The organism is Microcoleus sp. BR0-C5 (genome assembly GCF_036705045.1).
GTDB lineage: Bacteria > Cyanobacteriota > Cyanobacteriia > Cyanobacteriales > Microcoleaceae > Microcoleus.
The window spans coordinates 1-57,671 of sequence record NZ_JAUBTR010000033.1; the positions used below are offsets into that span (position 1 = coordinate 1).

General features: G+C 45.8%; 27 protein-coding genes (1 of these 27 running past the window's edge). 4 read left to right on the forward strand and 23 right to left on the reverse strand.

Annotated elements, in window-relative coordinates:
- Positions 1-179: 179 nt before the first annotated feature.
- The 9 genes from QUB08_RS17135 to QUB08_RS17175 all read right to left on the reverse strand — a co-directional run bounded on the left by QUB08_RS17135 (position 180) and on the right by QUB08_RS17175 (position 17,112).
- Positions 180-1,073, reverse strand: a complete 894-nt coding sequence (locus tag QUB08_RS17135) for a DUF2382 domain-containing protein (protein ID WP_333225833.1) — start codon at positions 1,071-1,073, stop codon at positions 180-182.
- Between the two features lie 217 nt (positions 1,074-1,290).
- Positions 1,291-2,151, reverse strand: a complete 861-nt coding sequence (locus QUB08_RS17140) for a DUF2382 domain-containing protein (RefSeq protein ID WP_333225834.1) — start codon at positions 2,149-2,151, stop codon at positions 1,291-1,293.
- A gap of 670 nt (positions 2,152-2,821) precedes the next feature.
- Positions 2,822-3,337, reverse strand: coding sequence for a DUF1499 domain-containing protein (locus tag QUB08_RS17145; RefSeq protein WP_333225835.1), 516 nt, complete (start codon positions 3,335-3,337; stop codon positions 2,822-2,824).
- Positions 3,338-3,550: 213 nt separating this feature from the next.
- Positions 3,551-5,209 (reverse strand): adenylate/guanylate cyclase domain-containing protein, encoded by a 1,659-nt coding sequence (locus QUB08_RS17150; protein ID WP_333225836.1) that lies wholly within the window; start codon positions 5,207-5,209, stop codon positions 3,551-3,553.
- On the reverse strand, positions 5,184-7,754 hold the full coding sequence (locus QUB08_RS17155) for a response regulator (protein WP_333225837.1): 2,571 nt from the start codon (positions 7,752-7,754) through the stop codon (positions 5,184-5,186). Before QUB08_RS17155 ends, QUB08_RS17150 begins: the two co-directional genes overlap by 26 nt.
- On the reverse strand, positions 7,751-8,143 hold the full coding sequence (locus tag QUB08_RS17160; protein WP_333225838.1) for a response regulator: 393 nt from the start codon (positions 8,141-8,143) through the stop codon (positions 7,751-7,753). Before QUB08_RS17160 ends, QUB08_RS17155 begins: the two co-directional genes overlap by 4 nt.
- Positions 8,144-8,495: 352 nt before the next feature.
- The gene (locus tag QUB08_RS17165) at positions 8,496-9,920 is read right to left on the reverse strand and encodes a response regulator (protein ID WP_333225839.1); all 1,425 of its coding nucleotides are present in this window, start codon (positions 9,918-9,920) and stop codon (positions 8,496-8,498) included.
- A 7-nt stretch (positions 9,921-9,927) separates the two neighbouring features.
- The gene (locus QUB08_RS17170; protein WP_333225840.1) at positions 9,928-13,872 is read right to left on the reverse strand and encodes a PAS domain S-box protein; all 3,945 of its coding nucleotides are present in this window, start codon (positions 13,870-13,872) and stop codon (positions 9,928-9,930) included.
- A gap of 498 nt (positions 13,873-14,370) precedes the next feature.
- Positions 14,371-17,112, reverse strand: coding sequence for a family 10 glycosylhydrolase (locus tag QUB08_RS17175; protein WP_445300930.1), 2,742 nt, complete (start codon positions 17,110-17,112; stop codon positions 14,371-14,373).
- A gap of 302 nt (positions 17,113-17,414) precedes the next feature.
- Here QUB08_RS17175 and QUB08_RS17180 point away from each other — a divergent pair, with 302 nt between their 5' ends.
- The gene (locus tag QUB08_RS17180) at positions 17,415-17,576 is read left to right on the forward strand and encodes a hypothetical protein (RefSeq protein ID WP_333225842.1); all 162 of its coding nucleotides are present in this window, start codon (positions 17,415-17,417) and stop codon (positions 17,574-17,576) included.
- Here QUB08_RS17180 and QUB08_RS17185 read toward each other — a convergent pair.
- Complete coding sequence (locus QUB08_RS17185) at positions 17,573-20,311, reverse strand: DEAD/DEAH box helicase (RefSeq protein ID WP_333225843.1); 2,739 nt, start codon at positions 20,309-20,311, stop codon at positions 17,573-17,575. The genes QUB08_RS17180 and QUB08_RS17185 overlap by 4 nt on opposite strands.
- 222 nt (positions 20,312-20,533) lie before the next feature.
- On the opposite strand from QUB08_RS17185, the gene QUB08_RS17190 reads away from it, so the two are divergent.
- A complete protein-coding gene (locus QUB08_RS17190) occupies positions 20,534-21,667 on the forward strand; it encodes a succinylglutamate desuccinylase/aspartoacylase family protein (protein WP_333225844.1) in 1,134 nt (377 codons plus the stop codon).
- Positions 21,668-21,902: 235 nt separating this feature from the next.
- Here the strand turns inward: QUB08_RS17190 and QUB08_RS17195 are convergent, their stop codons facing one another.
- The 5 genes from QUB08_RS17195 to QUB08_RS17215 form a co-directional block, all read right to left on the reverse strand.
- Positions 21,903-23,264 carry a protein kinase domain-containing protein gene (locus tag QUB08_RS17195; protein WP_333225845.1) on the reverse strand — a complete coding sequence of 454 codons (1,362 nt, stop codon included), beginning with the start codon at positions 23,262-23,264 and terminating at the stop codon, positions 21,903-21,905.
- A 545-nt stretch (positions 23,265-23,809) separates the two neighbouring features.
- Positions 23,810-24,211, reverse strand: coding sequence for an endonuclease domain-containing protein (locus QUB08_RS17200; RefSeq protein ID WP_333225846.1), 402 nt, complete (start codon positions 24,209-24,211; stop codon positions 23,810-23,812).
- Positions 24,212-24,946: 735 nt separating this feature from the next.
- A complete protein-coding gene (locus QUB08_RS17205; RefSeq protein ID WP_333225847.1) occupies positions 24,947-26,215 on the reverse strand; it encodes a serine/threonine-protein kinase in 1,269 nt (422 codons plus the stop codon).
- Between the two features lie 210 nt (positions 26,216-26,425).
- Entirely contained in the window at positions 26,426-28,555 is a 2,130-nt protein-coding gene (locus tag QUB08_RS17210; protein WP_333225848.1) for a phosphodiester glycosidase family protein, read from the reverse strand.
- A 115-nt stretch (positions 28,556-28,670) separates the two neighbouring features.
- On the reverse strand, positions 28,671-34,163 hold the full coding sequence (locus QUB08_RS17215) for an AAA family ATPase (protein ID WP_333225849.1): 5,493 nt from the start codon (positions 34,161-34,163) through the stop codon (positions 28,671-28,673).
- A 270-nt stretch (positions 34,164-34,433) separates the two neighbouring features.
- Between QUB08_RS17215 and QUB08_RS17220 the strand changes: the two genes are divergently transcribed.
- Positions 34,434-34,661 carry a hypothetical protein gene (locus QUB08_RS17220; RefSeq protein ID WP_333225850.1) on the forward strand — a complete coding sequence of 76 codons (228 nt, stop codon included), beginning with the start codon at positions 34,434-34,436 and terminating at the stop codon, positions 34,659-34,661.
- 154 nt (positions 34,662-34,815) lie between these two features.
- Positions 34,816-35,046, forward strand: a complete 231-nt coding sequence (locus QUB08_RS17225; protein WP_333225851.1) for a hypothetical protein — start codon at positions 34,816-34,818, stop codon at positions 35,044-35,046.
- A gap of 60 nt (positions 35,047-35,106) precedes the next feature.
- On the opposite strand, the gene QUB08_RS17230 is transcribed toward QUB08_RS17225, so the two are convergent.
- The 8 genes from QUB08_RS17230 to QUB08_RS17265 all read right to left on the reverse strand — a co-directional run.
- Entirely contained in the window at positions 35,107-36,498 is a 1,392-nt protein-coding gene (locus QUB08_RS17230; protein ID WP_333225852.1) for an aspartate aminotransferase family protein, read from the reverse strand.
- Between the two features lie 59 nt (positions 36,499-36,557).
- On the reverse strand, positions 36,558-40,919 hold the full coding sequence (locus QUB08_RS17235) for an amino acid adenylation domain-containing protein (protein WP_333225853.1): 4,362 nt from the start codon (positions 40,917-40,919) through the stop codon (positions 36,558-36,560).
- A gap of 193 nt (positions 40,920-41,112) precedes the next feature.
- The gene (locus tag QUB08_RS17240; RefSeq protein ID WP_333225854.1) at positions 41,113-46,983 is read right to left on the reverse strand and encodes an amino acid adenylation domain-containing protein; all 5,871 of its coding nucleotides are present in this window, start codon (positions 46,981-46,983) and stop codon (positions 41,113-41,115) included.
- The gene (locus QUB08_RS17245; protein WP_333225855.1) at positions 46,980-50,240 is read right to left on the reverse strand and encodes an amino acid adenylation domain-containing protein; all 3,261 of its coding nucleotides are present in this window, start codon (positions 50,238-50,240) and stop codon (positions 46,980-46,982) included. The genes QUB08_RS17240 and QUB08_RS17245 overlap by 4 nt, the downstream gene beginning before the upstream one ends.
- A 22-nt stretch (positions 50,241-50,262) precedes the next feature.
- Entirely contained in the window at positions 50,263-51,312 is a 1,050-nt protein-coding gene (locus QUB08_RS17250; RefSeq protein ID WP_333225856.1) for a TauD/TfdA family dioxygenase, read from the reverse strand.
- A gap of 61 nt (positions 51,313-51,373) precedes the next feature.
- On the reverse strand, positions 51,374-52,921 hold the full coding sequence (locus QUB08_RS17255) for a condensation domain-containing protein (RefSeq protein ID WP_333225857.1): 1,548 nt from the start codon (positions 52,919-52,921) through the stop codon (positions 51,374-51,376).
- A complete protein-coding gene (gene panP, locus QUB08_RS17260) occupies positions 52,911-54,599 on the reverse strand; it encodes a pyridoxal-dependent aspartate 1-decarboxylase PanP (protein ID WP_333225858.1) in 1,689 nt (562 codons plus the stop codon). Before panP ends, QUB08_RS17255 begins: the two co-directional genes overlap by 11 nt.
- A 99-nt stretch (positions 54,600-54,698) precedes the next feature.
- Positions 54,699-57,671 carry the 3' portion of an amino acid adenylation domain-containing protein gene (locus tag QUB08_RS17265; RefSeq protein WP_333225859.1) on the reverse strand. It continues 300 nt past the right edge of the window, so the window shows 2,973 of its 3,273 coding nt (coding positions 301-3,273); the start codon falls outside the window, past its right edge; the stop codon is at positions 54,699-54,701.

The following is a 57,671-nucleotide window of genomic DNA, read 5'->3' on the forward strand; positions in this document are numbered from 1 at the left end:
GTCCTTTTTGGACGGGCGGGACGCCCATCCCACAATAACAATTAAAATTGTAAGTTATTTAATTCGCGATCCTTAGTAGATGGCGGTGAACTTTCTCCCCAGCACGACTCGCCACAGTCAGCTATTAGATTTAAGTTTCTTGCTAATCGCTAGAATCTACACCGAAAAAAACGAATATTTTAACTCTCTGAGTTGTGTTCCGTCATCCATTTTTGGTAAGTATCCTCAAGTTGCTTGTCTTCGAGAACGAGTTCTAGGCGGACTTTGACGCAACCGTGACGGGGTTGAGAGGCGATCGAATTTAATATCTTGCTAGCTTTCTGCACAGAGGTAAATTCAGCCTTAACTGTCGGTTCTTGGCGATCGCTCTTAATCTCCGTCAAATCTATACCGGTGATGTTTCCCTCGCCTAAATCTATTTCGGCCAACACCTTCGGATCATCGCCGACTTGTTCGACAATCAGCTTTTCCCACTGGATAGGTACTTGTACCATCCGAGTTTCAATTTCTTTACGTACTATGACTTCGCCGATTTTGCGCTTGCTGCGATTGATCACCAATCGTTCTTCTAGCAGGCGAATTACTTCTTGATCGACAATATCGAAGTTTTCCTCATCCTGAGCAGTCTCCCAATTTGCATCAGTGCGATCGGCATCTGTTAGATTTGACATAGCTGTTGAGGGATTTGTTAACTCACTGTTGCTGAATTCACTATGCGCTTCTGAGGCATTTTCTAAATACTGACTCCCCGCATTTGCCGAAACTCCCGGCAGCAGTTCGACTTGAGCTGAATTAATACTTACAAACAGGGCTTTTTGGTGATAATCGACTTTTTTTAGCAGCTTAATACTTAATAAAAAAATGCGGGTATTTTCGCTGCCTAGCCCGGCAACCACAAAGTTTAACTGACCGTTATCATCAAAATAGACATCTTTAACTTTGCCGACCAAGTGACCTTGGTTGTCTTTGACGGTAAAACTTTTTAGCTTAGTTCTGACTTTTTCAGGCACCCGGTTGAGACGGGTTATTGATTTGGCAGTTGCTATTTTTTCTGCTGATGCTTGACCGTTCATTTTTTAAACTTTCCTGCTTAGGGATTTTTATTATGAATTGGTAAGGGGAAATTGGTAAAGGCGGGGAAAGTGCATAAACCTTGCCAAAACTAGACAAGTTTTGTACCCCACCCGCCCCTCACATAGGAATTGCGCGCTACCAATCCAATCAAACCTGCGCGGTGACAGAATTATGTCATTAAAACGCAATTCCTATGCAATAGCTGTTGCGGTTGGTTTAGATCTTTGGATTTTTATTATCTACAACCGCAGTTCCATCAGTCTTAACGTCTAATTCTTCACGACGCAAGGTTTCTTCGCCCTCAACCGTGGTGCGAACAACTTCTTTTCTGACGTTGACTTCTTCCCGGACGAAAGCTTCCTTGTGAATGTCGGCCGTTTCTTCGTAGACTTCCATGCGTGCAACTTCCCCTGATTGGAAGTCAGCCTCACCGACTGAAACGACTCTACCCGCTTCTACCGGGGTTACTCGATCGATTACAACTCGTTCTTTTTCAATGGGTACTGAAGCTCGCGCTGTTTCAGTTTCCACGCGCTTGCCAACTGCTACTTCGCCTGTTTTTGCGCGGTGTTTGTTGGCAATCAAGCGTTCTTCATAAAGCTTGAGATTTTGGTGCTGCTGTTCGTTGGTTTCGTAGAGGGGGCGGTCGATATCGTAGCTGTAGTTGCTGCGATCGTAGCTAGCAGGAGTTGCACTGCTTGCAGCGGCAGTTTCTTGATTGCGGTAAACGCCTCTTACCTGTTCTTCGCGATCATAATCTACTGCTTCTAATTCATTGTAAGCCGGCAATTGTTCTGCTTGAGCTTTGCTGCGAAGGCCTGTTGCGTAGACCCGATGGGATCCGTAGTCGAAGCGAGCCGAACCGATTGGCAACAATACTTTTTTGCCAAAAATCCAAATACCGGTATCAATTACCAGATAGCGGAAACGACCTGTGTCATCAACCAAAGCGTCATAAACCGTCCCTACTTTTTCATCAGAGTCGCCAGCATAAACATCAAATCCCTTGATGTCGTCTCCAGCAAAGATTTCTTCCTGATAATTAGGATAAAAGTCTGCTAATTTTTGAAGTGCCATGTGTTTTTTCCTCTTTAGCTCTACTTAAATTAATAGTAGAAATTAATTCGCTAACTTCCCTCTCCCTAAAGTCAGAAGTGTATAATTTAGGTTGTTTAATACTATAGGAATACTACGGCATCTCTTCTTCTGTGCTAGCGCGCTCAGCTATATTAAAGATTGTAAAACTTTACAATCGTCAACCTTATAAACAAGTATTAACTACCAGCCGGGAAGTCCCGGGCGTATATTTAGAGGGGATTAATCAGAGCGCTCGGCCCCGTACCCCGTTGGGAATTACGCCCGCGTGATGAAAGGCTCGTCGGGTTTCGGTACCGAAACCGACAATTATTCTTTTATACCCCAAGATGCTCGGGAAATACTCTGATACTATATTAGCAAGTGGGGGTGGAACTACCTCACTATAAAAAGCATGAGAAAAAAAAGGAAAAAGAAGCCTGCGGTCTAACTGTACTCAGTTGACCGTCAGGTTTGTTCACAACTCAAAGCCAACCGTAGGGACACGGCATTGCTGTGTCCTACTCCTCCTCCTGGAGACTCCTTTGTGCTGTGCATACTGTTAATAATTGTTAACTAGGTGGTTAAAAATCAACATTATAGAGTGATACAAAAAAATCCCAGCCCCTCATCTTGCAGGAGAGGGGCTTCGGGAAAGTTAGAAATTTTCAGTTCAGAGTTGATTGAATTGAGTTCTGATAGCTTCTATCCGACTGCGGTTAACTCCCAAATCCGACTGTCCCAGACGCGAAGCCGATCGCACGTGGATGACTTTTGCTGCATCATCTACCAAAAATTCAACGTCATCAACAAACCCCATCAAAGCACTGGTGAACTCGGCATAGAGGTAATTATCAGTTGCCGTGATTATTTTAGTTTTTCCATAGGACTCGATCGCCCCTTTGAGCTTTACCATCGCTTCACTTTGGGACGAAGTGTATGCCAAAGGCTCAATTTTGTGTTCGGCATCTTGACTGAAGCTGCTGACGCAGTTGGGGGAACTCGGGCACGCTGCGAGTTTTCCTGACTGAATCCCGATATTGGCAGGTCTGGTTCCAGCAAACATTGTTTTTTCTCCGGGTATAGCGATAAAAGTAGCGATCGACAGTATCGCTACTGCTAGCAGTGATATTAAAATAACTAGGACTCTTTTCAACGCTGTCGGCGATTTTGTTTCAACTGTTTGCAAAGGATTAGCCCTCCAGAAAGTGCAAGTTGGATATAATACCAAATCCGGCTTAAATACCCCCTTTATTTCTTAGTCTGCGTGGGCGAAGCCTGCGCGTCAGCGCTTAGGCAGACTTCGTTTGTATAGTAGCGGTTTCAACCGCCAAATCATAAAGGGGATGGCAAACCCAGATTTGGTTTCCTTTTCATATTAATTGAAATTTACCTCTAAAATTTAAAAATATTTCTTTTGTTCTTCAATTAACCAGTAAGTCAGCATTCTTCCTTTACCTTTAATCGGGATATGACCCCGTTCTTCCAAAACAAACTGCTCTTTCAAACGCTCGTAAGTTGCCGCCGTCACTTGAATTTTACCTGGCAATCCATTCGACTCCATGCGTGAAGCAACATTAACAGTATCCCCCCACAAATCATAGCTAAATTTACTAATCCCAATAATTCCAGCCACCACCGAACCGCTGTGAATTCCGAGCCTCAATTGAAAATTTTCTCCTATTTTGGCATTAAACCTCCTCAAAGCTGCCTGCATCTCCAAAGCCAAAAGTGCGATCGCCTCAGAATGATCCTCCCGTGGCGTCGGCAAACCCCCAACCACCATGTAAGCATCCCCAATCGTCTTAATCTTTTCCAACCCGTGCAATTCAGACAGCCTATCGAACTCCGAGAAAATCCCGTTCAAAATTTCTACCAACTGCGTCGGACTTTTGTGAGCAGAAAACTCTGTAAAACCAACCAAATCAGCAAACAAGACGCTCACCTCATCAAAATGCTCCGCTATCAACTTGTGCTCTTTTTGCAAGCGATCCGCAATAGGTTTCGGTAAAATATTCCGCAGCAATTTCTCTGTTTGCTCTTGCTGCAATTTCAGTGCTGCCTCAGCTTGTTTGCGCTGAATCAACGAACCGAGTTGCGTAGCAACCGCGCTCACTAATTCCAACAAGCGCGGCTGACATTTCAGAACTTTTTTGCGATAAAAAATCAAAATAGCTAACACTTGATTGTCCGCCAAAATTGGCACTCCAAAAGCCGCTTTCAATCCCACAGCGGCCGCAATTTCCGACCGTAAAAAAACTTGTTCCGGTGCAGTAGAAACATCCTCGATCCATTCAGACTGCTGCGACTGCCAAATCCTCCCCTGGAGTCCCACACCGTCCGCAAAAGTTAACTGCCAACTTGTCTGTCGGAATTGGGCAAAACTGGAGTCGCTGACGTACCTGCCTGTCGCGCTTTTTAAAACGCCCTCACTGCAAGGAATCCAAGCTTCGCCCAGATTCCATTCAATAGTTTTGCAAATTAAACCTAAAATCACATCTATAGCAGACTCAAAATCCTCAGATTTGCTAATAGCTTGAGTTGCCTGCAGCAGCAATCTCGTTTCCATTTCCACCTGGCGGCGCTCAGCTATTTCCTGGTGCAACTGGACGTTTTGATCGGTCAATTTTTGATTTTTTTCTTGCAATTGTATTTGCAATGAACGCACAGTAAGTTGATTGCTCACTCGCGCTAATACTTCTTTCACCTGAAAAGGTTTGGTGATATAATCCGCTCCGCCAACTTCAAAAGCTTTCGCTTTATTTATTCCTTCTTCTAGCGCGCTGAGAAAAATGATAGGAATTTCCCTAAATTGCGCTTGCGATTTTAATTTTTTACATAGTTGGTAGCCGTCAATATCCGGCATCATAATATCGAGTAAAATCAAATCTGGTGCGCTCGATTGAATAGCATCTAAAGCCGAAAAGCCATTAGTAACTGGTCGAACTTTATAGCCATTCTTTTGTAATATTCTAATCAACAAACGCAGATTATCTGGCGTATCGTCAACTACTAAAATATCCGCTTGATAGTTTTCAGTTTTTTCCGCCTTCATCTGCATTATCTGAGTCCTCCGCCTCGGCAATTAAATTGAGAATTTTCTGGTAATCAAAATTATCGAGATGACCCTGGAGGATTTCCGCCAATTCAGGATGATGCTCCCTTATTTCGTCGATTGTCCTGACAATTAAGTCAAAATCAGCACTGCGGATTACCTGCTTCATATTGTCTATCCATTCTGCGGGAAGTGTAGGTAAATAAGCAAGCGCAGCATTAGGGATCGAGCCAGATAAATTATTTCGATCGCCTATTGAGATAAAGTCCGTTGAGTTAGAGTACAGATACTTCACCCCCAAATGTTTGGTGAGGGTATCAAATATATCTGTTTTGCGGAAAGGTTTGCTAATAAAATCGTCGCAGCCGACCAATAAAGCAAACGCTTGCCTTCCTTCAATTGTACTAGCTGTCAAAGCAATAATCTTTGGAATCGGGGAGTCGGGATGGGAAATATTCATTTCCCCCTTTCCTTGCTTCTCTTGCTCTCTCTGCTTGATTTTAGCCTTAATTTGTTTAGTAGCTTCGTAGCCGTCCATTACTGGCATTCGCACATCCATCAAAATTAAGTGCGGATGCCAATTTTCCCACATTTCTATTGCTTCCTGGCCGTTGGTGGCTTGTTCCACCCCGAAACCTAAAGGAGAAAGCATTTTGACTAAAAGTTGGCGGTTGTCTTCGCGATCGTCCACAATTAAAATCCGGTAGCACGGTTGATTGGGTTCCAACCCAGTAACTTCGCGGTTAAGTTGCGGAGCGGGAAGCTCAGCAGCATAAACCGCACCGACTGGAATTTCAAATTTAAAAGTGGTGCCGAGTTCCAGTTGACTTTCTACGACAATTTCTCCTCCCATCAGGCGGACAAATTGACGGCTGATATTCAATCCTAAACCCGTGCCTTTCTGAATTTTTTGACCAGAAGCTGTTTGCACAAAGGCCTTAAAAATATTGCCCAATTCTTCCGAAGCAATGCCCACTCCTGTATCTTCAATTTCAAAGAGAAGGAAAAAACCTGGCACAGTTAAATCCTCAGCCTCATCCCTCCATTCAACGGTTGCATAATTACTGCTACTTCTCGAAAAATCCCGAATACTTCTGGTCGTATCAAAGCAAGCTGTGGGACTATCCAATAAATCCAGAAATCCCGATTTTTCTAACTTTATAACTCTTAAGATGATTTCGCCTGTTTGCGTAAACTTAATCGCATTACTCAGAAGATTAATCAGCACTTGCCGCAGTTTAATGTCATCGGTTCGCACGTACTGAGGAACGTCAGCATCGCGCTGGAAACGCAACTGCAATTCTTGATTCTCTACCCGCAGTTGAAACATATCTTGCAAATCGTCAAGCAAGCGGTAGAGGTCGAAATTTTTCGAGTCGAGCGTCATCCGCCCCGCTTCGATTTTTGACAAGTCTAAGACTTCATTGATCAAGGTAAGCAAGTGTTCGCCACTACGGCGAATAATTCTCATATTTTCTCGGTTTTCGACAGTAAGATTCGGGCTGGGTTCCATGATTTGCGCGAACCCGAGTATGGAATTGAGAGGGGTGCGTAACTCGTGGCTCATATTGGCCAGAAACGTGCTTTTAGCTTTGTTTGCTGCTTGAGCAGCTAATGCGGCTTGTTGCAGTTGTTCTGTGCGTTCGTCAATTTGGGCTTCTAAGGTGTGGTGGTAATCTGCTAGTATTTTTTCGGCTTGTTTGCGATCGCTAATATCTTGAAAAGCTGCGATCGCATAAACAATATTTCCGCTAGCGTCAAAAATCGGCGTGGTATTGATCTCGATCGCAATTCTTTTGCCATCTTGACGGATTTCTACATCATCAACCTTGACAAATTCTCCTTTCAGTGCACGCAAAATTGGCAGATTATCCGGCGGGTAAAGCTCATCAGTATTGGCAACATAAAGTTGATAAGTAGCAGCTAATTGTTCCGCAGTGCTTTCCGGGATAATGTCTGCACCCAGCAAATCTCGCGCTGTCTGGTTGAAATAGGCGATCGAGCCATCGGGATGATAAACAGATACCCCCACTGGCAAAGCTTCTAAAAATTGTCTCAGGCGGCTTTCACTCGCAGACAGGGCCTCATTTACTAGCTTTAACTCCTCGTTTACTTCTTGGCGCTTATGGATTTCATCTGTTAGCTTTTGGTCTTGCAAATAACTGTGAACTGCTTCTACTACCGTTAATTTTAAGTCTTCATTTTGCCAAGGTTTAGGGATATAACGGTACAATTTAGCATACTTGATAGCATTGCTCAGGGCTTCCAAATCAGCTTGCCCCGTTAGCATAATGGTCAGCGTCTCCGGCGAGCTTTCGTGAATTTTTCTGAGCAGTTCATCCCCTTTAATATCCGGCATGATATAATCGGAAAGCACCAAAGCAATCTCGTATTCATCTGCCTGCAAATCGGCCAGCAACTCTAAAGCATCAGCCCCCCCTTCCGCGGTTTCAATTATACACTGATCGCCGATCGCCTTTTTCAGTTCAATCTTTAAACTGTTCAAAACGTCAGGTTCATCATCAATACAAACAATCACAGGTTTTTTCATAAATTAGCCAGCCCAGATTTTATAGTCTCTATTAAGTCTTTGCTTTGCCAGGGTTTGTACAAACAACAGTATAAATCTGCTTCTTCTACTGCCCGCTGAACTGCCGCTGCATCCGCTTGACCCGTCAACATCACCTTAATAATTTTAGGATATTTTTGGTGAACTTTAATTAAAAGTTCGTCACCTTTAATTCCCGGCATCAGCCAATCAGAAACAACTACAATCACTTGAGCTTCTTCTTGAAAATCCTCAAGTACATCTAAAGCTTCATCACCACTTTCAGCTAATTCATAAAAGTAATCATTTTTAAATTCATTTTTTAGCTGCATCTTGAGAGTATTCAAGATATCTGGTTCATCGTCAACGCAAAGAATTACATGCTTATTCATCTTTTCCTCTCTGCTTGAATTTTAGTAGGTTTACCGACATGGCGTGCTTTTACGTTATTGATTTCAGGCAAGGATGCAGGATATCTGTTCCCTATCTTATTTTAATAGGACTTCGGAAGATCAACCCAGTTTCTCCCAATAAATCTTGTACTTGTCAGCGAGACAGCGACGAGTGTCAATCGATTTTAGATTTTAGATTTTAGATTAAAGAATTGAAGCATTGACCCCACGGATAAATTCGGGCGTTTGTTTATCGGATACAGGTTTTTTATTTCTGGACGGATGAATCCGGGGGCTTGCATCCTGGATGCTTTCCGTCAGAGGGAATCAGCCTCCTGCAGGTAAGTTTTGTTTAATAAATTGGCAGCGAGACTGTAAAAGTTGTCTGCCCCGGTACAGAATCTACAGCAATTGTGCCTTGGTGTTTTTCCACAATTTTTCTCACAATATCCAATCCCAAACCGCTACCTTCGCCCGCAGATTTAGTCGTAAAAAAGGGCTGAAAAATTTTGGGAATAACTTCTGAGGGAATACCTTTACCGTTATCAGTAAACTTGAGGAAAATATTTGCCTCTTGCTGCCGAGTTTCAATTGTCAAAATACCTTTATAATCCATTGCTTGCAGGGCATTATGAACGAGATTCGTCCAAACTTGATTTAAATCATCGGGATAGCACATAATTTGGGGTAAATCTCCATAATTTTTCACTACTTCTATACCGTGTTTCAGTTGATTTTGATAAAGGGTTAACACCGTTTCAATGCCATCGTGCAAGTTCGCCTGAACTTTTTCTGGTTTGCTATCAAAGTGAGCGTAGGTTTTTAAGGCAAATACTACTTTTCCCGACTTCGCGGTTGCTCTTTGGATCAGGCTAATACTTTTTTTAAAGCTCGCAAACTGGTAAGCACTATTTAAAACTACTTCCCAATCCGGCGATTTAAAAAGCGGCAAGAACTCTTCTATTTTTTCGTAGATTTCCATGTCAACTAAAGTATCCGCAATTTCGTCGGATTTGTCAACCGATTCGGCTATCAAATCCGCCGCCAACTGCTGTTTAAATTTGCGTTTCTCCCTGCTTGTGAATAAAACTTCTTGATGGGTTGCTCTGTAGAGTAAAGCTAAAAAATAAGCTTTGCTTTCGTCAGAAAGTTGTTGATAAATTTCCGGAAAATTTTCTAAAAACTCGTCGGAAAAATTAGCTATATTATTAATAGACGAACCTATAATGCCCAGGGGGGTATTGATTTCGTGGGCAAGGCCGGCAATCAGTTGTCCCAGGGCTGCCATTTTTTCCGATTGAATCAAATGCTCTTGGGTAGCTTGCAGTTGGTGAAGCGCCGTTGCTAAATCTTGATTTTTCTCTTGCAAAGTTTGTTGCAGTGAACAAATTTTTAAATGAGTTTCTATCCGGGCTAAAACTTCTTCAACCTGAAACGGTTTAGTAATAAAGTCAACTCCGCCAACTGCAAAAGCTTTAACTTTATCCAGCACGTCATTGATCGCACTAATAAAAATAACAGGAATGTCTTTGGTTATTTCAGAAGCTTTGAGTTGCTGGCAAACTTGATAGCCGTCCATTTCAGGCATCATAATATCCAGCAGCACTAGATCCGGGGGGATTTTTTGAGCAGCAGACAATGCTAGCTTGCCATTGGGTACCGGGCGAACTTGATAGCCTTTTTCGCTCAAAATTCCTGTCAGCAGCCGCAGGTTTTCTGGGGTATCGTCCACTACTAAAATATTAGCTCGATTGGTTTTAGGTAAAGTTGAAGTCATCGGGTATTTACTGTTTCTCGCTGAACTCGATTATGTTCAAAATTCTGTCATATTCAAAATTATTAATGCAATCTTGAAGCTTGCCCGCAAGAGAGGGATTGACAGTGCCGATTTGTGCGATCGAAGTCGCGATAGCCTCCATGTCCACACTCAAAATACTTTGCTTGAATTGGGCCATCCAGTCTGGAGAAAGAGAGGCGAAAGCCTCCGGTGTCAGCACATCCTGACTTGACTCCCCTAAACCTGCCACACTGACTGCTGTTGGATCTTCATAAATATAGCGTACTCCTAAATGTTTTCCCATTGCCACAAAGATATCCTCCTCTCGGAACGGTTTCCGCATAAAATCATCGCAACCCGCCGAAAGAATCACCGCCCGTTCTTCCTCCAAAACGCTAGCAGTTAGGGCCACAATCGCCGTTGCTTGCCCGCCAGTTGTAGTTTTAATCTGTTTCGTTGCGTCATAGCCGTCCATGACAGGCATTCTCATGTCCATCCAAATCAGATGCGGTTCCCACTCCATAAAAATATCAACCGCTTCTTTACCGTTATTCGCTTCTCTCAACTCAAATCCGAGTGGACTGAGAAGTTTTACTAACAGTTGGCGGTTCAAAGGTTTGTCGTCCACAATTAGCAAGCGATAACTCGGCTGATTCGGTTCGAGGGCAACAACTCGGCGTTGAGTTTTTTTGCTTTCAATATCACTAGCTTCAACCAGATGAACTTGGATGTCAAACTCAAATACTGCACCCTTTCCGATCTCGCTGCTAACAGTAATTTCACCTCCCATTAATTGCACGAACTGGCGGCTAATAGCTAAACCTAAACCCGTTCCTTCCTGAGAATCTTTACCTGTTTTTGTCTGCACGAATGCTTCAAACAACTGATGGATTTCCTCAGCAGCAATGCCTGCACCAGTATCTTGAACTTCAAAATGCAGCCAGTAGTAACCGGGCAATTGGTCAGTGCTGTTTTTATGTATATTCCGCCTTCCTCCTTTGACTTTCATCGATACTCCCCCTTCTGAAGTAAATTTAATTGCATTATTGAGCAAATTAATTAACACTTGCCGCAGTTTAACTTCATCAGTACAAATGTAATGGGGAACTTCTGCGTTTCGGTCGAAGATTAATTGCAAACCTTTTTGCTCAGCTTTGAGAGCAAACATATCTTCTAAATCGTCGATTAGTTGGTACAAATCGAAGCTTTTTTCATTAATAGTCGTGCGTCCTGCTTCGATTTTTGACAAGTCTAAAACTTGGTTAATTAAAGCCAGTAAATGTTCGCCACTCCGCAGAATAATTGCCACATCTTCGTGATTTTCAGGAGACAGAGTTTTACTGCGGATCATGACTTGAGCAAAGCCGATGACCGCGTTCAGGGGCGATCGCAATTCGTGGCTCATATTGGCGAGAAAGGTACTCTTCGCTTTGTTTGCTGCTTCGGCTGCTTCTTTCGCCTGCTGCAGTTTGATTTCCGCTTGTTTGGTATCAGTAATGTCTTTAATAAAACCTTCGTAGTAAAGTAGATTTCCTGCTTCATCGCAGGCAGCGCGACAATTTTCCGAAATCCAGATTATGCTGCCATCTTTGCGGTAAATTTCCGATTCAAAGTTTGATAGTATCCCGTACTCATTCATCAAGGCTGCAAATTCGTCGCGGCGGTTGGGTTTCACGTAAAGCTGGTTATGGAAATTAGGCTGTGCTGCTATTAATTCTGCAGGCGATTCGTAACCGTAAATGTTAGCTAAAGCGGGGTTAGCGCTGATATATTTCCCGTCAATAGCAGTTTGAAAAATTCCATTCAAAGCATTTTCATAAATGTTGCGGTACTTTTCTTCTGCTTCCCGGAGGGCAGTTTCTGCTTTTTGGCGCTCGGTAATATCGCTAGAAATCGACAAAAAACAAGCTTCTCCCTCAATATCGATGGTTTCTATCGACAGCAGTGCCGTTCTTTCTGTACCATTTTTATTGCGAAACCTCAGCTCATAATTGTGAAGAGCAGTCTTATTTTTTAACATTTTAATCATGCGATCGCGCTCTCCCAAACTCGCCCAAAAATTTAGCTCTACCGCTGTTTTTCCAATAATTTCTTCGTGACTGTACCCCATCATCCGACAAAAGCTCTCATTGGCTTCTATGTGGCGACCATCGCTGATTCTAGTCAGGGTAATTGCATTAGGACTTAAACGGAAAGCTTTAGAAAACTTTTCTTTTGCCTTGGCAAGATCGGCGGTACGTTCTGCAACTTGCACTGCTAAATTGTCGTTGTATTCCTTTAATAATTTCTCCGCTAGTTTGCGTTCTGTAATATCTTGAAAAGCGCACATCCCGTATATAATATTTCCTTGAGCGTCATAAATAGGAGTTCCCCAAACTTGCAGGGGAACAGTTTTGTCAGTCGAGGAGATTTCAATGTCATCAACAGTTACACTTTTACCCTGCAAAGCATTTAAAATTGGGTCGCGTTCCGCCGGGTAAATTTCCTGAGTACCCGCTAAATAAACTCGGTAGGATTGACGTAAACTTTCGGAATCGGCTGGGACAATTCCTTGAGATAAAAGTTGCTCTCCGGTAGGATTAATGTAGTAAGGTTGACCGTTGGAATCGGCAATAAAAATCCCTAGCGGTACTGCATTAAAAAATTGTTGGACTCGGTTTTCGCTTTCCGACAGAGAAGTAAATGAATGCTGCAATTGCTCGGCCATACTGTTAAAAGCAGTGGCAAGTTCTCCGAGTTCATCTTCGCGATTCAGAGTGAGCTTTGTATCCCATTCATTCCGTGCCAAAGCTTTCGCCGCCGCATTCAATCTTAAAATCGGCTGAACTACCCATTTAGCAGTAATAATCCCCAGAATTGTCGCCCCCATCAATGCTGCAAGCGACAGTAAAAAAGTCGTGCGCGTGTTGAGGTTAATTTGCTCCATAAAGTCAGACTCTGGTACAACTACTACAATCAGCCAATCCAACCCTCGATCGTCTTTAAAAGGAGCTACCTGAATAAAATTTCGCTGGCCATCAATATCAAAATTAAGTTGTTGAGAATTATTAATTTTAGTTAAGCTCTCGTAGGATTTATCTAAATGTTGTGCAGTTTGACGAATTACCGGATTCTCGCTTTCTGAAGCTTTAATGCGCCTTGTTTCTTTACCTTCCACCACGAATTCTTGACTCGCCGTTGAAGTAGCAATTAACATCCCCGATCGCTCCATGACAAAAGTTTGTCCTGATTTGCCAATTTTGAGGCTAACCAGAAATTCTTTGATTCGGGAAAAGAGCAAATCGCTGCCAGCTACTCCTAACAATTGGCCAGCGTCGTCGTAGATAGGCAAAGCAGCAGTAATTGCCAGTTCCTTCGTCAAAAAATCTGTATAAATTGGAGTCCAAATAGGTTTTTTTGCCGCAGCGGCAGCTATGTACCAAGGGCGAGTTCGCGGGTCGTAAATATTGGGTGAAATTTGCACTAATTGAACGCGGTTTCCCTGAGAGTCCGCAGTATAGCGAGCTAATTTATTGTCAGTAGAGATGTCAGCAGCCGATATTAAAATCCCATTTTTAGTGCGGATTGCTCCAGAGTGTTCTCCATTTTCTTTGCCTGTGTAAATGATGCTGATAGAATCAAAATATTGAATTTGTTCGAGGAAATGATGTTCTAGTTTTTGCTTTTCTTCTAGGTTCAACTGCCCCAGTTTTATGCCTTGAACGTTCAGGTGATTGACAATGTGGGGAATTGACATATAATTTTCCATGCGGTCTTTGATGCGATCGCTAATTTCTCCCCGCAACTGAGCGGCAACATCGTTGACTGCCCGCTGACCGTTTTGGAAAGATAGCCAACCTACAACTCCTACCGTGCCGACAATTTGCACTAAAAAAGGAACCACTAGCACGGTTTGTAATGGAGCTTTGCCGATAAATTTTGTAGCCAAACGATTGATGGGTTTAGGAAACATATTCATCTTAAGAGGAATTGGGAATGGGAAATGAGGACTTGGGCATTGGTAATGGTTGGGAGTTCGGATTGGAAACCATTTTCCCTTTGCTCTTCCTTTTCTCCTTTTGCTGTAGTTTACTGACAATAGTACCGTCGATCAATTTAAATCAAAATATAGCCTTTCTCAGTAACATGAGGTGCTTCTAGGGCATAGGCCTCCGTGGGCATAGGACTCGCCCCCATAACTCACAACGCGATCGAACCGCTATAGCGTATTTATACTCCGAGTTTTTTCGTAACTACTGATACAGATAATTGGCGCGATCGCCCCTAAGTCGAAATCATCTTATGTATTGCACCATTCTCAATAAGCTTTTTATGAACAGGCTTTTCGGCCTGTTCCACAATAAAATTCACTTTTTGGGGAACAGGCCGAAAAGCCTGTTAAGCGAGAATGGTGCAAGATGTGAGTTTAAACAAACAGTAGCTAACCAGCGCACACCCCAAAAATCTGTATTTACCTGCGATTCAACTCCATCCTTTCGCCGTAACGTAAAAGCATATCCAAACTCTCCAAACGATTTTGCCAAGTTTGCACTTGATAGCTATTTTCGGCAGAATGCAAGCGCATCGAAGATTGAAATTGAGATTGAAAACTCCCCAACAATCTTTTAGCTGTTGCTAAACTTTCCCTAGAAGGATTTGCAGCCAACTTGCTCAAAGCTTGCGCCAATTCATCCGCTCGACTTTGCAAAACCTTCAGTTCAGATTCCGACATCCGCAACTGATTGTTAGCCAACAAAAAACTCCATTCCTGCTTGAGAGCAGTATACCGCGAAGCCGCCGCTGCAAACGGCTGTCGGTAAGGAATCGGCTCCGCAGCAGAAGTGGAACGCACTGGGGTGCCTTGAGTGCGGTTAAAAAACCCCTGCATCCCGCTGCTGATACTTTCCACCGCAAAAATAGCATAGCCCCCAGTCGGCAAATCGCGCAAAGCTTGAATTTGGTCGATCGCCACAACTTCCGGGAGAGTCAACAACTTAACCGAGGGAGAAATCAAAGCCGAACCCAGAATTTGTTCCTTTACCAGCGGTTCGGTGATGCGCTGAAGTCGGTTCGTATCCAAAGCATAAGTCATCGGCACAATCAAATCTACAATGCCCTGACGAGCCCAAACTTCCCAATTTTGCTGAATTTTGTAAATCCGCTGACTTTCCGGGTGTGGAAACACCGCCACCGACAGAATTGTGCGCGGATAATTCTGCCGCAAAAGTTGAGAAACTTCAGCTACAAAACTATTAATTTGATTAGTTTTAAACTCAACCCACTGCCGCCATAAACTGCCGTTCCTGGGGGAAATATTCACGGGATCTGCACCAGTCAACTGCCTAAATTGCTGCCTCGCCGCAATACCGTAACCGTAAGTAAAATTCGCATTGTCATCTTGAAAAGGATAGCGAATATAGTCTAATTGCACCCCATCTACTTTGTAGTTATTGGCAATTTCGCGGACAATTTGTAGCAAATAATTCCGCGCTTCCGGGTTCGCCGGATCGAGATAAAATTTACCATCGTTAGGATTTTGCGTGCGTCCTTTATTGTCAATATTTGCCCACTGTGGATGGGCGGAAAGCACCGGGCCTGGATAAGAACTAGGCTGGCCAATTAAAGTATTGTGGCGCTTATTTCCTGTGGCAAAAACCCAAACCCAAGCGTGCAGTTCCATGCCTCGCTCGTGAGCTAATTTAACTGCCGCTGCCAGCGGGTCCCAGCCAACAGTCAGGGGATTTTGTTGCGGTGCAACTTGACTGGGATAAATGGTATATCCGGCATTCAAAGTTTCAAAGAAAACTGTATTGATACCGGCGGCGGCGAGTCGATCGAACACTGCCGCCAAACCCTGTTCAGATCGTGCTGCGACGATCGTCCCGCGATCGAGCCAAACCGCGCGAATTTCCGCCCCAACGCGCTGTCCTTCCTTCGGGTAATTTTCCCACAGCAACTGCCGCGCTTCCACCCACTGCTTTCTAGCCTCCGCGTAGTTTTGCTCTTGCAGGAGTTGGTCGAAAGTTTGCAAAACCTGCCGCGCTTGGGCGATCGCCCGCCCCCTGATCGCTTGCAGAACAGGGGGGCGGCTGGTTGCCTGCCCGCCTCCGCCCTGTTCTGCAGCCACCAGTTGAGGGGAGGTAGCAGCATTAAGATTGATGGCGGTATTGGCTGAATTAGATGCTGTCAGGGCGCTTTCAAACCTGCCGAGGAGGTTAGTGAGTTCTTGGCGCATCAAGTACGCTTCAATGCTGACGATCGGCTTATTGGAATTTGGCTGCACGTCCAAACCCGCCGGCGCCGACTGATCAGAAGGGTCTGTAAAAGTTGCAGGAACAGGATCGGAAAGCGAGCCAGAGGGAGAAAGTCGGCTCAGCGGGGTAGTACGCGGCAAACTAGGGCTGTTTCTAGTGACTCTTGAGGGGGGAGTTGGCAGTGGGGTTGCGGCAGCAGTGGGCGGCGCCACAGGCTGTGAAGCGATGGTGCCTCCCCAGCGGGCGATCGAGGCTTGCAGCCAAGCCTTATCTACATTTGCCGAACCGTTGCTACCCCAGCGCCAACCGAGATAGGTAGCGCGATCCGTGGCGATGGCTGCGGAGGAACCAGAACTATCTTTCCAAGTAGCAATTGTTTGACTGTTTGCATCAGCCGGAATCAAGACACCGCCTTGGACTGAGGCATTTTTTTGTTCTGGTGGCATCCAATTGCTAGAAGTAGTGCAAGCCAGATCCCGACAGCGGCTGCGGGGTTGCGGAGTCGCCGGTTGGGTTAACGGAAAAGCCCAATAGGCCCCAAGGAGCGATCGCAAAGATTGGCGCACCAAGGCAGGGGAACTGCGGCCGACAGGGCCCGAAGCAATCAAGCGGCCGCCCTGGGATGCCCAAGCTTCTAAAACTTTAATTTGTGCCGGACTCAAAGTTTCAATGTTGGGCAAAAACAGCACGTTAACGCCTGTTAAATCCGCCGTACTTTTGATTTCTTCGAGATTGATTGGTTTGTAAGCAATGCCGCTTTCCCACAGGCGCGTGGTAATCTTTACCCAGTCGGGAGAATTCTCGGAACTGCGAACAACGCCCAGAACTACTTCTGCCAAACTCGGAGAGGGAAATAGGATGAAGAGATTGAGTAATGTACTCGCTAGAGTTCCAATTAAGACTCTTTGCAAGAAAGTGAAAAAGCGAATTCTTTGAGCCTGGGAGCAGGCATCAGGCATTTGATAAGGCTTTTTGATTTGTTGCATAAATACGAGAAATACCCACCACGCCGCTAGGCAAAAATTCAATAACAATTAAGAGCGAGCGATCGATCCGCACCATACAATTTTCTATCCTGCCCTGCAACCTGAATCAGGAAAAAGTGCGATCGATCGATTTTAGATTTTAGATTTTAGATTTTGGATTTTGGATTTAAATCTGGATCTATTCCTCATGACTGTTGACGGTTGACTGTTTGGGCATTTGAAAAATACCGATGCAACCGGAAACAATTTTAGATTAAAACCTGGGTGCATTTGGGTTGAAAAACCAAAAATACAATTTAGATGCCAACAGTCAACAGCCAACAGCCAACAGTCAACAGCCAACAGTCAACAGTCAACAGTCAACAGCCAACAGCCAACAGCCAACAGCCAACAGCCAACAGTCAACAGTCAACAGTCAACAGTCAACACTTTTCTAAGTTGCAGCTTCATTCACCGGGAATCGATCGATTAACTGCATCGCCCGACAAGCATTCCTCCGCAAAGAATCCGAAACATGAGGAACATGAGGAATCTGAGACAAGAAATCCAAAGTCCGGCGCAAAATCCGCACCACATCCCCTTCATCCAAACTCGTATGGCTAATCAGTTCCAGCCATTCAACACCCAGAGCCCACTGCTCAACCAAAGTCACTAAATCCCGTTCCAGCCAAATCGGGATTGCAGCTTCATGACGGTACTGCACTTGAAACAATCGGCGACGCAAGCCTTTTTGCAGATTGTCCAAAGGTGCCAAAACTTCCGGCGACAGCGAGTAGTGAGTCCAACTGTCCGGCCTGGAAACTTCTGTAACTAAGGCCGCGCAAGCAGCAGCGAGGTGGTGGGGGTCAAGTTCGTCAAATTCCGCAGACATCATGGACAAACCCAGCCACAGTTCGTTATCGCCGCGAATGGCGGCGCAAGCTTGACCCAAGATTGTGGGTAACAACCTGTCGGAGGAGTCATCTCGGTTTCCAGTTGCCGAAACTACTCTTTCCAAGCAGCCGAAATTCAGCAAGATGTCAATTAAGTTGAGAAATTGCTCCCAGTAGCGAGCTCGCTGCTTTTCTAAGTCTTGTTCGCTTTTGCGAACTTCTTTTTTCAATTCTTCCCGGCGGCGCTGGCGTTTGAGCAAAGTACCGGGATTGCCCCATTCTAGAACCGGGTGAATTTCTAGCTTAGCTTCTACGGCTGCGATTTTCTGCTGTTGCTCGATCGCCTCTGGGCTCGGTTCCGGTGCGGGCAATTCTGGGATCGATGCAGCAATTGAAGCAGTTTCTTCAGTTCCCAAGCGGCACTGGCCGAGTCTCAGGGGCATTTCCGGCGGCGGGTTCAAGGTATCTGCAACGCTCAAGCGGGGTAATTCGGCGTGCAGGGTAGCGACATCGCTAATGGCGACGACATACCAACGGTTATCTTTGCCCAAGCACACCAAATTTGGTGCTTGGCCAGAACCTGCGATTTTGGCAACCAATACGGCGGGTACAGGAGTTGTGTGCGATCGTTTGGCTGTCGGAACGTGCTTACCTTTGAGACTCAGAACCGTGCCGAGCACTGCAAAAGCCACAGCTACGGACATCTCCTTAAATCTGGCTTCTTCAGCTTGCTGCAAGAGAATTTTGAGCAAACGTTTGTCTTCTTTGAGTCTTGCCTGCAATTTTTCGTAATGGGCGAGCTCTTTTTCCAGGGTGGAGACATTTCCTCCGGCCGCCAGGGACTGTTCAAGCACCGCCAATTCTGTTTGCAGCCGGTCTAATTCTTCTTGCTGTGGCTGCAAGTACAAGGTAGACAGGTATTGACCGAAACTCCGCTCTACCAACTCTTGAGCTTCATCGAGAGTGTGAGTTTGCAGCAAATTCAGCACCATGCCGTAGCTGGGCGTAAACTGACTGGCGAGGGGGTCGGCTTTGGCTGTTGCCAAATAAGAGGCTTCTTTGGCGCCTTCAAAGCGCGTCTGAACTGCGACGACGTGCCCCAGCTTGTCCATGCCCCGCCGACCCGCCCGACCGGCCATTTGCAGGAATTCTGAAGCGTTTAGCAGTCGGTGTCCCTTGTCCGTGCGCTTGGACAGGGTGGAAATAACTGTGGTGCGCGCGGGCATATTAATCCCGGCTGCTAGGGTTTCGGTGGCAAATACGACTTTAATCAAACCTCTGCCAAAGAGTTCTTCTACTAAACCTTTCCAAGCGGGCAAAATGCCTGCGTGGTGGGCGGCGATGCCTTTTAAAAGTGCTTCTTTTTGACCGAAGCGTTCTGCTTCTGGGTTTCGCTGTAAAAAATCGTCAATGATGCGTTTGAGTTCGGCTGTTTCGGCTTCGTTAACCAGGGAGAAATTGCCGACTTCTGCGACTGCTTGGTCGCACCCGCGACGGCTGAAGATGAAGTAAATTGCTGGTAGCATATCTCGATCATCCAACCGGGCCAAAACATCGGTCAAACTCGGAGTGGGGATGCTGCCTCTTTCTACTTTTTGCTGCTTCTTTTTGGGGACTAACCGGACATTGGCTCTTTTGCCGGTCTCGTCTAGCAGGGGAAATATCCCTTTTTGGTTGGCGAAGTGGAATTGCAGCGGCACTGGCCGAAAGTCTGAGTAGACGAGCTCTGTGGGCCCGTGGACTTTGTTAATCCAGTCTGTGAGTTGCTCGCTATTGGCAACGGTTGCTGAGAGGGCGAGTAGTTGAATTTCGCTCGAACAGTAGATGATGGATTCTTCCCAGACGGTACCACGCTGGCGATCGTTCATGTAGTGACATTCGTCGAGCACCACGGTTTCGACTCCGGTGAGGGAAGTACCGACTTCTCCGATCGGCGTACCGTAGAGCATATTCCGAAATATTTCGGTAGTCATCACCAAAATCGGCGCATCTCGATTGACGGAGATGTCGCCAGTCAACAAACCTACGCTGTCGTCTCCAAATTGACTGCGGAAGTCGCGCAGCTTTTGGTTAGACAAAGCTTTGAGAGGAGTGGTGTAGAAGACGCGCCGCCCTCTGGAGAGTGCTTGATGGATGGCGTATTCCCCGATTAACGTTTTCCCGGAGCCTGTGGGAGCGCACACGACAACCGATTTACCTGCATCGAGGGCGGCGATCGCCTCTCTCTGAAAGTTATCTAGCTCGAATGGAAATATGGTCTTCAGATCCAGCTCTGGGCGGTTCTGGGCAGTGTCTGGCACAAGGATTATTATAAGGTTGCAGGGTAAGTATGCTGAAATCTTGCTACAAGCAAATCAGCAGAGGACTGTACTGATTTTAAACCTTCGCCACCAAATCGGCTATGAAGGAATAAGTCTGTTGGCAGTTGGCAGTTGGCAGTTGACAGAAGAAATTTTTGCCTTCTTCCCTCTTCCCTCTTCCCTCTTCCTTCTTCCTTCTTCCCTCTTCCTTCTTCCTTCTCTATGATTCCTGTTATTTCGACTATTCCTGTGGTGCAGCTTGCTTCGGGCGATCGGCTTTCACTGCAAGTCTATCAGTTCCAAGGTGCGATTCCCGGCAAAAAAGCTTATCTCCAATCTAACCTCCACGGCGCTGAGATTAGCGGTAATGCTGTGATTTACCAATTAATTGAGTTTTTAATGTCTTTGGACAGCAGTCAGTTAAGCGGGGAAATTTGGCTAGTTCCTGTTTGTAATCCTGTGGGTGTCAGTCAGCGATCGCACCATTTTTCGCCTGGTCGCTACAATCTTTATGATGGGGTAAATTGGAACCGGATTTTCTGGGATTTTGAAAAACAAGGGGAAGATATTCTCGGTTTTGCTAAGTCTCACATCCATCTCGATGCCGATACTGTCAAAGTTAATTACAGAAAAGCGATTGCTTTGAGTTTTGCCAAAGAGTTGGAAAAAATTAATGCTCCTAGTTGCCGCCCCTACAGCGAACTTTACCGATATCAACTACAATCTTTGTGTTTGGATGCTGACTATTTGCTGGACTTGCACAGTTCTACGAATCAAAGTTTAGATTACCTTTACTGTTTTAATTCCCGCGAGGAGAGTGCAAAAGCTTTTTTGCTCGATCGGGCAATCTTGATGAACGAGTACGACGGCGATGCTTTTGACGAGGCGTTTCTCAAGCCTTGGCTGGCTTTGGAGAAGATTTTGACCCAGTTGGGAAGTGCACTCAAATTTGACGTGGAAGCTTGGACTTTAGAATTAGGTTCGGGGATGGAAATGAATCCCGATTCAGTGGCGAAGGGCTTGCGGGGCATCAAAAATTACTTAGCCAGTAAGGGCTTATTGAAAATAGATGGATTTCCTCTCCCGGAAACTGCGAATCATCAAGTTATTTTCACTCCCAAGAATTCCGTGTTCAAATACTACGCGCCGGCGGGCGGGATGATACAAAATCGAGTGCAATTGGGGAGTTATGTCAAAAAGGGCGATCGGCTTTATCAAATTCTCAGCTTTAATAAGAATGGGGAATTTCCGAGTTTGGTTGATGTTTGTGCTGAGTCGGATGTTTTCATTTTTGATGTTTCGACCAATCAGTCAGTAAATCAAGGAGAATATGTGTTGTCTGTGATGGCAGATTAAGTTGTGTGAAGATTCTAGGGCCTCTCGCATTCGGGCGAAAGATTTTGAGGCTAACCCAAGAGTTTTAGCTCCGAATGCGAGAGCCCAATCCACAATGATAACAACATTCTGTAGGGGCGGGTTTTACCCAAAATCTCAGCCTAAGACCAATAATCTCATAAACCCGCCCCCACCCAACTGTAAATCTAAATCTACCTCTTGCAATAAAAAAGTTACAGTATCAATATGAAATCAATTATGATATACTATTGAATAGGGCTTGTTTAAATTCCGCTGCACTTTTATAATAAATATCAGGATTGTCAATTAAAGCGCGATCGATAACGGTGGCTAGCGGTTGAGGAATCGCAGAAGTGCGATCGCGAACACGCACAGCATCAGTTTGCAACACCGCCAAAAACGGGTCTTGACCCTGCAAATTGCGCGGGGAATATCCCGTTATCATCACATACAAACAAGCCGCCGCCGCCCAAACATCAACATCCGGTTGCGCGTACTTATAATCAATCACTTGCTGTCGCGGCATAAAATACGGCGTACCCACAACATTACCAGTCATCGTTTGGCCGCTCAATCCAGCTTGGTCAAAAGCCTTTGCTAACCCATAATCCCCAATTTTGGCAACTTGTTTCCCACCCACATTCGCCAGAAAAATATTCCCCGGTTTCAAATCCCGGTGAATCAAACCCCGTCCTTTTGCAAAACTACCATCAGCCAATCTGACATTGGGAATTTCTGCATTATGGGTGTAAGTCAAACCATCTAAAACTTGCAAAATAATAGCCACAGCCTCACCAATCGGCAAAGTGCTGAAACCGCGTTTTTCCATCAAATCCACAACACTGCCACCGTCGCAGTATTCCATCGTGAAAAAGAAAGTTTCATCAGCATAACCAAACTCTTTTAATCCTACCACATTGGGATGTTTTAAAACTTTCATATTTTCAACTTCCCGCAAAAACCAATTAACAGCCCGCTGATTTGCCGCTACTTTTGGCAGCATCACTTTCAGCGCAACTTGTTCGTTAGTTGTTTTGTGGCGCGCCAAATAAACTAAACTAAAACCTCCCCTACCCAATTCTTTGAGCAAAACGTAATCGCCGAGAACTCCAATATTGCTTTCATTCGCCACCGCTTTCAACAGAAAAGCTTTCAGCATTTCCCACATATTCGCTTGATTTGAGGGAATGACAGGGGGTGTTTGGTGTTGGAGAGTTTTGACAATTTCCGGGTCAAGGGCAACGCCAACTCGAAAAGAAGTATCGCTGAGTGTAAATTCATCTCCCCCTTGCAAGTCGTATTCTGGGAATTGAATCTGAGCAGCTTCTTCGGGAGTTTGATGAGCTTCTCGCTGACCGATTTTTTCGCCGTTAACAAAAGTGCCATTTTTGCTACCGAAATCGCGCACCCGGATATCGGGAGGATTGATATCCAGCAAGCAGTGATAGCGAGAAATCGTGCGGTGTTTTTCGTCGTCGGGAATCTTAGGATAGCAATCTTTGGCGCGGCCAATAATGCAAGTTGTGCGGGTGTCAAAGGTAAATTCTCGGCCTTTGAGATTCCCGGAAGTGATGGTGAGGCTAACTTTTGAGCTCATATCGATTTCGTATTTGGGATTTTGGACTATCGAAACTCTTACTCTCCCCCTTAACAAGAGGCTAACTCTTACTCCCCCCCTTAGCAAGGGGGGGCTGGGGGGGGGTAAAAGAGTGGATGTTTTAAACGATTTAATCTAATCTACCCTCCTAACTCTTACTCCCACCCTTAGCAAGGAATTAACTCTAACTCCCCCCCTTAGCAAGGCGCTAACTCTTACTCCCAGGGCAAACGCATCATGTCAACAAGCGGGAATTTTACCGTGCTTGTTGCGACTATTATCGATAGCTGTAGTTTATTGAAAAGAGATTTGACTGCCGATAGCGGTGGCTATTCCTCAAAACACTACTACTATTCTCCCGGCAATTTAGATGCGTTTGCCCTGCTCTTACTCCCCCCCTTAGCAAGGGGGGGCTGGGGGGGGTAAAACACCCGATGTTCTCAACGATTGAATCTAATCTACCCTCCTAACTCTTACTCCCCTCCTTAGCAAGGAATTAACTCTAACTCCCCCCCTTAGCAAGGAATTAACTCTAACTCCCCCCCTTAGCAAGGGGGGGCTGGGGGGGGTAAAACACCCGATGTTCTCAACGATTTAATCCCCTCTACAATAACCTCTAAAACCCCATCCAAATTATGATAAACATCCTCATTAGTAAACCTCAAAAAATTAATCCTTGCCGCTTCAATAAACTCTTGCCTTTCTGCATCATATTCTACAGCGCCATCCACAAAATGGCTGTCACCATCAACTTCTAGTGCTAACTTGATTTCCGGTGAATAAAAGTCGATCGCAAATGCTGCTACACTGTATTGTCTGCGAAATTTACAATTCTCAAGCTGTCTGTTTCTGATCCGTTTCCATAGTTCCTTTTCAGCTTCCGTCATTTCTCTGCGAAGCTTCTGCCGCTTGAATTTTTCTGAGGTTCTGTTGTAGAGTTTTGTCATTGTTATATAGGATTTTTACCCCCCCAGCCCCCCCTTGGTAAGGGGGGGAGTAAGAGCATTTTTTTAGTTTGTTCGTTTGTTGTTTAGATTTTTACCCCCCAGCCCCCCCTTGGTAAGGGGGGAGTAAGAGCGTTTTTTTAGTTTGTTCGTTTGTTGTTTAGATTTTTACCCCCCCCAGCCCCCCCTTGCTAAGGGGGGGAGTAAGAGCGTTTTTTTAGTTTGTTCGTTTGTTGTTTAGATTTTTACCCCCCCCCAGCCCCCCCTTGCTAAGGGGGGGAGTAAGAGTTATTTGAGTTTTATTGTTGGTTGCTTAGTCTTTGTTGTTGATGCAAACTACAAATTTTGTTTCTAAATTATGGAGTTTGGAGGCTGTTGGTGGGGAGGCAGAAACCGGGTTTCTTCCTGAATCTGGGTGATGATACATAAATGATCGCAGAAACCCGGTTTCTGAGATTGATTTTACTTTGATTATTTGCTCATTATGTCCCGACAACCCCGTCGGAAACCTAGACTAGGATTGGCTTCGTGGTTTTGGGCTTTGTTATAAATCTTTATGAAATCCTGAAACGCTTAGATGTTAAAGTCTACAAGTCTCCACGCGAGAGAAGAGAACCACCCACCCCACCCCCAACCGCCACCCCACCCATCCACTCCGAAGTGGGAGGTGAGCTTCTGGCGCTTTCTATGAAAAAGTGAGGTCTTTGTGGTACAGCCATTTGTTATTTTTTCTCCACCCTACCCGATCGCCAAACTTTTCCCAAACCTCACTATCATACTCCTAGTTCCCCCCAGACTTTTATAAATGCGCTTCTGCACGCTAAAGCCGAAGCGCCCATTGCTGTATTTTACCCAAAGTTGGTCAATGGTACGCAAGTCCTCGCAGGGAAAATTATCAATACTTTCTGTATTCAGCCCTCCTTCTTTCTCTCTACCCGCCACCTTCAACATAACTCTCGCCGTTTCCTCATCGGCTTCTCGCCACTTTTTAGCCGCCAATAAATTCTGCAAATTTGTATAATCCATCCCCACGGCTGAAATCACTCGCGTAGTCTCAGCAGCCACTGGTTTCGGTATCAGCAAATCCAACCATTTCTGCACCGACTGCGGGCGATTTTGCGGTTCCAATTCCATCCCTTTCACAATCGCCGCATTCACCCTGTCGCTTATCTTAGAATTGTGTTGCTTCGGCGGAGTTAAAGGAATATTTTGCTTTCTGAATTGCGACGGAAACGGCAACTCACCAGTCAACATGACATAAAGCGTTGCTGCTAGGGAATAAACATCAGTATAAGCACCAAGTTCGGCGCGTTTTTCTAATAATTCAATGGGTGCGTAACACTCAGTCCCGGAATTGCTATTTGTCCTCAATTTCCCCGGTGCTGTCACCTGTCGCGCTAAGCCAAAATCAATCAAAACTGCACCCCCCTGGCCCCCCTTACTAAGGGGGGGAGAAGAAATTTCGCCCCCCTTACTAAGGGGCGAAGAAGAGAAGAGGGGATTTTCTCTTACTCCCCCCCTTACCAAGGGGGGGCTGGGGGGGGTTCTTAACATAATATTTTGCGGTTTAACATCGAGGTGAGTAAATCCTTGCTGGTGAACAAAACTCAGCGCACTTCCCACTTGTTGAATAATTGGCAAAGCTTTTGTTTCGGACAAAATGCCGTTATCTTCGAGATATTCAGCTAAGTCAATTCCGTCGATTAATTCCATCACCATGCACCACAATTCGATATTTCCCACCATTTCGGGAAACACTTCGTAAACTTGGACAACGTGGGGATGGCTGCACCGGGCTAAAGATAAAGCTTCGTTGACAAATTTGGTTTGGTATTCGCGAAAGTTTGGCTTACCTTGAACGTTTGCATTTAGGGTTTTGATGGCGACTGTTTTATTTTCTTTGGGGTTTTGGGCGCGGTAGGTAACGCCGAATCCGCCACCACCGAGGATTTCTTCGATGATGTATTTGCCGTTGTGGAGTTGTTGTCCGGGGGACCAGTGCCTCATGGTTGGTGGTGAGGAGGGGATGATGGTTTTGATTATAGCTGAGACGGGGGGAGTTTGTTGAGTTTTTTCTTCCTTGTACAGTCTTTTCGATCGCCCCTAGCGCCCCTTAATAAGGGGAGGACAAGAGTTTGTAAGGTGCCCCGGTGCGGAGATTCTCGATTTTTGAGAAGATAACGCACGCCGGGGCACCCTACAATTTAAGGTGACGGTTTATGGTTGAATGAAAATACCGATCGCATTATGAACTCTCGCAGCAGTTGACGGAGGTCGATCGAGCAAACTACCTCCCAAATACAAACTCGTCGAACTTCCCCCATCCAAATTTAAAGCCTCCACAGCACCCATTTGCTGCAATATCTGCGCCAGTTCTGCGAAATTTGGCCCCGCCCCGCCCGCGCGATTGTGCACCGCTACAATTAACAAATTCCCCGCAGCATTTCGCCCGATCGCACTTCTAATTGCTGTCTGTCTAACATAGGCATCGCTAAACCCTTCCGCCTTCGCATCCAACACAACTTGACTGTTTTGTACCAACACCGGCCCGCCGCCGAGAATGTACGGAAAACGGTTGAAATCAGCAGGAAAAGTGTTAGTTTCTAAACGCAATAAAGTGCCTATGGAGAGTTCAGATGCAGGGAACAAATCGGCACGCAAAGCCAAAATATAACCGTTAGCTGGAATGGGAAAACTTGTTGTTCCCACCGCACCTCCGGGGGATTGGCTGACTACTCTATCGCCCGCAACTGTCACAACTATTTCATTGCCAGACAACGGAGTATAAGTTGTTCCCCAATCAGGATTGTAGCGAGCGATTCCCGGTTGTACGTAGGCACTATTGAGATGAGAAACTGGCAAAAATTGATTTGCCGGAGTGATCACACTTTCTTGCAAAGTTAAACGATCGATCGCAAATTCGCCCCGATCGTTCCACGCGATCGCCCCCCGGTTCAATATCGGCCCGGAAAGCCATTTATTGTCGCGCCGAATTGCCCCTAAAGCTAAGCGATTAATTCGATTGAAAAAACCTGCATTAATCGCCGCAGCCGCACCCGACACTTCTGCTGTTTGCAATAAAGGCGCAGTGCCTTGATCGACAGGCGGATTGCTGAGAAGCGGTCGAATTTTTACACCGGATTGACGGGGATTAACTTCTAACCAAACTACTGGAAAACGATCAGTTCCTAAATTCTGATACTGCTGCCGCCACTGCACACCGGGCGCCCAAACAATGTTTTTTTCTACTAACGAATCTGGCCGAATGTCGATAACTAATCGATTGGGATTTCCCAGGCTAAAAACTTGCGGCCGCCAACCTAAAGGAATCGTTACTTTGACTTTGGTTTGAGCGCCAGCAGGTTCGACTTTTAGTGATAGCAATTGTTTGCTGGTTGAGAAAGTGCGATCGACCGCATTGCGATCGACTTTAGCATCGATCGCGATCGACCATTCTTGACCGGCGATCGGCGCTGCGGGCGTTATTTGCAGCGGGAGGGCTGGTTTGGTCGGGTCGTCTGGTGTTTCGAGGTTTGGCGCTGCGGGGGTTCTCGGTGGGATAGCGGGCTTTGTGGGGTCGTCCGGGGGGTTGGGTGTGGGTGTCGGCGACGGGATGGGTTTATTGACAAAGTTGACTTGCCAAGGGGCGGGCCGATCGATATCTACTACAATGCGATCGCCCGATTCTATTTCTGCTTGCCGAATTCCGGTAACACTTGCAGTTGGAGAAGTAATTTTTAGAATATTCCCATCAGCAGATATCTCCCAGCCCGCAAGTCTAGCAAAATCGGTAACATCTAAGTAACGATACGGGCCTGTTGCCCGCGCTGCTACACTTTGAGCGCCGGTTAAAGATACCGAAAACCACTGCACCGGTTGTTTGGCACTGTCGGCGCTGCTAAGCAAATCCACTCCCGCACTTTGCATCAATCCAACGTCAGCAATCCAAGTTCGGAAATTCGCAGAAGTGCTGTTTGCCGGCTGCTGAGTCCAACTTAGGGGGAGAATGCGGCCGTTTAGAGAAACTTGGCTGCCTTGTCTAATTATCGAAGAGGGCGGTACAGATTGAGCCAAAAACCTATATTCCGACAGGGAAGGAATTCCCTGTCTCATAGCTGAAGTCCTCTCAAGAGGACTATATGTCAATATTTCAGTCGGTTTTAACCGACTTTCGCTATCAGCCAGGGAATTCATTCCCTGGCGGGCTCTCCAACCATGAATTAGCCCAGCCTTCTCACCCTGTTGTGCTCTTGCGGGTTGAGTCCCCACTAAAGACGGGGCGATCGCCAGTACGGGTAAAATCGAGACTGACAATATTAGACGCCAATAGAAAAAATTACGTTTCACAGCTTACAACTCACAATTTCACTTCTAAACACATGGGTATCTAGAAACCCGGAATCTCCCTATCTTTATTCTTACTCAACGGCACTAATTGCCCTCAAGCCCTACTACAAACTGCTCACGCCGGAATAGAAATCACAAACTCCGAACCCTGCCCCAAAGAAGAATTCACGAGTAACGTACCTCCATGTTTTTCCACAACAATTTGATGGGCGATCGACAATCCTAATCCGGTGCCTTGACCCACAGGCTTGGTTGTAAATAAGTGGTTAAAGATGTTTTCCTTGACTTCGGCTGACATCCCCACTCCATTATCCTTAATGCGAATCAAAACCTGATTGTTGTCTTCGCTCAAAGCAGTTTGAATCGTGATTCGATTAGGTAGGGCCTTAATTTCACTAAAACTCCGCCCCTTATTTGACTCCTCCAGAGCGTCAATGGCATTAGCCAGCACATTCATAAATACCTGGTTTAACTGGCCGGGAAAGCATTTTACGAGGGGTAAGTTACCATAGTCTTTCACAACTTCAATGGCAGGGCGGAACTCGCTGGCTTTTAAACGGTGCTTGAGAATTAGCAGAGTGCTTTCGAGTCCATCGTGAATATTGAAAGAAACTGGTCGATCGCTATCAGCCCTCGAAAACGTTCTCAAACTCGTACTGATATTGCGAATGCGCTCGACTCCTTCCTTCATCGAGCCAATCAATTTCGGCAAATCTTCTCGCAAATACTCCAAGTCCATATCCTCAATTTCTGCTTCAATTTCCACTCCCGGATTGGGAAATTTTTCTTGATACAAATCAATCAAGTTGAATAAATCCCCCACGTATTCTATAGCCGGTTGCAAGTTGCCGGCGATAAAGCCTACGGGATTGTTAATTTCGTGGGCTACCCCTGCGACTAAATTTCCCAGAGCCGACATTTTCTCACCCTGCACCAATTGCAGTTGCATCTGTTTGAGATCCTGGATAGACTGCTCTAGTTTTTGGGAATAATTTTGAGATTGTTGATAAAGCTCTTGAGATTGCTGATATAAGCGGGCGTTTTCCAGCGAGATGGCAGCTTGGGAGCAGAGGATATTGAGGAGGGCGACGCGATCGCCAGTGAATGCCCCTGTCGTCAGATTATTTTCCAAATACAGAATTGCCATCATTTTGCCTTGATGGATAATCGGAGTACATAGAATGCTCTTAGGTTGGTGCTGCTTGATATAGGGGTCAGAAGTAAATATTAATTCAGTCTTGACATCATCGAAAACTAGGGTTTTATGGGTGCGTTTGACGTAATTAATCACAGTCTGGGGAATAGATTGGCTCTCCTCGATACCAATAGTTTCTTGCAGAATACAGCCTTGGCTATCGCTACAGTGGACGGCGATTTTCCAGTTGTCCTCTTCTTTCAAAATCAATACTCCTGTTTGAGCGCCTGCATTCTGAATCGCTACTTGCATCAGGGTAGTGAGCAATTGTTCCAGCTTAATTTCGCTAGACAAAGCTTGATAAGCTTTGATAACAGTTGGTAAATCTATTACTGTGGTACTCGTACTTCCAGCAATTGTTTGGCGATGACTAGAAATCAAGGAAGTCTCCTTGGAGGTACTACCTGCCTCGAATGAACGAGCATTTTCCTGTTTGAAGATAGGAGCCAGAATTTCGGGATAGCGTTGTTCTAGATCGTCGATTTTTGCTTTCGCTCCCCAACGAGCATAAGCATAGTAAGCATCTATTAGATATACCTGGGCAACTTTTTCTTTCCCCCATGCCAGGTAGAATTTAGCAGCCAATTCATTCGCCAGAGCTTCTTCGTTGAGATAATCGTTTTCTTTAGCAAGAAAAATGGCGCGATCGTAACTCTGCATCGCCTGCACATATTCACCCAGCACTCGGAACAGTTCGGCTTCCACTAGATAACATTTGTGCGAGAAATTCATGGGGGCGTGATGTGCCCATTTATGAAGGGTTTCCTGGTTGCTTTTCACTTTTTGCAGATGTTCTTGTTTCTCTTCCGATGAACCCACCTCGGTACAAACTCCCAGCCGTGCTAGAGAGTCATAAAAATAGAACATCGGCACATTGAGCATACCCGTCACCGCGTCTAAATACTGTTCGGCTTGCCGAGCATTTTCTAAAGCTTGCTCGGTTTCTCCAAACAGGTAACACACAAGCAATTTATGGAAGTAAAAATAGTGGAGTCCGTTGCGATCGTTTGCTTGGATGTGAAATGGGAGCATTGTTTCTTCATTGTAGGCATCTCCCACAAATTGACAGGGATTTTCCGATCGCCCCAGCAGATTTAATAAAGCCTGATGAACGATTTTAGTATAATTTAACGCTGCTTCTTGTTTAAATTGAACCAGCGCATTGCAGTAAGTCGCCACCTCCTGTTCGAGTCCCGCAATTTCCCGACCGATTAAATATGAATATTGAGAGATTTCTTTGGCAGAATATCCTAATTCTAGCTCTCCTGTTTCCAGTCCTCTGGCGTAACCCTCTTTTAAAAGAGGGATGGTTTCTTTAACATGATGTTTACCATGTATGATGTGAACGCCGACTGTATAATATACTTTAGTTTTGAGATAATTAGCATTAAATAAATCAACAATATTTAACGCTAATTTTCCAAATTCAAACCCTGTTTCAATGTCTTGAAGTACCCCGCTTAATACCAATCCATACAAGCCGTAAGCAAAAGCAGATAAGGGAGCATTCCCATAACTAACCGACAAATTAACCATTTCGACAATAACCAGTGGCAGGAGAAGTGGAGCCGTGATGTAGGCAGGAGAAACTAAACCTGATAAAATTCGCAATGCTGCTTGTTTTTGGAGATTTTCCATTTCTGGCAAATCAATAAATTCCGCAATTTTTTTACCCGCAAAAAGTGACGCGGTTTGTTCTAGTCCCTGCTGAATATCTGCCGGAGTTGGATTTTCTGGAAAGCAGATTCCCAAGAGTTTGAGAACTGCTAACCCCATTTCAACGGCTTGTTTAGGTTTGACTTGCGCCGTACAAGCAGAAAGCTCGATTTCATAAACTTTCACCTTATCCAGCAGCGTTCTGGCATTGTGGAGGACTAAAGCTGCTAATTCCTCCATGTCCTGAAAATCATAGCTCAGGTATGCAGTTTCTGCCCCTAATACGTGCAGTTCGAGAGCTGTTTCATAGTGAGTATGCCAACTATCGGAAGCTAGGATTTGCCTGCCAAAACTTAAATATTTGCGTGCCGCAGCATAAGCAGTAGAACTCTTCGCCTTGCGTCCAGCGATTAAATTCAACTCAGCCAGTTGGTAACGCTCTGTTGGCTCGGTAATTAAATCAACACCATAATTCAACTGGTTGACTATATTAAAAATTTTCTCTTCTCTTTCTGTTGTTGGAGTATTAATCAACAAAAGTTGACCAATATTGAGGTGAGTGGATTGTTTCTGGGATTCGGGAATCAAAACGTAAGCTGCTTGCTGTACGCGATCGTGCAGAAATTTGTAATAACAGGAGTCGGGAGTCTGGAACCACGAGTCAGAAGTATTGCTTTCTCCTTCTAAATCCTGATTTCTGAATTCAAACTCGTCTGAAGTAAAAAACTTATAAACTTCAGTCAGTGGGAGAATCAACCCTGCTTGCAAAGCTGGCCACAAGTTGGCTGCCGTATCTGAAGAATATTTTTCACACACTACCGCCAGCGTTGCTATATCGAATTCGTTGCCAATACAGGCAGCTAACTTTAAAACTTCTTGCGTCTGGATTGGCAACTTTTGCAATTGAATCGCCATGAACTCGACAACATCATCGGTCAGGGCTAAGGTTCGCACTGTCGCGATATCGCACTGCCAATACCGCTCCTCAAAATTAAAGATAATTAGCCCATCTTCATGCAAAGATTTGAGAAATTGCGTGCTGAAAAATGGATTGCCTTGGGTTTTTTGATCGACCAGTTCTGTTAAGGGCAGAGCCAATGTTGTAGAACAAGCTAAGGTATCGGCAATCAGACAATTCAACTCCGAGCGATCGAGCGGCGCGAGGGTAATGGTGTTGACAGTGGCTCCGGTTTGTTGAATGTCGGATAATGTCAGCACCAAAGGGTGTACGGGACTGACTTCGTTATCTCGATACGCTCCAATTAACAAGAGATACCGCCGATCGCGATCGCTCGTCAAAAGTTGAATCAACTTTAATGAGGCTGAGTCTGCCCATTGCAAGTCATCTAAGAAAATGACGAGGGGATGTTCTTTGGTTGTGAAGAGTTTAATGAACTTCTCTAATAAGCGATTGAAGCGATTTTGGGCAGCACTGCCCGAAAGTTCTGGCGCGGGTGGTTGCTCTCCGATAATCCGTTCTAGTTCAGGAATTACCTCAACAATTACCTGAGCATTCTCGCCCAATGCTACCAGGATTTGAGTCTTCCACTCTTCAACTTTAGCATCTGTTTCGCTCAGCAATTGCTTCATTAAATCGCGAAAAGCTTGTACAAAAGCTGAGAAGGGTTGGCTGCGCCCAAATTGGTCGAATTTACCTTTAATGAAGTAGCCTCTAGCTGCAACAATCGGTTTGTGAACTTCGTTGACGACGGCGGTTTTGCCAATGCCTGAAAAGCCAGCCACCAGAATCATTTCGGCGCTTCCTGCACTCACGCGATCGAAGGCTGTCAGTAGGGAGAATACTTCGATCTCTCTACCATATAATTTTTCTGGAATGCTGAAGCGATCGCACAAATCTCGCTCCCCTATTTTAAAGTTAGTCAGCGCTCCTGTCTCTTGCCACTGGAATAAACAAGTTTCCAAATCAAACTTGAGTCCTAGAGCACTTTGATACCTATCTTCAGCATTCTTCGCCATCAGTTTGCTAACAATTTCAGATAGCACCAATGGAACTTTATTGTTGAGGTGATGAACTGAGATAGGCTGCTTGGCAAGGTGACAGTGTACTAACTCTATCGGATCTTCGCTTTGGAAAGGCAACTGTCTCGTCAGCAGTTCGTAGAATGTAACTCCCAGAGAGTAGAAATCTGTGCGGTAATCAATGCCTCTGTTCATTCGCCCAGTTTGTTCGGGAGATATGTAAGGTAAAGTGCCTTCGAGGAGGTTGGGATTTTGAATTTCTTGGGTTTGGCGCGGCAACAGGGAAGCGATGCTGAAGTCAATCAGCTTAACTTGTTTGCTGACAGGGTTAATTAGAATGTTGGCGGGTTTGAGATCCTTATGGATGATGTGGTGGCGATAAAGTCCATCGAGCGAGTTGGCAATTTGAATGGCAATGGGAAGAAACTCGTTAATGGGCAACCCTTCCAGAGGTTCCTTGCTGGCGAACACCAGACTAGCGAGGTAGCTACTTAAGGAAATTCCGCCAAAGTCTTCCATCACTAGAGCATAGTGGTTCTGGTAAGTCTCCAGGCTGTATGCCTTGACAGTGCCGGGGATCTCTAAGTTTTTAGTAATGACAAACTGATTGCGGAAGTGAACCAGTTCGTGGAAGCGGGGAAAGTCATTTCGCAGCAGTTTGATCACTACGGGCTGCCGATCGGAAGACCGACGGCCACGATATACTAGAGTTCGATTACCTGCGTATATTTGCTCGTTAACCTCATATCCTCGAAAAATATTTGTTATGCTAGCCATACCTACCTATTCCTACTGTTTCTGTCAAGCCAGAAGCTTTTTAGAGTTAATATAGCGCTTCTCAAGCGTTGTGAGGTATGGGGGCGAGTCCTATGCCCTATGCCTTATGCCCTATGCCCTATGCCCTATGAGCACCTCATGTTACCGATAAAGGCTATAGCTTAAATGTCAAGCCTGACAAGGACTTGATTGGCATTTTGACATATTTGTTCAATTGATTTTACTGCTTTAACTATTGATTTAGCATAGTAAGTAACGAAGAACCCAGATTTGAAAAGCGATCTCGGAGTTTACGGTCAACGTTACGGCATCGAAGCAATGTTTAAAGACTGTAAAACAGGAGGATATAATCTGGAGGGTTGTCAAGGATTACCCGATCACTTGATTGCCAACCATGATTTTAATTGCTTTAGCTATGACTGGAGCCTGGTTACAGGGAAAAAAAACCAATTTTCAGGGACAAAAGAAATATGTTGGTCGGATTCAAGAGATAGGTAAAACTAGAAGAAGATCTAGCAACTTTTGGGTTGGTTTGTATGATAACAATTGGCTAATCGCTGTTGACTCTTGTCAGGAGTGGGTAGAGTCCATACAGAGTTTAGTTCGCAATAAAAAGTCATTTTATCAGAAGGGCTTGAGAGCCATAAAGCGAATGCGGGCAAGCACTTTAGCCTCGTTGTCGCCCTCTGAAGAAATACAGCCTCCCGAACGCCCCCAAAAGCGGGGAAGTTCCGTTTCAGCTTGGGTCGGCTTTTTTGAAGCTTTGCGATCGCAAGCGGCAAAGATATGCCAGCAGCAATTGTTCCAGAAGGTGAAGTGCCAGCTTGCTAAGTTCTTCGCCCCAAACTTCGTTGTAGAACCAAGCCAAAGGCTCGCAGTCTGAATAGTAAGTAATGGGTGCGATCGCGTGCTGTGTAACCCTTTAATAATTTACTAGCGGGTTTTACTTGCTGGCGATTGAAAAAACTTCTGCTTGGGGGTGAAAAGAAACCGGGAAAAAGCCTCCTTCGCGCATTTCTTGAATACTCTCTTTAACCGCCTGAATAATGCGATCGATGTCTTCATTAGTGTGAGCGGTGGAGAGAAAGCAGCTACGACCTTCAGATATGAAAATACGCTTTTCGAGTAAGTGAAAAAGTAGCGGATCTATCTCAACCGAGGCAACAGCGCGAAATTGCGAGCCGAAATTTACAAGCCAGACAGAGACTTCATTTTCTTTGAAATAAGCATTCAGGGTTTCAACTAGCTGCGAAGTTCGCTGATTCAACTGCTGCTGAAGGGCTGGGCCTTGACTTTTAAGATAGCGCAGCACGGAACGCGCAGCGGCCAGAGCAAGTGGGTGCTTGCAAAAAGTGCCGGCAAAAATTGTTGTTTTTACCTGGGGGTAGGAATCATCGCCGTAGTTCCACAAACCGCCGTCAATTTTATCCATATAAGCAGCTTTTCCAGCGATAATTCCAATGGGCATACCGCCCCCGACAATTTTACCGTAAGTTGCAATATCTGCCTCAATGCCAAACCACGCCTGCGCGCCACCTTGATGAATTCGGAAACCAGTGACCATTTCATCAAAAATCAGCGCAATTTCTGATTCTTTTGTTAATTGTCTGAGTTGGTGGAGAAATTCTTTAGGTTGCAAATCGAGACGGCGGCTTTGCACCGGCTCCACGAGAACCGCCGCTAATTCGTGCTGATGAGCTTTGATAATTTCCAGGGCATGAGGGCTTCCGTAATCCAAAACTAAAACATCTTCAATAAAATTAGCGAGAATTCCTGGCGCTTTTGGAATGGTGCATAAATCGCCATTTATCTTTTTTACAACTGCGAGAGTTCCGTCAAAATGACCGTGATAAGAACCAGAAAATAAAGCAATTTTATTGCGTTTAGTTGCCGCTCTAGCTAATCGTAGAGCTGCCATCACCGCTTCAGTGCCGGTATTAGAAAAAGCGACGCGCTCCATTCCCGTTAGTTCGCAGATTAATTCCGCAACTTCTCCGGCAAGTTCTTCTTGAGCACCAATTTGTACACCGCGATCGAGTTGCTGTAATAGGGCTTCTTTAATAAAGGGCGGATTATGGCCGAAAAGATTGATGCCAAATCCCATTGTGATATCGATGTATTCGTTGCCATCAACATCCCACATTTTAGAGCCAAGCGATCGCGAGGCGACAATGGGATAAAACATCTCCTTGACGGGAAGGCGAAACCCATCAGAAGCCCGATTGTCAGCGAGAACCGGACGGTATTTTTGCGCGAAATTCTTAGAGGTCTTTGTGCGATCGGTGTAGCGCTCTATCAGCGCTTTCATGTGTCTTTGCTGCAATTGTTCGTTCATTTTGAATTCTCCAGAAAGTGAGCCAGGTAGGGGCGCAATGCTTTGCGCCCTTACAGGTTTTAATTGCGGCTACCTATCAAGCCACAATCGGCGAGATAGGAAAAGTAAGTGCGAAACAGGTTCGCATCCGCTTGCGGACAGGTGATGTCAGTGGTAGCAAGTCCATCTAGCGTATTTTGGCAATCGAATTGCAGCGTGGCAGATTTAGGCATTTCTGCTTCCGAAACTTTTTCGGAGAAAAGACCGACAAGCGGATACAGCGCATTTTCGGGAGAATATCCAGCGCGATTGATTATTTCTGCTTGCCAAGTCTCAGAAGAAACTCGTTTGATTGGATAACCCATTGAGCCAATCCAGGCCACCAGTTCACTTAGGTAAAAAGAATGAGGGTTAACTAAGTGAAAATTTTTCCCGATCGATTCTTGTTGCCTCGAAAGATGAATGATCGCGCGGCTCACATAGTCCACTGGCGCTACATTCATCAACTTATCAGCATCGGGCACGCATCCTAATTGCACGCAACCGGCAAGCAATCGGTACAGTGAATCACTGGAATTGCAAGCACCCGTTTGGCTGTGTCCTGAAATCCGTCCTGGTCGGTAAATGCTGATAGGAATTTTGCGATCGCGCCCGATTTCAATTAACTTTTCTGCTACCCATTTACTCTGCGGGTAAGCGCCTTTGAGAAATTCTCCCGGCGTTAGTTCGTCTTGCTCTCCCACAACCTTCACACTAGATTCCCCCGCTGAAGAGAAAACAGATATAGTAGAAACAAAATGCACGGGTTTGACCTTAATTTGACTCGCAAATCGCAGAATCTCTTGAGTTCCCAGAACATTAGAAAGCTTGAGAACCGAATAGGGATAAGTGAACTTGACAAACGCGCCATTGTGATAAATGACATCAATTTGGCTTGCCATTTCTCGAAAATTATCCTCTGAAATCCCCAAAAGTGGCTGAGCTAAATCCCCTACAATCGGGATAATTCGGTAGCTAAGATGCTCGTCCCAAATTGAATAATATTCGAGGCTACTTTGGATACGCTTTTTGGCTGATGCAGCATCATCCGAGCGTACCAAGCAATAAATTTCTGCTTGAGTTTGCAGCAGCAATTCCCGGAGTAAAAAGGCTCCCAGAAAGCCTGTTGCTCCCGTTAATAAGATGCGAGTGGGTTCAGCCGTCGGCTCAAAAATTGCAGTTTCAGGACGGATGGCTGGGTCTAGGATAGCTTCAGCATTAATATCGAAATTCGAGGGGCGATCGCCCGCTGTGTTGCCCCCTTGTTGGATTTCGATCTTTTCAGCTAAACCAGCTACAGTAGGAGCTTCAAACAAAACACGCAAAGGTAATTCCACCTGAAAACATTCTCGCACTTTAGCTAACAACTGAGTAATCAGTAATGAGTGTCCCCCCAAGTCAAAGAAATTGTCGTGAATTCCTACCTTTTTAAGGTTGAGAAGCTGGCTCCAAATTCCGGCAATAATCTCCTCACCGGGAGTGCGAGGGCCTACAAACGTATCTGTAAAATTGGCGGCTATGGACGGTGCAGGAAGCGCTTGACGGTCTATTTTGCCATTGGGAGTCAGTGGCAGCGCTTTCAGAACCACAAAAGCAGAAGGTATCATGTATTCGGGCAGCTTTTCTTTGAGGAATGAACGCAGGCTTTCAATTAGTTGTGAGTCCTGAATGCTGGGTTTTGAGTGAGAAACAATATAGGCGACTAAACGCTGATTTCCCGGTTCATTTTCTTGAAGTAAAACGGCTGCCTCGCGTACAGAGGGATGATGAGACAGCCCCGCCTCAATTTCCCCTAATTCAATGCGGAAACCTCGCAGCTTTACTTGGCGATCGACGCGATCGATAAACTCGATATTTCCGTCTGGCAAATAGCGAGCCAAATCGCCAGTTTTGTAAAGTCGAGCTTCCGGTTCCTGAGTCAATGACTTGCAAATGAATTTTTCTGCTGTGAGTTCTGGTTGGTTTAGATAGCCGCGAGCCAATCCCGCCCCAGCAATATATAATTCACCGGCTACCCCTACAGGAACCGGCTGCAAGTGCGAATCGAGCAAATAAATCTGCGTGTTGGGTAGCGGGCGACCTAAAGGAACTGTCTGGGAAATGCGATCGCCTTGCATTTTCACCTGATAAGTCAGCACGCCTACAGTTGTTTCTGTCGGCCCGTAATGGTTGAATATTGAGCAGTCGGGATTGTATTTCTGAATTGTTTCAATTAAATTCCACATCAAAGGCTCACCGCCGAGAATTAATCGCTTTTTCGGCAAGATATGCGCGGGGTTAGAAGCGCTCAACAAAGCTTTTAAGTGAGAGGGAACAATTTTCAGACAATCGATAGAATGTTGCTGAAAATAAGCGCCCATTGCTTGTGAATCGGTGGCGCGTTCTTGAGAGATGATGTGCAGGCATCCACCCGAACACAACGCCGGAAAAATAACGGTGTTTCCCAAGTCGGCGGCGAAGGTAGAAACGGTGGCATAATTGGCACCTGATGGCAGGTTTAATTTTTCCTGAATTCCGTGCAGGTAATTGAGCAGTTGTCGGTGTTCAATGGCGACTCCTTTGGGGGTGCCGGTGGAACCGGAGGTATAGATAATGTAAGCTAAATTTTCACCAGAAGCAGAGACGAAAGTAGTAGGAGAAAAAGAGGGAATGTCTGTATCTAAGCAGACGATATGTGCTTGAGTTTCCGGCAAATTTTTGATGAGATGCTGTTGCGTTAATAGCACTGGAGTCTGAGCATTTTGCAACATCAATGCTAGGCGCTCTTTGGGCATGGCTGGGTCGAGCGGTAGGTATGCGCCACCTGCTTTGAGGATGCCTAGAATTCCCGCGATCGCCTGTAGGGGCTGTGCCCCCGTGCCTGCCCCCCTTTCGGCGCAAAGGCCGACAATCACCTCTGGCTTGACACCTAATTGCTGCAAGTAATGGGCGATTTGGTTAGCGCGGGCGTTGAGTTCGCTGTAGGTAATTTGCTGATTTTCACAAACAGCAGCTATACGGTTGGGCGATCGCTCTGCTTGTTCTTCAAATAGCTGGTGAACGCACTTATCGAGCAGGTAATCTGCTTTGGTGCTGTTGAATTCTACTAATAATTGATTTCTGGCGCGATCGCTCAGCATTTCGAGCTGGCCGATCGCGGTTTGTGGGTTACTGGCTACACTTTGCACCAAGGCGTAAAATTGCTCTGCCAAGCACCGGATACTGTTGTCTGCAAGGAAGATAGGATCGTAGTGAAACTCAGCCGCGAGCGAGTCATTTTGGCGGTGGCAAGAGAGTTTAACTTTGAAGCGATCGCAGCACGCATACTGCTTGTAAATCGAAAAAAATACGCCACTAGCCGAATGCTTTTCGATCTGTTCCTCAAACTCGAAACCAAATGGAAAGCCGGAACAATTGCCTAGATATTCGTGGGAGAAATATTCTTGATACTTGTATGCCTCGCGTTCTTCCTGCTGAATTTGCTGCAAGCTTTCCGCGAAGGAAAAGTTTTCTGTTAGTTGGCTCGACAGCGGTAAAAATTTGGCAAACAGCCCAAGCGCTGGCTCTAGTTCTTCGTATTTTCGACCGTCGAATGCCACGCCAACAGTGATCTCTGATTGACCAATCAGCCGCCAGAGCAAAATTTTCCAGCAAGCGAGCAAGAATGTAGAAAGTGAGGTGTTGTACTGGCGGGCGATCGCTTCCACTTGAACCAGCAAAGCTAACTCTAATTTGACCTCAAAAGCTTGGGGAGTAAATTGAGCTGGCGCGTTAATTAATCTATTTTCAAACGGCAACCTTAAACTCGCTAGCGCTGAAAAATTATGCCCACTCCAGTATTCTTGGCCCTCCGCCGCTTCCTCATCTTCGAGCAATTCATTTTGCCATTCGGAAAATTGAATGTATTGCACAACTTCATCGGTAATTTCTTCGCCGTGAAGGCAGGCGGTATAGCACTGGCTGATTTCTTGAACCAGATTTTTTAGTGTGCGACTATCGGCGCACAGTGCGGGCAAACTGACCAGTAAAATATGCCTCTCAGATGAAAGTGTAATTAAAGACAAGTGCCAAACAGGATTGCGATCTAAGTTGAATAAAGCGCTCTTTTCTTGCTGAAAAATCTCTTCAAGTTTGGCTTCTTGTTCCTGGGGAGTCACTTCACTCAAGTTAACCCAGTTCCACGAAACAGAGCTAGGTTCGGAAATAACTTGTATAGGAATTTTTAGCCCGGCCTTTCGCTGAAAGCTTGTGCGGATAATTTCGTGGCGATAGCTAACTTTTTCTAAAGCTTTCTTTAGGTTATCAGTTTGAAGAATTCCCTCGATCGAAATAGCAGATTGAACGCGATAAGCAGGGCTGTCTTGCTGCAACAGCCACAGATATTTTTGCTGGGGTGAAAGCCGAAATCCATTAATTGTTTGCATTGTTCCTCTTGCTCAAAGCACTACTTTATTCTCGTTACCTTTGCCGGGAAGAGATGATATCAAATCCGTTAGCATCGGAATAGTAAATTCGAGTTGACTGTTGACGGTTGACGGTTGACGGTTGACGGCGTCAACCGTCAACCGTCAACAGTCAACATCATTCCGGTGTAACCGGAAATGATATGAGAGGGAATTAAATCTCTGATTCAGGAATCATTTCGCCCATCGCTACAACAATTTTTCGCGAACCGATAAATGGATTGCGACTGTGAGCGGCAAGCATATTATCTAGCATTAAGATGTCTCCTGCTTGCCAGGGAAAACTAACAGCAGCTTGCGCGTACACTGCCTGAATTTCTTCCATTACCGAGTCTTCAATAGGAGTGCCGTCACCGTAATAGACATTGCGGGGGAGGTTCTCTTCTCCAAAAACAGAGAGCAAAGAAGCGCGGGTTGCCGCATCTAAGCAGGAAATGTGGTGCAAGGGAAGTTGATTGAAAAATACCATCTCTTTGGTTTTTGGGTGCTTGGCAATTGCGGGGCGAATTTTGCGAGTTCTCAAATTATTTCCTGCTTTCCACTCAAATTCCATCCCGCCTTGCCGGCAGTATTCCTCAACCACGGATTTGTCTTCTGTTTGGAAAAAATCTTTCCAGCTTACATCCAGTCCGTCTGTATAGTTACGAACGTACATAATTTGCTTTTGGGCAAATTTTTCTCTGAGTTTCGGGTCTAGCAACTGGTAAATTTTACGGCAGTCAACAATCGGCGTTTCTCCGCCTTGTTGCGCTGGCTGAACGCAGAAAAACCAGATTTTCATCGGCCAGCGGTGCAGGTGCGAACTCTCGCTGTGAAATAAGATAGCTTTATCTGCTGGGTAAGGAGTTGAACCGTAAACTTTTCCGCTAACTCCTTCGCGTGGCAAATCCCCGTACTCCCCAAATAATTCCGAACAAATTGAGAGTGCAAACTCCTCGAATGCGGCAACCACAGGGCCGATGAACCCTCGAAAAAGAATCCCTCCATGCTGTAGCAATTTTGCCTCTATAAATTCGCGGTTATTTTTCGCCCACTCTGCGATATCGACATCGGCTACTGCGGGTTTTGCCACTAAAGGAAAGAGTTCGTCGGGGTGCAGGTACTCGGTTTTTATCAATTCGCCTTGCGGCAAAGCTACTCGCTTCGGCTTGACGCTTTTGAATTTACTAAAATTGCTTTTTTCACGCTTTAATTCTTGCATGGCTTGTTTCTGCTTCTGGGCTTCTGTGAGAATTTCTAAAGTGTTCAAACGACTGTCAGGCTGTGCCACAATGCTGCCGAGGAGGGTTTCAAAGCGATTTGACATTTGAGCGGTCGTCTCCCTGTCAAATAGGTCGGAATTATACTTCCAAGTGCCGACAATTCCTCTCTCTGTTTCCGACACAAATAGCGCCAAATCAAATTTAGCCGTACCGCTATCAACTGCAACCGGCATTAAAGTTAAACCCGCCATTTCTAAATTCGGCATAGGCGCATTTTGCATGACGAATAAAACTTGAAAGAGCGGTGTTTGACTCAGGGTGCGATCGGGACGCAGTTCTTCTACCAGTTTGTCGAAGGGCAAATCTTGGTGAGTGTAAGCTTTTAATGTCACCTCGCGGACTCGATCGAGCAGTTGGCCAAATGTAGGATTGCCGCGCATATCGGTTCGCAAGACGAGGATATTGACAAAGAAACCAATTAAAGCTTCTGTCTCAACTTGTGTGCGGTTTGCCAGGTCAGTACCGACGACAATATCTTCTTGATTTGTGTAGCGATAAAGCAGCGTTTTAAGTGCTGCCAACAAGGTCATAAACAAGGTGACATTTTGTTGCCGACTGAGTGCGTTTAGGGCTTCTGAAACTTGCCAATCAAGCTGGAAATTTTGAATCTTAGCTTGATTGCTAAAAACAGCAGAACGCGGTAGTTTTGCTGGCAATTGCAGCGGGGGCAAAATTTGACCCAACTGCTGCTTCCAGTCAGCGAGTTTTGCTTCCAGAACTTCGCCTTGCAGCCAATTTATTTGCCAAACAGCATAGTCTGCGTACTGTACAGAAAGTTCGGGTAGGGGAGAAGGTTTGCCACTGCAGAAAGCTTCATAAAGCGCCGCCACTTCCCGCACGAGTACCCCCATCGACCAGCCATCGGCTACGATGTGGTGTACTGTCACTAACAGCAGGTATTCTGTCTGGTCAAGATGTAACAATGTGACGCGCAGTAATGGCCATTTTGTTAGGTCAAAAGGCTGTCGCGCTTCTTCAGCGGCGAGTCGCATTGCCTCGGCTTCTCGTTCAGCTTGCGATAACTCTCTTAAGTTTACGATCGGCAATGTGAATTTAAAAGATGAAATAATAACCTGAGCGGGTCGTCCTTCCACCGAATTAAAAGTTGTCCGCAATGCTTCGTGCCGCTTGATAATCTCCTGAAAAGTTTGCTCTAGAACCGCTACATTGAGCGCCCCCTTCAAGCGCACGGCTGCTGGGATATTATAGGCAGGATTTCCCGGCTGCAATTGGTCGAGAAACCACAGTCGTTGTTGTGCAAAAGAAAGGGGCAATTCTCCCTGCCTTGACGCACGCTTGATGGGGGGTGCTTTCAGTTTTTGCTCGGCCCGATATTGCAAGAGGCTTTCGGTGAAAGTGGCGACGGTAGGCGATTCAAAAAGAGAGCGCAAGGGCACTTCAACTTGAAAAGCTTCTCGCAGGCGAGAAATCGCTTGAGTAGCCAGCAATGAATGACCTCCCAATTCAAAGAAGTTATCGTGAATTCCCACTCGCTCTAAACCGAGAACTTCCGCCCAAATTTCTGCTATTAATTGCTCGTCGGGAGTTCGAGGCTCGGTAAAATTGCTCTCAAATTCTGCTGTGTTTGTGTCAGGTGCTCTTAGCGATCGCCGATTGATTTTTCCGTTAGGGGTTAAAGGCATTGCTTCCAGCAGCACAAACGCTGACGGCATCATGTACTGCGGCAGTTTTTGTTTGAGAAAGACGCGCAAGTGATTAATAAATTCTGAATGCGTAGGATCGGTGTCCCCGTGTCCGCCCCGGAGTTCTGAGTTAGCAACGATATAAGCTACTAAACGCTTGTCCCCCGGATTGTCCTCTCGAACCAGTGCGATCGCTTCTCGCACGGCTGGGTATTGGCTGAGTACCGCTTCAATTTCGCCTAATTCGATGCGAAATCCGCGAACTTTCACCTGGTGGTCGCTGCGCCCCATAAATTCAATGTTTCCATCTGGGAGATAGCGAGCCAAGTCTCCGGTTTTATAGAGGCGTTCTGAAAGAATAAACGATGAAGGATGAAGGATGAATGATATCAATTCCGGTTGCACCGGAAGGATTGTTGACTGTTGACTGTTGACTGTTGACTGTTGACTGTTGACTGTTGAATCGATTTTATGATTACGATGCAACCGGAAACGATATGAAGCATGAGTTCCGTCCTCTGCAAAGGGGTTAGGAATAAACTTCTCTGCGGTCAATTCCGGTCGGTTTAGGTAGCCTCTAGATAAGCCGGCACCGCCGATGTGCAGTTCGCCAAATACGCCAACGGGAACCGGCATTAAATAGCGGTCTAATATGTAAATTTGAGTGTTAGCGATCGGGCGACCGATGGAAACTGATTCATCTTTGCGATCGACCTGATAGAGAGTAGACCAGATAGTGGTTTCTGTAGGGCCGTATAAATTCCACACAGCAGCGCCGCGCAAAAGCAACTGATTTGCTAGTTGTCGCGGTAAAGCTTCTCCCCCGCACAGTATTTTTAATTGATTGTTTCCCTGCCATCCTGCTGCTAAAAGCATTTTCCAACTGGCTGGAGTAGCTTGCATGACTGTCGCGCCAGAATTTGTTAATGTTTCTAAAAGCTTTTCCCCGTTAGATGCAACTTCTCGGCTGGCTACAACAACGCGAGAACCTGTTGTAATAGGCAGGAACAGTTCCAGCGCTGCAATGTCAAAAGATAAGGATGTTACTGCTAGCCAAACATCGCCGTCTGCGATCGCGAGTTGTTGGCGCATAGAACTCAAGAAGTTAACGACAGAGGCGTGGGAAATTTGCACTCCTTTGGGTTTACCTGTTGAGCCTGAAGTATAGATGACATAGGCTAAATTGGACGAATTTTGTAAACCCACGACTGGCTCGTCGCAGCTCGATATGCCTTCCCAATCTGCATCCAGAAACACGAGGGAAGCGCTATTTGTGGGCAGGGTTTTTAATAGCTTTTTCTGAGTGAGTAACACGGAAATTTTCGCGTCTTCCAGCATGAATGCAAGGCGCTCTGGTGGATATGCTGGATCGAGGGGAACATAAGCCCCACCGGCTTTGAGGATGCCGAGCAGCCCTACCACCATGTCTAAGGAGCGATCGACATAAATTCCCACCAAAACTTCTGGGTTGACACCAATTTTTGGCAAATAACTTGCGAGATTATTTGCTTTTTGGTTCAGTTCCCGGTAAGTCAGACATTCATTTTCAAAGACGACAGCGATCGCATCGGGTGTCAGTTTTGCCTGGGCTTCAAATAGTTCATGTATGCACTTATCTTGCGGAAAATTCGATTGAGTATTGTTCCACTCGAACAGCAGTTGCTGCTGTTCAGGTTTCGTCAAGATTGGCAAATGTGAAATGCGCTGTTCGGGATTAGCAGCTATACTTTCTAGTAAGGTTATAAAATGTCCGGCTATCCGTCGTGCAGTGCTAGCGTCAAACAAATCGTGGCTATACTCAAGCGTTCCATTAATACCCTCTAATCCTTCCTCCAGGTCAAGCGCTAAATCAAATCTCGCTGTTTTCCGTTCTATTTCTAAATCGCTCAACGTCACTCCTGGCAATTTGATCTGCGGTGTCCGAACATTTCGCAGAGAAAACAATACCTGAAATAGCGGATTATGACTTAAATCTCGTTCGTGGTGTATGATTTCTACCAGTTTCTCGAATGGCAAATCCTGGTGGTTATACGCGCCGAGAGCTACTTCTCGCACGCGACCCAGTAACTCTTTAAAAGTCGGGTTGCTCGACAGATTGGTGCGGAAAACTAAGGTGTTAGCAAATAAGCCAATTACTTCCTCGATTTCGCGTCTGTTGCGGTTAGCTATGGGGGAGCCGACTAAAATATCTTCTTGCCCGGTGTAGCGATAGAGCAATGTTTTAAACGCTGCCAGTAGGGTCATAAATAAAGTAGCTTTTTCCCGCTGGCTTAATAGGGCGATTTCCTCTGCTATTGCTTTGGGAATGGTGAATTTATGCACGGCACCTCGGAAGGTTTGTACTGCCGAGCGGGGGCGATCGGTTGGCAAATTTAGTACAGGGAGATTGCCTCCAAGCTGTTTTTTCCAGTAAGCAAGCTGCTTCTCTAAAACTTCTCCCTGCAACCACTGCCGCTGCCAACTTGCAAAGTCTGCGTACTGTACCGACAGTTGGGGAAGGGGAGAAGGTTGGCCAGTGCAAAAGGCTTGATAAAACGTGGCGAGTTCCTGGATGAATATTCCCATTGACCAGGCATCGGAAATGATGTGGTGCGTACTCAATAGCAGCACCCAGTTTGAATCGCTCAATTGCAGCAATTTGGCACGCAATAAGGGTGCTTGTGAGAGGTCGAAAGCAAGCTTTGCTTCTGCGGCGATTAACCGTTCTACTTCGCGAGATCGTTCAATTTCAGGAAGCGATCGCAAATCTATTTCTAAAATCTTCAATTCCAGATTGGAAGCGATCGCCTGAATGGGTTGACCGTTTATTGTCTTAAAAGCCGTTCGCAAAACTTCATGACGCTTGACAAGTTCGTTGAGACTGCGATTGAGGGCTCTCGCGTCGAGTGTTCCTGTCAAACGCACGCCGGCGAGGATGTGATAGGTAAAGTTGCCTGGAGTTAGTTGCTCAAAAAACCACAACCGCTGTTGAGCAAACGACAGAGGAAAAGTGTTACACTCTCGACTTTGAGGCAGAATTTTTGCTAGCGAAACGCTTTCTTTTTTCTGGTTGAGTCGCTGCAACAGCAACTCGCGCTTTTGGGGAGAAAGAGTCGCGATGCGTTCGATTAAATCACTCATTTGCTGACTCCTTGTTGGGCGAGAATTTCCTGAATTTCGGCTTCTGACAGTTGATCGAGGTCTGCTAATACCCTCGCTAGCATTTCACTGTCTGTTTGTTCGGCTTGCTTTTGCGCGATCGCTACAGCAAAATCGGCGACAGTGGCCGACTCAAATAAACGGTGCAAAGGCAACTCAACCTGAAATGCTTGGCGCACTCGGGAAATTACTTGAGTTGCTAATAAGGAATGCCCTCCTAATTCAAAAAAGTTGTCGTAAATGCCGACTTTTTCAATTTTGAGAACTTCAGCCCAGATAGCGGCTAAAACTTCCTCGATATTTGTGCGAGGCGCGACAAAGTTTGCTGTCAACTCCGGTCGCATTTCGTCAGGTGCGGGCAGTGCTCGTCGGTCTACTTTTCCGTTAGAAGTTAAAGGAAAACTTTTGAGTATCACAAAAGCAGAAGGCACCATGTACTCCGGCAATTTTGACGTTAAAAAATTGCGAATTTCCTTGTGGGTAGGTGCTTGTTTCTGCTCGGAAATCAAATAAGCCACGAGGCGCTTTTGTGCCGTCTCGTTTTCTGGCGCCACAACTACAGCCTGCGCGATATCTGGATGTTGCCCCAGCACCGCCTCGATTTCTCCCAATTCAATGCGGAAACCGCGAATTTTTACTTGGCCGTCAATTCGCCCGATAAATTCGATGTTTCCGTCTGGCAAATAGCGAGCCAAGTCGCCGGTTTTGTACAGTCGCGTCTTTGCTTGCGTGTCAAATGGATTGGGAATAAATTTTTCTGCGGTTAATTCAGGGCGGTTAAGATATCCGCGTGCCAAATTATCACCGCCGATGTACAGTTCACCAGGTACGCCTATCGGCACCGGCTGCAAGTAAGAATCCAAGATATAAATCTGAGTGTTGGCAATCGGAAGACCGAGGGGAACTGTGTCAAAATCGCCGCCAATTTTATCAAATTCCACTTGATAAGTCAGGACACCTACAGTTGTTTCTGTTGGCCCGTAGTGATTGAATACTGAGCAACTGGGAGCAAGATTGCGAATTGTTTTAATTAAGCTCCAGTTGGCAGATTCACCTCCTAAAATAAGCCGTTTACCAGGCAAAATTGACTTGGGTTGAGAGGAATTTAAAAGGGCGGCTAGGTGAGAGGGAACTATTTTGAGGCAGTCGATGGGATTGCGGCAGAAATATTCACCCAGTGCCTCTGGATCGGTGGCGCGTTCTAGGGAGATAATATGCAGGCAACCGCCGAAACAAAGGGCGGGGAAAATCGCTGTGTTTCCTAAGTCGGCGGCGAAGGTGGAAACGGTAGCAAAACTGGCTTTGGCTGGTAGGTTTAATTTTTCCTGAATGCTGTGCAGGTAATTGAGCAGTTGTCGGTGTTCGATCGCGACTCCTTTGGGGATGCCAGTGGAACCGGAAGTATAGATGACGTAAGCTAAATTGTCTGTAGAAACACGGGGCGTGTAAGATGCAGAAACAGTGGGAATATCTGTATCGATGCAAACAATATTTGCCTGAGTTTTCGGCAAGCTTTCTATGAGCCGCTGTTGTACGAGCAAAACCTTCACCTGAGCGTCTTCTAGCATTAGCGCTTTGCGCTCTATTGGGGTCGTTGGATCGATCGGTAAATAGGCGCCACCGGCTTTGAGTACGCCCAGCATTCCTACGATTGCCTGTAGGGGCGGTGCCCCCGTGCCCGCCCCCCTTTCAACGCAAATGCCAACAATTGACTCTGGTTCAACTCCCAAGTTTTGCAGGTGATGGGCGAGTTGATTGGCGCGATCGTTGAGTTCTCGGTAGGTGATTTTTTGGTTTTCAAAGACGACGGCAATTTTGTCTGGGTGGCGTTCTGCTTGTTCTTCAAAAAGCTGATGAACGCATTTATTTTTCGGGTAATCTTTTTGAGTTTGGTTAAAGTCAATGAGAAGTTGCAGCTGATCGCGATCGCTGAGTATGTCTAGCTGACTGATAGCGACTTCTGGATTTTTGACTGTGCTTTCTAAGAGCGCCTGAAAGTGTTCTGACAAGCGCTTTATATCTGCCGCACCAAATAAAGCGGAATCATAGTGAAAGTCGGCGATTAAGCAATTGCCTTGTGTCAGGCAGGAGAGCTTGAGTTTGAATGGCTCTAGGCAGGCATCTTGCCGAACAAGGGAAAATGAAACGTCTGAATTACCATAGTTCTTAGGCTCTGCTTGGAACTCAAAGCAGACGGGCCAAAAGCTGCTGCTTTTTGCGTTTTCTAGGATTTCTTCCCAGCTAAAATATTCTTGCCAGTTGTACATTTCGTTGAGATTAAGCTCAATTTGCTGCCTCGCTTGTGAGAAATTTAACTCGTCTTGCACTGGGCATCGTAGGGGTAAGTATTTGCACAGCAGCCCCAGAGAGTGTTCTAATTCTTCATGTTTTCTGCCGTCAATAGCTACGCCGATTATCGGGTTTGGCTCTCTGGTAAGCCGCCAAATGAGAATTTGCCAGCAAGTCAGCAGGAAGGCAGAAATATCGCTTTTGTGCTTTGGGGCGATCGCTTCCAGGCTGTTCAACAAATCACCCCGAATTTCCACCCTTTCTACTAGCGGCTTAAATTCCGCTTCTGAATTCTTCTTTTCCCAAGGAAGCGTTAATAAATGCAAAGATTCAATGTTCAGCTTTTGCCAGTATTCTTGGCCGATTGCCGTTTCTTCTGATTCGAGTAGCTCATTTTGCCACTCAGCAATATCGGCATATTGCATTGGCTCGTCTGAGATTTCTTCCCCGCACGTGCAGGCTGAGTAGGAAAGACTGAGTTCGCGGGTGAATTTTTTCAGGGTGACGCTATCTGCAATTAAGGCAGAGAAGTTTGCCAGCAATAGGTGCTTGTCTTGCGCCAGAGTGACTAAAGAGATGTGCCAAAGTGGGCCGCGCTCAAAATCAAAAGGAAGCTGGTTTAGTTGCTGAAAAAGCGCTGCGATTTTAGCTTCTTGTTCTTTTGAAGACAAACCGCTCAGATTGTATTCCGACATAGGAACTTCACCAGTGCAGGCGATCGCTTGCAGGGGTAGTGTCATCCCAGGCAAGCAGTGAAAGCTAGTACGCAGGATTTCGTGCCGGTTCACGACATTTTGCAGCGCACTTTTAAGAATCTCTTTGTCGAGATTTCCGGTAATTAAAATTGCACCTCGAACGCGATAAGTCTGTTGGCTTTTATTTTGCTGTAACCCCCACAGATGCCGTTGCTGTGGAGAGAGTCTAAACCCTTCGATTGTTTCGTTTTGCATTTCTAAAGTTCCTTTAATAAGTCTAAATATCTTGACAGCTAAACGCTTCTGCCATACCGACAACAACCCGACGCGAACCCGAAAATGGCGTGCGTCCGTGCGCGGCTAGCATATTATCTAACAGCAGAACATCTCCTTCTTCCCAAGGAAAAACGATCGTTTCTTGCTGATAGCAATGGCGAATTTCCTCTAAAATAGAATCTTCGATTGGCGAACCATCGCCGTAATAAGCATTGCGGGGTAAATCTTCCTGCTCAAAAGAAGTTAAAAGCTCTTTGCGAACGACGGGTTCGAGATTGGAAATGTGGAAGAGGTGAGCTTGATTAAACCACACCATTTCTTGCGTTTGTGGGTGCCCAGCGACAGCTTGACATATTTGCCGAGTTCTCAAGCGATTGTCACTTTTCCATTCTAACTCAATTTCCTCTTTTTGGCAATAGTTTTCTACCTCAATTTGGCTGTTAGTATTGAAGACATTTTGCCACGGTAAATCTACGCCACCGCCGTAATTTCGCACATACATAACCTTTTTTTGGGCAAACTTTTCTCTAATCTTTGAATCCAGGCTTTCAAACACTTTGCGGCTGTCAGCGATCGGGGTTTCTCCTCCCTGTTCGGATTTCTTGACGCAGAAAAAAGCGATTTTCAGCGGCCAATTTCGAGAATAAGCCATTTCATTGTGCAGTGGGATGAATTGCTCGGCAGGATACTCGGTGGAAGTGTAGATATTTCCGCTCACCTGACTGCGCGGAGTTGAGCGAAAAGAATATTCCAACAAGTCGCCAGCAATAGTTTGAATAAACTGCTCGAAACCATTCACTCCGCCGACTTCAAAGCCTCGAAAAAGTATTCCTCCATGCTTCCATAACTGGGTTTCAATTGATGAGCGATTGTTCTGTGCCCAACCCGCAAGATTTAATTTTTCTACTGTTGGCTGAACAACTAGAGGTAGAAGGTTGTCGGGCTGGAGGTAGGCGGTTTTGACTAATTCCTCTGAGGACAGGCTGACGGATTTTCGCCTAACTGATCCTAACTTTTGGGAATTAAGATTATTTGTTTCTGTATTTGTCATAGTTTTGGGTTTGGTGAAAAATTACTCCCTTTTTTACGAAAAAATCTGAGAGATTGAGCCATCATTTTAAAGTTTTCATAACTTTGCGTTTAGCCATTTTTAATTTTTGAATTCCCGAAATTTGAATTTGTTTTTGCTGCTCGATTTGGTGCTGCTTTTCTGCTTCGGCAAGAATTTCTGCCAAGTCGTCGATCCTGATATCTGGCTGGATGACTACCTGGTTGAGGAGGATTTGGAAACCTCTCACCATTCGGGCAACCGTAGCAGCTTCAAATAAGTCTGTTTTGTACTCAAATAAGCCTTGGATTCCTTCTGAAACTTCCCAGAGACTGAGGCTTAAATCGTGTCTCGACATACCGACATCGAATTCCAAAATGCTCAAGGTCAAATCAGCTAACTCCAGGGGTGGCATGGGTGCATTCTGGAGTACAAACCACACTTGAAACAGCGGGTTATAGCTGAGATTTCGCTCCGGCTGCAATTCCTCCACGAGCTTTTCAAAAGGGACATCGGGGTGAGCGTAAGCTCCTAAAGCTGCCTCGCGTGTTCGAGCGAGTAGTTCGCGAAAAGTTGGATTACCTGCGGTGTCAATTCGCAGCACTAAAGTATTGACAAAAAATCCAATCAGTCCCTCTAATTCAAGGCGGTTGCGATTGGCAATGGGAGAGCCAATAGCGAGGTTATCCTGCTTTATTTGGCTGGAGAGCAAGGATTGAAATGCTGCCAACAACGTCATAAATAGGGTAACATCTTGTTGCTGGGCGAGGGTTTTAAGCCTTTCAGTTAAAGAAGCAGAAATCACAAAAGATTGCTGCGATCCTCGGAAAGTTTGCACGGAAGAGCGCTGCCTATCTGTTGACAGCACAGCTAAACCGCCTCCCAATTGCTGTTTCCAATAAGCGAGCTGTTTTTCTAATTTCTCTCCCTGGAAATGCTGCCGCTGCCAACTGGCGAAGTCGGCATACTGTACGGAAAGTTCAGGCAGCGCAGAGGGTTTGTTATTGGAAAAAGCTTCATAAAGTGCGGCTACTTCTCGCACCAATACCCCCATAGACCAACCATCAGAAATAATGTGGTGTATCGTCAGCAGCAATACATATTCTGCCGAACTAAGTTGCAGCAGAGTGCCCCGCAGTAAGGGCGATCGCGTTAAGTCAAAGGGGCGTTGGGCTTCTTCTAGAGTACGCTGCTCAATTTCAGCTTGCTGCTCAGTTTCTGGTAAATGTCGCAAGTTTATCGCCGACAAAGCGAAATCCAAGGAAGGAGAAATTAGTTGAACAGGTTCCCCGTCCACTTCTGCAAAAGCAGTCCGTAAAACTTCGTGACGCCTGACAATTTCATTGAGTGTTTGTTGCAGTGCTGACAAATTCAATTGCCCTTGCAAACGCACAGCAGCAGGAAGGTTGTAGGCAGGGTTTTCGGGAGACAATCGATCGAGAAACCACAGCCGTTGCTGGGCAAAAGAAAGGGGAGCAGAATTTGGCTGCGCTCGCCTGGGAATACGCTGAGATTGCTCAGCCTGTACTGCCTCTTTGCCCAATGCTTTGAGGAGGAGCGCTCGCTTCTGGGGCGAGAGGTTTTTTAGTCGTTCTGAACGATTAGTAGACATGATGATTCACTTCCTCGCAGTAATCGCTGTTTGTGATAGTTAAGGAAAGCTTTGCTGCTATTTTTAGCTGGTCGTTTAAAACAAAATTGATATCTGCTTCAGTAGTAAGGGGGTTGGCAAGGACGACTCGAAAAGCAACAATGGGAATGGTTTTGCCATAACAGGTGTTTTGCACGGTTGTTCGCGATACGAAGGTGTGACCGGCTTGCCGCTGGGCCTCCTGAAGGCGCTCGTTAAATTCATTAATGAAGTGGTTGTCTGCTTCGTTTAGTTGTTTTTTGGCTGCTTTTTCCCTGAATGTTTCTGGAATGTAGCGGTATAAAAGAATATTAATTTCTGGTTCGAGCAGCAATTCAAAGGCTGGATTTTCCCGAAGTAAATTGGCTAAGTGCTGCGTTTTATGGATGCCTCCATCTATCAAAAACTCATAGCCTTGATGGCCGATGATATGTAAGGCGGCTTGCAAGAACAAACTCGCACCTGGTCGAGAGCCTTCGAGAGAGCGCTTGCCTAGATCTATGGAGTCTTTTCGCACCGTGTAGGGCGCGTTTTTTTCAATAACTTTGGCGGTTTGGGGATTGCGGAATAAAACCAGACCGATTCCCATTGGCAAATACATTTGTTTGTGTCCATCTATGGTGACGGAATCTGCTAGTTCAATGCCTGCGAATTTGTGCCGGTGACGTTCGGAAAAAAGCACGGGGCCGCCCCAAGCGGCATCGACGTGAAAGTGAGCGTTTGCGGATTGCGCGATCGCGGCTATTTCTGGAAGCGGATCGATACTTCCCGAATCGGTGCTGCCTGCAACACCGATAATTGCCAGAATGTGCAGGTTGCGATCGCGACATTCGGCTACAGTTTGGCGCAGCGCTGCCAAATCCATCCGGTGATGGGAATCGGTGGGGATTTTTAGGAGATTGCGATCGCCAATGCCTAATAAACCTGCAGCTTTTTCAAAAGAATAGTGCATCAAACTCGAACCGATTATCACCATTCCCTTGTAGCCGTAAAACTCTAAAGCTGCGTACAAGCCTTCTTTTTCAATGCCACCAAAGTCATTTTTTGGCCCTAAAGAAGCGTTGCGAGCGCACCACAGGGCTGTGATATTAGCTAGGGTGCCGCCCGTTGTCATGATACCGAGCGTGCTGTCACTTTTTTGAATGTGCTGGTTATAAAAATCCTCAGAAAAATCGTAAATTAATCGGTGCATCATTGCCAAAGTCTGGCGCTCGCAGGGGCTTAAAACTTTGGCCGTTTCCATCTTGACTAAATTTTGATTCATCGCGGTTACAAGCTTCGCGATCGGGCGCACAAAATAGGGAAGTGCACTCGTCATGTGACCGATATATCGAGGGGAAGATGTGTGAATGGAATGGGCAACGAGGGTTTGGGTCAAATCATCGATATAATTCCCAACATCTGTAGGAAGGGCGGGAATTTTGTTTTCCCTAAACTGCTGAATAATTAACTCTAAGTCAATATCTGTACTAGCGGTTTTTGCGTACAAAAAGTCTTGAACTAGGGCAGAAATTCGCTCCTCCATTGCTTCTTCTGCCAAAAATGACTTTTCTGAGGCACTGAATAGCTCCATTAACTTTTCTTCAAGTGGGGTAACAGAAGCTTTTAATGGCTGCATTACATCTTGATAATCTTTGGCTTTTACTGTTAGTTTACTCATCCAGAATTCATCCTGTTAAATGGGCTTTTTAAATCTCCAATTCTCCACCGAAGCCTTAAGAAGCAAAGGGCTTTTTGTGCTTTTTTATCACCCCGATATTTACTCAGTCAGCATCACAGTTTGTGCTGACTCTCCATCACTCTTTTCTAAGAGATCGAGCAATTCATCTATCTGGTTAGAATCGGCGTTTGCCAGAATTTCTTCCTCGATTAGTTCAGCTAAATTCTGAACGGTGGGAGCGGCAAAAAAATCGCGCAGCCCTAACTCTACCCCAAAGCACGATCGCACTCGCGATATTAACTGTGTTGCCATCAGAGAGTGACCGCCGAGGTCAAAAAAGTTTTGGTTAGTTCCTACTTGTTCTAGCCCTAAAAGAGCAGTCCAAATCTCAGCCATTTCTTTCTCTGTGGGCGTTTGTGGCTCAGTGAAGGCTGTTTCATCAGAAACGTAATCGCACCTTTGAGATAAGGCGAGGCGGTCAATTTTTCCGTTGGGCGTTAGTGGCAGCGCATCTAATAGCACAAAAGCTGAAGGCACCATGTAATCGGGCAGTTTGTCCTTCAAGTATGAACGCAGTTCGGAAATAAGTTCTGGGTGCTGATTTCTGAACCCTGAGTTAGGAACTAGGTAAGCGACTAGGCGTTGACTCCCCGGTGCATTTTCTTGAAGCAAAACAGCAGCGGTGGACACAGAAGAATGTTGAGAAAGTGCTGCCTCTATTTCTCCGAGTTCGATGCGGAAACCGCGAATTTTTACTTGGGAATCGCCCCGACCCAGAAATTCTATATTACCATCCGGCAGGTAACAACCGATATCGCCTGTTTTGAACAAAACTTTTTGATGAGAATTACCGACAAAATCTAATTTTTCTTGCCCAAACGGGTGAGAAATGAATTTTTCCGAGGTTAAGTCGGGGCGGTTTAAGTAGCCTTTTGCCAATCCATCGCCCCCGACGTAAATCTCGCCGGGAATTCCTATGGGAACGGGTTGCAAATTGCGATCGAGCAGATAAATTTGCGTGTTGGCGATCGGGCGACCGATTGGAACTTTCTCGACACAGTGAGTTGCATCGTACCACGTCACGTCCGCAGCTACTTCCGAAGAGCCATAAAGATTGATTAATACCCGCTGGGGCATCTGCTCTCGAAATTGCTGGCAAAGTTCCATCGGCAGAGTTTCTCCGCTGCAAATCCAATACTTTAATTGAGGCAAACGCCTGTCTAAATCAGGGAAAGCATTTAAGATAGCGCGCAACAAAGAAGGAACCAGCACCAGTCGGGTTACTTTTTGCTTTGATAAGGTTTGAAGGAATTGGTTAATATCTTTGACGGAGCGATCGCGAATAATGACAGTGGGCAACCCATGCAGCAAAGGAGCAAAGATTTCCCAAACCGAATCGACAAAATTTAAGGACGTTTTTTGACAGCAAATATCTTGTTCGATAAAAGGGTAGGGGTTCCAAAAACAGCGATTGACTGTGCCTCGGTGGGTGCCGAGTACGCCTTTGGGAGTGCCTGTGGAGCCGGAAGTGTAGAGGACGTAAGCGAGGTTTTCGGCTTCCACTTTAACAGCGGGGTTGCGATCGCTCTGCCGGGAAATTTCCTGCCATTCGGCGTCGATACAGACGACTTTTGCGGTGTGTTCGGGGAGGCTTTCTAGGAGGTTTTTTTGAGTCAAAAGCACCGGAACTTTTGCATCGGCAAGCATGAAGGAGCGGCGTTCTTGGGGATAAGCAGGATCGAGAGGAACGTAAGCGCCACCGACTTTTAAAATGCCCAAAATAGCCACCAGCACGAACAGCGATCGCTCTAAGCAAATTCCCACCAAAACTTCTGGTTTGACACCTAGAGTTTGCAGGTAATGCGCGATTTGGTTGGCTTTGGCATTCAATTCGCGGTAAGTCAATTGTTCATTTTCGCAAATTGCAGCTACTGCATCTGGGGTTCGCTCTGTTTGCGCTGCAAATAATTCGTGAATTGAGGAATTTTTGGGGTAATCTGCTTGGGTGTCGTTCCACTGGACAAGTAATTGCTGCTGTTCGGCGGCGCTCAATAGGGGCAATTCTGACAGTTTCCGCTCAGGATTTGCAGTCATTCCCTCCAGTAAAGTTTGCAGGTGTCCGAGCATCCGTGCGATAGCAGCGTCTTCAAAGAGGCTGCTACTGTAACCAATTTTTAGCGTCAATTCCGCACCGGGCATTGCCATCACGGTTAGAGGATAATTCGTTGTTTCCCAGGAGCGAATCTTCTCTACTTTTAAGTTGTGAATCTTCTCCTGCAAAGAAGCATCCGAAGGATAATTTTCAAAGACGACGAGACTCTCAAATAGAGGTAAACTCCGAGGAACTTCGCTCCACCCCTGCACCTCAACGAGGGGGCTGTACTCATATTGTCGCGCCTCAACTTGTTGCGTTTGGAGTTGTTTCAAGCAGGATAAAATAGAATCCTGTGGGTCAATTTTTACGCGCACTGGCAGAGGATTTACGAACAGTCCCACTACCGATTCAGCGCCTATTAACTCTGGCGGTCGCCCGGAGACAACCGTACCAAAAACCACATCTTCCTCGCCACTGTATCGGCTCAAAAGTAGCGCCCAAGCTGCCTGCACGAGGGTATTTAATGTTAGTTGATGCTGCCGCGCTAAGGATTGGAGTGCGGCGGTGGCTGTTGCAGAAAATATCACCTGCTGTTCGCCACTACTTTCTAAACGGTTTCCCGCGACAATATTGCCCCGGGCGATCGCAGTTGGATCTGCAAAACCTTTGAGAGTTTGGCGCCAAAATGACTCAGCCGCAGATAAATCTTGCTGGTGCAGCCACGCGATGTAATCCCGATAAGGGCGAGGGCGTTTGAGGTGCAATTCCTCGCCCTGGCAGAAAGCTTGGTAAAATGCAAAAACTTCATCGAGAACAATAGAAAGCGACCACCCATCTAAAACTAAGTGGTGGTGGCTCAAAATAAACTGAAAAGTATCTGCTTCTAACTGCGCCAGTGCAATGCGAATTAAGGGAGCTGATGTCAAGTCAAAGCCCTGCTCTCGATCGGATTTAAGGTACGTTTCTAGCTGCTGTTC

Excerpts from the sequence above, each read along its gene's own strand:
- QUB08_RS17150 (WP_333225836.1), bottom strand. The coding sequence starts at position 5,209 with ATGCAGATGAAGGCGGAAAAAACTGAAAACTATCAAGCGGATATTTTA.
- QUB08_RS17230 (WP_333225852.1), bottom strand. The coding sequence starts at position 36,498 with ATGAACGAACAATTGCAGCAAAGACACATGAAAGCGCTGATAGAGCGC.
- QUB08_RS17255 (WP_333225857.1), bottom strand. The coding sequence starts at position 52,921 with ATGTCTACTAATCGTTCAGAACGACTAAAAAACCTCTCGCCCCAGAAG.
- QUB08_RS17135 (WP_333225833.1), bottom strand. The coding sequence starts at position 1,073 with ATGAACGGTCAAGCATCAGCAGAAAAAATAGCAACTGCCAAATCAATA.
- QUB08_RS17175 (WP_445300930.1), bottom strand. The coding sequence starts at position 17,112 with ATGCCTGATGCCTGCTCCCAGGCTCAAAGAATTCGCTTTTTCACTTTC.
- QUB08_RS17165 (WP_333225839.1), bottom strand. The coding sequence starts at position 9,920 with ATGACTTCAACTTTACCTAAAACCAATCGAGCTAATATTTTAGTAGTG.
- QUB08_RS17200 (WP_333225846.1), bottom strand. The coding sequence starts at position 24,211 with ATGACAAAACTCTACAACAGAACCTCAGAAAAATTCAAGCGGCAGAAG.
- QUB08_RS17225 (WP_333225851.1), top strand. The coding sequence starts at position 34,816 with ATGCGGGCAAGCACTTTAGCCTCGTTGTCGCCCTCTGAAGAAATACAG.
- QUB08_RS17160 (WP_333225838.1), bottom strand. The coding sequence starts at position 8,143 with ATGAATAAGCATGTAATTCTTTGCGTTGACGATGAACCAGATATCTTG.
- QUB08_RS17195 (WP_333225845.1), bottom strand. The coding sequence starts at position 23,264 with ATGAGCTCAAAAGTTAGCCTCACCATCACTTCCGGGAATCTCAAAGGC.
- QUB08_RS17245 (WP_333225855.1), bottom strand. The coding sequence starts at position 50,240 with ATGCAAAACGAAACAATCGAAGGGTTTAGACTCTCTCCACAGCAACGG.
- QUB08_RS17140 (WP_333225834.1), bottom strand. The coding sequence starts at position 2,151 with ATGGCACTTCAAAAATTAGCAGACTTTTATCCTAATTATCAGGAAGAA.
- panP (WP_333225858.1), bottom strand. The coding sequence starts at position 54,599 with ATGAGTAAACTAACAGTAAAAGCCAAAGATTATCAAGATGTAATGCAG.
- QUB08_RS17240 (WP_333225854.1), bottom strand. The coding sequence starts at position 46,983 with ATGAGTGATTTAATCGAACGCATCGCGACTCTTTCTCCCCAAAAGCGC.
- QUB08_RS17155 (WP_333225837.1), bottom strand. The coding sequence starts at position 7,754 with ATGAAAAAACCTGTGATTGTTTGTATTGATGATGAACCTGACGTTTTG.
- QUB08_RS17170 (WP_333225840.1), bottom strand. The coding sequence starts at position 13,872 with ATGTTTCCTAAACCCATCAATCGTTTGGCTACAAAATTTATCGGCAAA.
- QUB08_RS17205 (WP_333225847.1), bottom strand. The coding sequence starts at position 26,215 with ATGAGGCACTGGTCCCCCGGACAACAACTCCACAACGGCAAATACATC.
- QUB08_RS17250 (WP_333225856.1), bottom strand. The coding sequence starts at position 51,312 with ATGACAAATACAGAAACAAATAATCTTAATTCCCAAAAGTTAGGATCA.
- QUB08_RS17215 (WP_333225849.1), bottom strand. The coding sequence starts at position 34,163 with ATGGCTAGCATAACAAATATTTTTCGAGGATATGAGGTTAACGAGCAA.
- QUB08_RS17190 (WP_333225844.1), top strand. The coding sequence starts at position 20,534 with ATGATTCCTGTTATTTCGACTATTCCTGTGGTGCAGCTTGCTTCGGGC.
- QUB08_RS17235 (WP_333225853.1), bottom strand. The coding sequence starts at position 40,919 with ATGCAAACAATTAATGGATTTCGGCTTTCACCCCAGCAAAAATATCTG.